This is a genomic window from Streptomyces sp. NPDC005435, from assembly GCF_040703155.1.
GTDB lineage: Bacteria > Actinomycetota > Actinomycetes > Streptomycetales > Streptomycetaceae > Streptomyces.
On the sequence record NZ_JBEXEQ010000011.1, the window covers coordinates 167,902 to 222,764 of the forward strand.

At 72.7% G+C, this 54,863-nt stretch carries 53 protein-coding genes, 1 tRNA gene and 1 pseudogene (1 of these 55 running past the window's edge); 31 read left to right on the plus strand and 24 right to left on the minus strand.

Features of this window, described 5'->3' with window-relative positions; translation table 11 throughout:
• A protein-coding gene (locus AB0898_RS16275) for a hypothetical protein (RefSeq protein WP_366803582.1) crosses the window boundary here: on the plus strand, nucleotides 1–485 show its 3' portion. 25 nt of this gene lie to the left of the window's left edge; 485 of the gene's 510 nt are visible here — the last part of the coding sequence; its start codon lies beyond the left edge, outside the window; it ends in the stop codon at nucleotides 483–485.
• A 242-nt stretch (nucleotides 486–727) separates the two neighbouring features.
• Nucleotides 728–1,329, plus strand: a pseudogene (locus AB0898_RS16280) (fumarylacetoacetate hydrolase family protein).
• Between the two features lie 92 nt (nucleotides 1,330–1,421).
• On the opposite strand, the gene AB0898_RS16285 reads toward AB0898_RS16280, so the two are convergent.
• Together AB0898_RS16285 and AB0898_RS16290 are read right to left on the minus strand one after the other, a co-directional pair.
• The gene (locus AB0898_RS16285) at nucleotides 1,422–1,823 is read right to left on the minus strand and encodes a hypothetical protein (protein ID WP_366803583.1); all 402 of its coding nucleotides are present in this window, start codon (nucleotides 1,821–1,823) and stop codon (nucleotides 1,422–1,424) included.
• A 514-nt stretch (nucleotides 1,824–2,337) separates the two neighbouring features.
• A tRNA-Pro gene (locus AB0898_RS16290) sits at nucleotides 2,338–2,411 on the minus strand.
• Nucleotides 2,412–2,515: 104 nt separating this feature from the next.
• Here AB0898_RS16290 and AB0898_RS16295 point away from each other — a divergent pair.
• Nucleotides 2,516–3,031, plus strand: a complete 516-nt coding sequence (locus AB0898_RS16295; protein WP_366803584.1) for a DUF309 domain-containing protein — start codon at nucleotides 2,516–2,518, stop codon at nucleotides 3,029–3,031.
• On the opposite strand, the gene AB0898_RS16300 is transcribed toward AB0898_RS16295, so the two are convergent.
• A complete protein-coding gene (locus AB0898_RS16300; protein WP_366803585.1) occupies nucleotides 2,991–3,914 on the minus strand; it encodes a GNAT family N-acetyltransferase in 924 nt (307 codons plus the stop codon). The two genes, AB0898_RS16295 and AB0898_RS16300, sit on opposite strands and share 41 nt — an antisense overlap.
• A gap of 119 nt (nucleotides 3,915–4,033) precedes the next feature.
• On the opposite strand from AB0898_RS16300, the gene cobF reads away from it, so the two are divergent.
• Nucleotides 4,034–4,807 (plus strand): precorrin-6A synthase (deacetylating), encoded by a 774-nt coding sequence (gene cobF, locus AB0898_RS16305; RefSeq protein WP_366803586.1) that lies wholly within the window; start codon nucleotides 4,034–4,036, stop codon nucleotides 4,805–4,807.
• A 17-nt stretch (nucleotides 4,808–4,824) separates the two neighbouring features.
• Here the strand turns inward: cobF and AB0898_RS16310 are convergent, their stop codons facing one another.
• On the minus strand, nucleotides 4,825–5,577 hold the full coding sequence (locus AB0898_RS16310) for a cobalt-precorrin-6A reductase (protein WP_366803587.1): 753 nt from the start codon (nucleotides 5,575–5,577) through the stop codon (nucleotides 4,825–4,827).
• A 47-nt stretch (nucleotides 5,578–5,624) separates the two neighbouring features.
• On the opposite strand from AB0898_RS16310, the gene AB0898_RS16315 reads away from it, so the two are divergent.
• On the plus strand, nucleotides 5,625–6,443 hold the full coding sequence (locus tag AB0898_RS16315; protein WP_366803588.1) for an HAD-IIA family hydrolase: 819 nt from the start codon (nucleotides 5,625–5,627) through the stop codon (nucleotides 6,441–6,443).
• Between the two features lie 103 nt (nucleotides 6,444–6,546).
• Nucleotides 6,547–6,837 (plus strand): hypothetical protein, encoded by a 291-nt coding sequence (locus tag AB0898_RS16320; protein WP_366803589.1) that lies wholly within the window; start codon nucleotides 6,547–6,549, stop codon nucleotides 6,835–6,837.
• A 66-nt stretch (nucleotides 6,838–6,903) separates the two neighbouring features.
• Here the strand turns inward: AB0898_RS16320 and AB0898_RS16325 are convergent, their stop codons facing one another.
• From AB0898_RS16325 to AB0898_RS16335, 3 genes are all read right to left on the minus strand, one after another.
• Nucleotides 6,904–7,713 (minus strand): sulfite exporter TauE/SafE family protein, encoded by an 810-nt coding sequence (locus AB0898_RS16325; RefSeq protein WP_366803590.1) that lies wholly within the window; start codon nucleotides 7,711–7,713, stop codon nucleotides 6,904–6,906.
• Nucleotides 7,714–7,847: 134 nt separating this feature from the next.
• Entirely contained in the window at nucleotides 7,848–8,441 is a 594-nt protein-coding gene (locus AB0898_RS16330; protein WP_366803591.1) for a DUF4291 domain-containing protein, read from the minus strand.
• Nucleotides 8,442–8,547: 106 nt separating this feature from the next.
• Entirely contained in the window at nucleotides 8,548–9,735 is a 1,188-nt protein-coding gene (locus tag AB0898_RS16335; RefSeq protein ID WP_366803592.1) for a thiolase family protein, read from the minus strand.
• Nucleotides 9,736–9,860: 125 nt separating this feature from the next.
• On the opposite strand from AB0898_RS16335, the gene AB0898_RS16340 reads away from it, so the two are divergent.
• Complete coding sequence (locus AB0898_RS16340; protein ID WP_366803593.1) at nucleotides 9,861–10,763, plus strand: lysophospholipase; 903 nt, start codon at nucleotides 9,861–9,863, stop codon at nucleotides 10,761–10,763.
• 8 nt (nucleotides 10,764–10,771) lie between these two features.
• On the opposite strand, the gene AB0898_RS16345 is transcribed toward AB0898_RS16340, so the two are convergent.
• A complete protein-coding gene (locus tag AB0898_RS16345) occupies nucleotides 10,772–11,650 on the minus strand; it encodes a Cof-type HAD-IIB family hydrolase (protein WP_366803594.1) in 879 nt (292 codons plus the stop codon).
• 190 nt (nucleotides 11,651–11,840) lie between these two features.
• On the opposite strand from AB0898_RS16345, the gene AB0898_RS16350 reads away from it, so the two are divergent.
• From AB0898_RS16350 to AB0898_RS16375, 6 genes are all read left to right on the plus strand, one after another.
• Nucleotides 11,841–12,644 (plus strand): SAM-dependent methyltransferase, encoded by an 804-nt coding sequence (locus tag AB0898_RS16350; RefSeq protein ID WP_366803595.1) that lies wholly within the window; start codon nucleotides 11,841–11,843, stop codon nucleotides 12,642–12,644.
• A gap of 38 nt (nucleotides 12,645–12,682) precedes the next feature.
• Nucleotides 12,683–14,086 (plus strand): glutamine synthetase family protein, encoded by a 1,404-nt coding sequence (locus AB0898_RS16355; RefSeq protein ID WP_366803596.1) that lies wholly within the window; start codon nucleotides 12,683–12,685, stop codon nucleotides 14,084–14,086.
• Nucleotides 14,087–14,088: 2 nt separating this feature from the next.
• The gene (locus AB0898_RS16360) at nucleotides 14,089–15,258 is read left to right on the plus strand and encodes an amidohydrolase family protein (RefSeq protein WP_366803597.1); all 1,170 of its coding nucleotides are present in this window, start codon (nucleotides 14,089–14,091) and stop codon (nucleotides 15,256–15,258) included.
• 16 nt (nucleotides 15,259–15,274) lie between these two features.
• Nucleotides 15,275–15,802: an NUDIX hydrolase family protein gene (locus AB0898_RS16365; RefSeq protein ID WP_366803673.1), complete on the plus strand. Its 528-nt coding sequence runs from the start codon at nucleotides 15,275–15,277 to the stop codon at nucleotides 15,800–15,802.
• A 162-nt stretch (nucleotides 15,803–15,964) separates the two neighbouring features.
• Nucleotides 15,965–16,420 (plus strand): cyclic nucleotide-binding domain-containing protein, encoded by a 456-nt coding sequence (locus AB0898_RS16370; protein ID WP_366803598.1) that lies wholly within the window; start codon nucleotides 15,965–15,967, stop codon nucleotides 16,418–16,420.
• Nucleotides 16,417–17,112 carry a CBS domain-containing protein gene (locus AB0898_RS16375; RefSeq protein WP_407078351.1) on the plus strand — a complete coding sequence of 232 codons (696 nt, stop codon included), beginning with the start codon at nucleotides 16,417–16,419 and terminating at the stop codon, nucleotides 17,110–17,112. Before AB0898_RS16370 ends, AB0898_RS16375 begins: the two co-directional genes overlap by 4 nt.
• Nucleotides 17,113–17,157: 45 nt before the next feature.
• On the opposite strand, the gene AB0898_RS16380 is transcribed toward AB0898_RS16375, so the two are convergent.
• Nucleotides 17,158–17,859, minus strand: coding sequence for a response regulator transcription factor (locus AB0898_RS16380; RefSeq protein WP_366803599.1), 702 nt, complete (start codon nucleotides 17,857–17,859; stop codon nucleotides 17,158–17,160).
• Nucleotides 17,860–17,977: 118 nt separating this feature from the next.
• Nucleotides 17,978–18,646, minus strand: coding sequence for a CBS domain-containing protein (locus tag AB0898_RS16385; RefSeq protein ID WP_366803600.1), 669 nt, complete (start codon nucleotides 18,644–18,646; stop codon nucleotides 17,978–17,980).
• A 313-nt stretch (nucleotides 18,647–18,959) separates the two neighbouring features.
• Between AB0898_RS16385 and AB0898_RS16390 the strand changes: the two genes are divergently transcribed.
• The 3 genes from AB0898_RS16390 to AB0898_RS16400 all read left to right on the plus strand — a co-directional run bounded on the left by AB0898_RS16390 (nucleotide 18,960) and on the right by AB0898_RS16400 (nucleotide 23,237).
• Entirely contained in the window at nucleotides 18,960–19,877 is a 918-nt protein-coding gene (locus tag AB0898_RS16390; protein ID WP_366803601.1) for a universal stress protein, read from the plus strand.
• Between the two features lie 76 nt (nucleotides 19,878–19,953).
• Complete coding sequence (locus AB0898_RS16395; protein WP_366803602.1) at nucleotides 19,954–20,811, plus strand: universal stress protein; 858 nt, start codon at nucleotides 19,954–19,956, stop codon at nucleotides 20,809–20,811.
• Between the two features lie 50 nt (nucleotides 20,812–20,861).
• Nucleotides 20,862–23,237: a phosphoketolase family protein gene (locus tag AB0898_RS16400; RefSeq protein WP_366803603.1), complete on the plus strand. Its 2,376-nt coding sequence runs from the start codon at nucleotides 20,862–20,864 to the stop codon at nucleotides 23,235–23,237.
• 151 nt (nucleotides 23,238–23,388) lie between these two features.
• On the opposite strand, the gene AB0898_RS16405 is transcribed toward AB0898_RS16400, so the two are convergent.
• Nucleotides 23,389–23,793, minus strand: coding sequence for an STAS domain-containing protein (locus tag AB0898_RS16405; RefSeq protein ID WP_407078352.1), 405 nt, complete (start codon nucleotides 23,791–23,793; stop codon nucleotides 23,389–23,391).
• 361 nt (nucleotides 23,794–24,154) lie between these two features.
• On the opposite strand from AB0898_RS16405, the gene AB0898_RS16410 reads away from it, so the two are divergent.
• Together AB0898_RS16410 and AB0898_RS16415 are read left to right on the plus strand one after the other, a co-directional pair.
• Nucleotides 24,155–25,228 (plus strand): zinc-dependent alcohol dehydrogenase family protein, encoded by a 1,074-nt coding sequence (locus AB0898_RS16410; RefSeq protein ID WP_366803604.1) that lies wholly within the window; start codon nucleotides 24,155–24,157, stop codon nucleotides 25,226–25,228.
• An 85-nt stretch (nucleotides 25,229–25,313) separates the two neighbouring features.
• A complete protein-coding gene (locus tag AB0898_RS16415; RefSeq protein ID WP_366803605.1) occupies nucleotides 25,314–26,009 on the plus strand; it encodes a pyridoxamine 5'-phosphate oxidase family protein in 696 nt (231 codons plus the stop codon).
• A 51-nt stretch (nucleotides 26,010–26,060) separates the two neighbouring features.
• On the opposite strand, the gene AB0898_RS16420 is transcribed toward AB0898_RS16415, so the two are convergent.
• Nucleotides 26,061–26,534, minus strand: a complete 474-nt coding sequence (locus AB0898_RS16420; protein WP_366803606.1) for a pyridoxamine 5'-phosphate oxidase family protein — start codon at nucleotides 26,532–26,534, stop codon at nucleotides 26,061–26,063.
• 356 nt (nucleotides 26,535–26,890) lie between these two features.
• Here AB0898_RS16420 and AB0898_RS16425 point away from each other — a divergent pair, with 356 nt between their 5' ends.
• Entirely contained in the window at nucleotides 26,891–28,585 is a 1,695-nt protein-coding gene (locus AB0898_RS16425; protein WP_407078353.1) for a GAF domain-containing protein, read from the plus strand.
• A 58-nt stretch (nucleotides 28,586–28,643) separates the two neighbouring features.
• Here AB0898_RS16425 and AB0898_RS16430 read toward each other — a convergent pair whose 3' ends face one another.
• Together AB0898_RS16430 and AB0898_RS16435 are read right to left on the minus strand one after the other, a co-directional pair.
• A complete protein-coding gene (locus AB0898_RS16430; RefSeq protein WP_366803608.1) occupies nucleotides 28,644–29,234 on the minus strand; it encodes a rhodanese-like domain-containing protein in 591 nt (196 codons plus the stop codon).
• Nucleotides 29,235–29,287: 53 nt separating this feature from the next.
• Nucleotides 29,288–29,983: an NAD(P)-binding domain-containing protein gene (locus AB0898_RS16435; protein WP_366803609.1), complete on the minus strand. Its 696-nt coding sequence runs from the start codon at nucleotides 29,981–29,983 to the stop codon at nucleotides 29,288–29,290.
• Between the two features lie 67 nt (nucleotides 29,984–30,050).
• Here AB0898_RS16435 and AB0898_RS16440 point away from each other — a divergent pair, with 67 nt between their 5' ends.
• From AB0898_RS16440 to AB0898_RS16450, 3 genes are all read left to right on the plus strand, one after another.
• Complete coding sequence (locus AB0898_RS16440; protein ID WP_161178193.1) at nucleotides 30,051–30,410, plus strand: helix-turn-helix domain-containing protein; 360 nt, start codon at nucleotides 30,051–30,053, stop codon at nucleotides 30,408–30,410.
• Between the two features lie 9 nt (nucleotides 30,411–30,419).
• Entirely contained in the window at nucleotides 30,420–31,439 is a 1,020-nt protein-coding gene (locus AB0898_RS16445) for a hypothetical protein (protein WP_366803610.1), read from the plus strand.
• 88 nt (nucleotides 31,440–31,527) lie between these two features.
• Nucleotides 31,528–32,820 (plus strand): GAF domain-containing SpoIIE family protein phosphatase, encoded by a 1,293-nt coding sequence (locus tag AB0898_RS16450; RefSeq protein ID WP_366803611.1) that lies wholly within the window; start codon nucleotides 31,528–31,530, stop codon nucleotides 32,818–32,820.
• A gap of 57 nt (nucleotides 32,821–32,877) precedes the next feature.
• Here AB0898_RS16450 and AB0898_RS16455 read toward each other — a convergent pair whose 3' ends face one another.
• Together AB0898_RS16455 and AB0898_RS16460 are read right to left on the minus strand one after the other, a co-directional pair.
• Nucleotides 32,878–33,357 carry a hypothetical protein gene (locus tag AB0898_RS16455; RefSeq protein ID WP_366803612.1) on the minus strand — a complete coding sequence of 160 codons (480 nt, stop codon included), beginning with the start codon at nucleotides 33,355–33,357 and terminating at the stop codon, nucleotides 32,878–32,880.
• Nucleotides 33,358–33,416: 59 nt separating this feature from the next.
• Nucleotides 33,417–33,992 carry a hypothetical protein gene (locus AB0898_RS16460; RefSeq protein ID WP_366803613.1) on the minus strand — a complete coding sequence of 192 codons (576 nt, stop codon included), beginning with the start codon at nucleotides 33,990–33,992 and terminating at the stop codon, nucleotides 33,417–33,419.
• Between the two features lie 266 nt (nucleotides 33,993–34,258).
• Here AB0898_RS16460 and AB0898_RS16465 point away from each other — a divergent pair, with 266 nt between their 5' ends.
• On the plus strand, nucleotides 34,259–34,612 hold the full coding sequence (locus AB0898_RS16465) for a DUF6343 family protein (protein WP_366803614.1): 354 nt from the start codon (nucleotides 34,259–34,261) through the stop codon (nucleotides 34,610–34,612).
• A gap of 98 nt (nucleotides 34,613–34,710) precedes the next feature.
• On the opposite strand, the gene AB0898_RS16470 is transcribed toward AB0898_RS16465, so the two are convergent.
• The 3 genes from AB0898_RS16470 to AB0898_RS16480 form a co-directional block, all read right to left on the minus strand.
• Nucleotides 34,711–34,887, minus strand: a complete 177-nt coding sequence (locus AB0898_RS16470) for a hypothetical protein (RefSeq protein ID WP_366803615.1) — start codon at nucleotides 34,885–34,887, stop codon at nucleotides 34,711–34,713.
• 250 nt (nucleotides 34,888–35,137) lie between these two features.
• Nucleotides 35,138–35,677: an isochorismatase family protein gene (locus AB0898_RS16475; protein WP_366803616.1), complete on the minus strand. Its 540-nt coding sequence runs from the start codon at nucleotides 35,675–35,677 to the stop codon at nucleotides 35,138–35,140.
• A 69-nt stretch (nucleotides 35,678–35,746) separates the two neighbouring features.
• Entirely contained in the window at nucleotides 35,747–37,099 is a 1,353-nt protein-coding gene (locus AB0898_RS16480; RefSeq protein WP_366803676.1) for an MFS transporter, read from the minus strand.
• 234 nt (nucleotides 37,100–37,333) lie between these two features.
• On the opposite strand from AB0898_RS16480, the gene AB0898_RS16485 reads away from it, so the two are divergent.
• On the plus strand, nucleotides 37,334–38,557 hold the full coding sequence (locus AB0898_RS16485) for a hypothetical protein (RefSeq protein ID WP_366803617.1): 1,224 nt from the start codon (nucleotides 37,334–37,336) through the stop codon (nucleotides 38,555–38,557).
• A gap of 37 nt (nucleotides 38,558–38,594) precedes the next feature.
• On the opposite strand, the gene AB0898_RS16490 is transcribed toward AB0898_RS16485, so the two are convergent.
• Nucleotides 38,595–39,035 carry an ATP-binding protein gene (locus AB0898_RS16490; RefSeq protein WP_366803618.1) on the minus strand — a complete coding sequence of 147 codons (441 nt, stop codon included), beginning with the start codon at nucleotides 39,033–39,035 and terminating at the stop codon, nucleotides 38,595–38,597.
• Between the two features lie 235 nt (nucleotides 39,036–39,270).
• Here AB0898_RS16490 and AB0898_RS16495 point away from each other — a divergent pair, with 235 nt between their 5' ends.
• The 3 genes from AB0898_RS16495 (at nucleotide 39,271) to AB0898_RS16505 (ending at nucleotide 41,264) form a co-directional block, all read left to right on the plus strand.
• On the plus strand, nucleotides 39,271–40,146 hold the full coding sequence (locus tag AB0898_RS16495) for a helix-turn-helix transcriptional regulator (RefSeq protein WP_366803619.1): 876 nt from the start codon (nucleotides 39,271–39,273) through the stop codon (nucleotides 40,144–40,146).
• Nucleotides 40,143–40,394: a DUF397 domain-containing protein gene (locus tag AB0898_RS16500; RefSeq protein ID WP_366803620.1), complete on the plus strand. Its 252-nt coding sequence runs from the start codon at nucleotides 40,143–40,145 to the stop codon at nucleotides 40,392–40,394. Before AB0898_RS16495 ends, AB0898_RS16500 begins: the two co-directional genes overlap by 4 nt.
• Nucleotides 40,395–40,457: 63 nt before the next feature.
• The gene (locus tag AB0898_RS16505; protein ID WP_366803621.1) at nucleotides 40,458–41,264 is read left to right on the plus strand and encodes an SAM-dependent methyltransferase; all 807 of its coding nucleotides are present in this window, start codon (nucleotides 40,458–40,460) and stop codon (nucleotides 41,262–41,264) included.
• 225 nt (nucleotides 41,265–41,489) lie between these two features.
• Here the strand turns inward: AB0898_RS16505 and AB0898_RS16510 are convergent, their stop codons facing one another.
• A complete protein-coding gene (locus AB0898_RS16510; RefSeq protein WP_366803622.1) occupies nucleotides 41,490–42,890 on the minus strand; it encodes an NAD(P)/FAD-dependent oxidoreductase in 1,401 nt (466 codons plus the stop codon).
• Nucleotides 42,891–43,917: 1,027 nt separating this feature from the next.
• Between AB0898_RS16510 and AB0898_RS16515 the strand changes: the two genes are divergently transcribed.
• Together AB0898_RS16515 and AB0898_RS16520 are read left to right on the plus strand one after the other, a co-directional pair.
• Entirely contained in the window at nucleotides 43,918–44,784 is an 867-nt protein-coding gene (locus tag AB0898_RS16515) for a lamin tail domain-containing protein (protein WP_366803623.1), read from the plus strand.
• A gap of 745 nt (nucleotides 44,785–45,529) precedes the next feature.
• The gene (locus tag AB0898_RS16520) at nucleotides 45,530–45,883 is read left to right on the plus strand and encodes a hypothetical protein (protein ID WP_366803624.1); all 354 of its coding nucleotides are present in this window, start codon (nucleotides 45,530–45,532) and stop codon (nucleotides 45,881–45,883) included.
• A gap of 618 nt (nucleotides 45,884–46,501) precedes the next feature.
• On the opposite strand, the gene AB0898_RS16525 is transcribed toward AB0898_RS16520, so the two are convergent.
• The 3 genes from AB0898_RS16525 to AB0898_RS16535 form a co-directional block, all read right to left on the minus strand.
• The gene (locus AB0898_RS16525) at nucleotides 46,502–47,491 is read right to left on the minus strand and encodes a hypothetical protein (RefSeq protein ID WP_366803625.1); all 990 of its coding nucleotides are present in this window, start codon (nucleotides 47,489–47,491) and stop codon (nucleotides 46,502–46,504) included.
• Nucleotides 47,492–47,739: 248 nt separating this feature from the next.
• Nucleotides 47,740–48,258: a GNAT family N-acetyltransferase gene (locus AB0898_RS16530; protein ID WP_366803626.1), complete on the minus strand. Its 519-nt coding sequence runs from the start codon at nucleotides 48,256–48,258 to the stop codon at nucleotides 47,740–47,742.
• A 1,210-nt stretch (nucleotides 48,259–49,468) separates the two neighbouring features.
• Nucleotides 49,469–52,162, minus strand: a complete 2,694-nt coding sequence (locus AB0898_RS16535; protein WP_366803627.1) for an excinuclease ABC subunit UvrA — start codon at nucleotides 52,160–52,162, stop codon at nucleotides 49,469–49,471.
• Nucleotides 52,163–52,392: 230 nt separating this feature from the next.
• On the opposite strand from AB0898_RS16535, the gene AB0898_RS16540 reads away from it, so the two are divergent.
• On the plus strand, nucleotides 52,393–53,586 hold the full coding sequence (locus AB0898_RS16540) for an alcohol dehydrogenase catalytic domain-containing protein (RefSeq protein ID WP_366803628.1): 1,194 nt from the start codon (nucleotides 52,393–52,395) through the stop codon (nucleotides 53,584–53,586).
• A gap of 199 nt (nucleotides 53,587–53,785) precedes the next feature.
• On the plus strand, nucleotides 53,786–54,793 hold the full coding sequence (locus AB0898_RS16545) for a helix-turn-helix domain-containing protein (protein ID WP_366803629.1): 1,008 nt from the start codon (nucleotides 53,786–53,788) through the stop codon (nucleotides 54,791–54,793).
• The last annotated feature ends 70 nt before the right edge of the window (nucleotides 54,794–54,863 follow it).

Consider the following 54,863-nt stretch of genomic DNA (forward strand, 5'->3'; position numbering starts at 1 on the left):
GTCAACACCCACCACCACGGCGACCACACGTTCGGCAACCGCCTCTTCCCGGTGCGACCATCATCGGGCACGACCGGATTCGCACCGCCATCCGCGAAGGGGGCGAGCCACGCTCGGCGCCGCTGTTCACCGAGGTCGACTGGGGGCCCGTCGAGCTGGCGCCACCGTTCCTCACCTTCGAGGACCGCGTCACGGTGCATGTCGATGATCTGGTGTGTGACGTGCGGTACGCCGGTACACCCACCCACACCGACAACGCCTCGGTGGTATGGATCCCCGAGCGCGTCTCGCCGCTCGAAGCGGCACTCGGCGCGGACCTGGGCGAGTACGCCGAACTGCTCGACCCCGAGCGGCTGGTCGGCAATCTGCACCGCGCGTACGCCGAGGATGCCGGCACCGCACCGGGCGCGGCCGTCGACCTCGGCGCGGCCTGTGCCGACATGATCACGTTCAACGATGGTCGGCCGCTGAGCTGCCACGCCTGACCTGGAGAACCGCCATGCGCTGGACCAGTTATCGCAGCACCGCCGACGGGCGCGAGCATGCCGCCCTCCTCCACGACGGTGAACTGCTCGCGCTCGACCGCCCCCTCCTTGCCGCTCTGCGCGACGGCACTCCGCTCGACGGGTGGGCCGAGCACGCCCGGGCCCGGCCCTGGGAACGGCTCCCCGCCGCAACGACTCCCCTGCTCGCCCCGGTCCCCGACCCGCCGTCGGTGCGGGACTTCATGGCCTTCGAGAACCACGTCGTGACGTCGCACGCCGCATTCGGCGCCGAGGTCAGCCCGGTCTGGTACGAGCAGCCGGTGTTCTACTTCTCCGACCCGGCCGCGATCCTGGGGCCCGAGGACGAGGTGCCGATGGCACCGGGGACGGCACGCTGGGACTTCGAGCTGGAGGTCGCGGCCGTCGTCAGCCGGACGGGCGCCGATGTGCACCCCGACCGGGCGGCAGAGCGCGTCGCCAGCTACGTCGTGCTGTGCGACTGGAGCGCCCGCGACCTCCAGGCCACCGAGACCGCGGTCGGCCTCGGGCCCGCCAAGGGCAAGACACCGCCACGTCCCTGGGACCCTGGCTCGTGACACCCGACGAGCTCGAACCTCACCGGAAGGGGCGCGGCTACGACCTGCGGATGAGCGCTTCCGTCAACGGCCGGCCTTACAGCGACGGAACCTGGGCGGACCTGTCGTGGTCGTTCGCGGAGATGCTGTCCTACGCCTCGCGGGGCACCCGGGTGCGGCCCGGCGACGAGGTGACGCTCGAGGTCGAACAGCTCGGCGCCATCCGCAGTCTGATCAAGAGTTCGGCCGCGCCGGTTTCGTTGAGGTGAACTGACGTGCGACGGGGTCGCGTTGAGCCGTTGCTCCGGCTCATGGAAGGGCGTCCACAATCGGCCCGCAGGTGGGCCCGAAAAGAAGCGCCCTAGTCGAGGAGCGTGACCGAGTAGTCCAGCGTGGTCCCGGTGACGGAGTACGTCGCCGTCTGGCCGTTGTCGCAGTACGAGACGTACCGGTTGCCGTAGTTCTTGGTGCCGGCGACGGCGTCGACGTACGGGCGCAGGTCGGTGCCCTCCGGGAACGACGTGGTCGTCAGGTCGGTGGTCCGGGTCTGGTTCACGGGGTACGCGTCGGTCGACGGCGACTGCTCCCCGGTACGGGTGGTCGCGGCCCAGGAGAGCACGAACCCCGAGTTGTTCACCACCGCGACCTTCTGGACGCAGGGCTCCGCCTGCGCGGGCGCGGCCTGCGCGGTCACCGCCGGGACGGCGGCGAGGGCGACGGCGCCCATGAGCGGCAGCGCGGTCCTGAAGAGCTTGCGATTCATCGTTCGACTCCCTCTCATATGACGTCAAGTCCCTTGCGGTGTACGGGACTTGGGATGCGGCGCGAGTACCCGGAGATGTCCCGCACCCACTCCCGCCCTTCGGCCGGCGCAGGGAATCGGCCATTCGTTCGGATCGGAGGAACGCGGCTGGGCGCACCGGCCCGGGAGACACGCGTCGAGGCTGCTGACCGCCCGTGCGGTCACGCCCGCCGCCGGGACCCGAAAGGCGTCACCGGCCGGCCGCGTGATGCCGTCGTACGAGGCGCGGACGGATGCGGAATGGCCGAATCCGGCGGCGGATACGCCGACGCGGTGAGGGGCACGTCCATGCGCCTCAGCGCCCGAAGGAGACGCCGGCTACCCGCACCCGGACGCGCAGAAGATCACGGCCGTTGGCGCGCCCCTCTCGGCACACCTCAGCGTGCTCCGCGCTCCCTGCCGAGCCCGATCCAGAACGGCCGAGGGCCGGTTTCGGATTTCTCCGAAACCGGCCCTGAGCTGCGACTCTCACGAGTCGGGACGACAGGATTTGAACCTGCGACCCCTTGACCCCCAGTCAAGTGCGCTACCAAGCTGCGCCACGTCCCGATGCGCTTACTCGCGGTGAACCGCGTGATCGCGCGAACAGCACTTTACCCCACGGAGGGGGCTGGGCCGAAGCGGGTTCGGGTGGGGAGGGGACAATCGGTCGTATGGGAGACGCGGAGGCTGGGCCGGTGGACGACGGGCGGGACCGGGACACGGAGGGGCGGGCGCGCAACGCGCGGCCACGGGACGGGCTGGGGCGGCCGTTGCCGTACGGCGCGAACGGGGTGGAGCGGCAGCCCGAGGGGATCGTACGGTCGCCGGCGGAGACGGTCGCGGAGGCGCAGGCGCTGCTGGACGCGGGGAAGCCGTTCCACGCGCACGAGGTGTTCGAGGACGCCTGGAAGTCGGGGCCCGAGAGCGAGCGGGAGCTGTGGCGGGGGCTGGCGCAGGTCGCCGTGGGGCTCACCCACGCGGCTCGGGGGAACGTGAAGGGCGGTGCCCGGCTGCTGCGGCGCGGCGCGGGGGCGGTACGGGAGTGGGGGGTGGAGAGCGGGGAGCCCCGGCCGTACGGGATCGACCTCGCCGGGGTCGGGGCGTGGGCCCGGGAGCTGGCGGGGCGGGTGGAGAAGGACGGCGACGTCATCGACGCCGGGGCGGAGGCGCCCAGGCTCGGGGACTGAGTCCGCCGGACTCGCTTTCCGGGCAGCGGCCCAGCTCCGCCGTCCAAGCGGTGTCGGTCAGGAGGCCGCCGAGGTCCGGGTAGCGCTCATGGGCGTGTCGGATCGACTCGGCCTTCATCCAGCGGCCGAGGCCGTGTCCACGGTGCTCGGGCAGCACGCCGGTGCCGTAGAGCTGGGCGTCGCCTGTGCCGTTGCCGGGGACGACCAGCTCGGTGAAGCCGGCGATCGAGCCGTCGGAGGTGTCGACGGCGGCGACGGTGTGCAGGTGGTCGCCGCGCTGTTCGACGGCCTTCGCCGCGGCCCGGTCCCCGTCCCCGCCCCCGTCCCCGCCCCCGTCCCCGTCCCCGTCCCCGTCCCCGTCCCCGGCGACGATGCCGTAGTCCGTGTCGTCCATGGGCATGTCGTCCATGGCGCGACGTGCGGCGGCGAACGTCTCGGCGAGGTCGTCGGGCACCGTTCCGTGCCAGGACGTCAGCCGGTGGCCGGGGTGCGGGCGCTCGATGATGCGGGCGAGGGCGCTGGTGTCCGCGTCGGCCGGCTGCAAGCGGGCGAACCTCCGCGTGAGGACCTTCCGGAAACCGTGCGCGGGCAGGAAGTGGTCGCCCGTCGATCCGGCCTCGGCCTGTGCGATGACGCGGCGGCGGGCGTCGTCCCGGGCGGCGGCCACGGCGGCGTCGAGGAGCTGCGAGCCGATGCGTCGGCGGCGCTCCGCCGGATGAACCTGGAGGGTCAGTTCGGCCAGATGTTTCTGTTCGGGGCTGTTGAACAGGCGCGGAAAGGCGGTTCCGAGGGGGATGGAATCGGCGTCGGACGCCGGCCAGGCAAGTCGCCGGCTGTTCGCGCCGTGAGCGGGATCGGTCAGCGGGGTGATGCGAGACGACAAGGTGTCTCCGTCGTGAGGACGTGGCAAAGGCCGGTACGCGGACTCAGCACCTGGGCACTCCCGCGCATGAGCTCCGCCTCCCCACCCCCACTGTCAGTGCCGTACGGCACACTCGACCCGTGCGAAAGATTCATGTCATCGGGATCGGTGCCGGCGATCCCGATCAGCTGACGCTGCAGGCGGTCAAGGCGCTGCGTGGTACGGACGTGTTCTTCCTGTTGGAGAAGGGGGAGGCGAAGAGTGAGCTGACGGGGCTGCGCCGGGAGATTCTGGACGCGCATCTGGAGCCGGGGTCGTACCGGGTCGTGGAGGCGCGCGATCCGGAGCGGGACCGGAAGGCGGGCGGGGCGGGGTACTCGCCGGCGGTCGGGGACTGGCGGAGCGCGCGGGCGGGGATCTACGAGCGGCTCATCGAGGAGGAGGTCGGTCCGGACGGTACGGGGGCGTTCCTCGTCTGGGGCGACCCGGCGCTCTACGACAGCACGCTGGGGATTCTGGAGGAGGTGCTGGAGCGGGGCGCGGTGGAGTTCGCGTACGACGTGATACCCGGGATCAGCAGCGTCTCCTCGCTGGTGGCCCGGCACCGTACGGGGCTGAACCGGGTGGGGCGCCCGGTGCAGATCACGACCGGGCGGCGGCTGGCGGAGGGATTTCCCGAAGGGGTGGACGACGTCGTGGTGATGCTGGACGCGCACCAGGCCTTCCGGCGGTACGCCGGGGAGGACATGGACATCTACTGGGGGGCGTACATAGGCACCCCGGACGAGATCCTCGTCTCCGGGCCGCTCGCCGAAGCCGCCCCCCGTATCGAGGAGTTGAGGGCGGCTGCGCGGGAGCGCAAGGGCTGGATCATGGACACGTACCTGCTGCGCAGGCGCGGCGAGGAGGGCTGACGCCGGCGCCCTGGCGGTCAGGACATGTGGAGTGCGCGGAACCAGTCCAGCGCGCCCCGCACGTCCGGCACCGTCACCGCTCCCTCCGGCAGCGGGGGGCGTTCCACGACCACCACGGGCAGGCCGAGCCGGCGGGCCGCCGTGAGTTTGGGGGCCGTTGCCGTGCCGCCGCTGTCCTTGGTCACCAGTACGTCGACGCGGTGGGCGCGGAGGAGGTCCAGCTCTTCCGCGAGGGTGAACGGGCCACGGGCCAGGAGCAGTTCGGTGTGCGGGGGCAGGGGCGGTGCGGGGGGTTCCACGGAGCGTACGAGGAAGTGGAGGTCCTCGATCGCGGCGAAGGCCGACAGGCCCAGGCGGCCGGTGGTGAGGAAGACGCGGTGGCCGAGGGCGGGGAGGGCCTCGGCGGCCGCCGGCAGGGAGGGGACCGGGTGCCAGTCGTCGCCGGGGGACGGCCGCCAGCCGGGGCGGCGGAGGACGAGCGCCGGGAGGTCCGCGTCGCGGGCGGCCTGGAGCGCGTTCGTGGTGATCTTCCGGGCGAAGGGGTGGGTGGCGTCGATCAGGGCGTCCACGCGGTGGGCGCGGAGCCAGCCGGAGAGGCCGGCCGGGCCGCCGAAGCCGCCGGTGTGGGTGTCACCCGGCAGGGGGCCCGGGTGGGTGACGCGGCCCGCGAGTGAGGTGGTGACGCGTACGGCGGGGTGGTGGGCGGCGAACGCGGCGGCCAGTTCGCGGGCCTCCGTCGTGCCGCCGAGGATCAGGAGGTGCGGGGGCATGAGGGGAGCGTAGGCGAGGGGTGGGCCGGGGCGGTTATGGTCCGGGTATGGCTTCCCTTGCGGACGTGCGGGACGTACGGAACGTGCGGGGCGTCCTGGTCGACATCGACGGGGTGCTGACCGTCTCCTGGCGGGCGCTGCCCGGTGCGGTGGAGGCGTTGCGCGCGCTGCGGGACGGTGGGCTCGGGGTGGTCCTGGTGACCAACACCACCTCCCGTACGCGGGCCTCGGTGGCCGCCGCGCTCGCCGGGGCGGGCTTCGCCGTGGACGCCGACGACATCCTCACCGCGCCCGCCGCCACCGCCGCCCATCTCGCGGGCGCCCGGTGCGCGCTGCTGAACAGCGGGGACATCCGGGAGGATCTGGCCGGGGTCACGCTGGTCGACGAGGGCGACGAGGACGCGTCTGATGTCGTACCCGATGTCGTGCTGGTCGGGGGCGCGGGGCCGGAGTTCGGCTACGCGGCGGTGAACCGGGCCTTCGGCCATCTCCGTCGTGGCGCCCGTCTCGTCGCCCTGCACCGGAACCTCACGTGGCGGACCGACGCCGGGCTCCAGCTGGACGCCGGGGCGTACCTCGCGGGGCTGGAGGCGGCGGCCGGCACCGAGGCCGAGGTCACCGGGAAGCCGTCGGCCGCGTTCTTCCGGGCGGCGCTCGACCGGCTGGGCGTGGACGCGGCCGGGGCGGTGATGGTCGGGGACGACGTGGAGTCGGACGTGCTGGGGGCGCAGCGGCTCGGGATCACCGGGGTGCTGGTGCGGACCGGCAAGTTCCAGCCGGACACCCTCGACCGGGCGAGCGGCACGCCGGACCACGTGGTGGACTCGTTCGCTGACGTGCCCGCGCTGCTGGGGCTGACTCCGTAGCCGCTGTGGGCTCCCGGCGTTCCCCGGCCTGTTCGGCGGGGTGCCCGGTGGAGCCGGGGGGCGAGGTTCGCGGGCGGCACCTCGCCGCTGGGACAATGCGCGGATGACTGGTGACGGTGCTGTCGAGGTGTCGGCCCTGGCGATCAACGTCCGGGTGCCGGAGGAACTGTGCTGGACGGACATCAGGCGGGGGCAGGAATTCCGGCTGACCACGTTGAACGTGCGGCTGCTGCCGGACGGCGGACTCGCGGCGAAGGCGTACGGGCGGCCGGTCGACGGCGGGCGCGGCGCGTATGTGTCCTTCGCGGTGCCGGACCGGCCCGAGCTGGCGGCGCTGATCGAGCGGGCCGCGGGCCGCGCGGCCGAACTGTGGGGCGCGCACCGGGGGTTGTGATCTCCGGTGCGGCGCTTCCGATGACGGCGACGGCGACGGCGACGGCGACGGCGAGCCGGACCGGCCCTAGCTCAGCAGGAGTTCCAGCGCGCCCACGACGGTCGCCGCGACGACCAGCCGGTCGAAGAGCCGCTGGTTGATCTTGTTGACGGCCCATTTGCCGAGGAACGCGCCGGGCACCACGAACACCAGGAGCGCGGCGTCGAGCAGCAGCGAGCGGCCGTCGATCAGCCCGAGCGCCGCGCTGAACGGCACCTTCGACACGTTGACGATCAGGAAGAAGAACGCCGAGGTGCCGAGGAAGCCGAGCTTGCGGAAGCCCGCCGAGAGGAGATACATCGACATGACCGGGCCGCCCGCGTTGGCGACCATGGTGGTGAAGCCGCCGAGTACGCCGTAGGCGCCCGCCGTCGTCCGGCCGGCGCGCGTGGCGGTCGCCGGCCCGCCGTCCGCCGTCCCCTCCGCCTCCGCATCGGTCTCCGTCCCCTGCCGCGCCGCTGCCCGGCGCCGCCACAGCGTGATGCCCGTCATCAGCAGCAGAATCGCGCCGATCGACGTGCGGACGACACCGTCCCCGGCGTGGACCAGGAAGAGCGTGCCCGCCACGACACCGGCCGCGACCGCGGGGAACAGCCGCCACAGGGTGGGCCAATGGGCGTGCCGGCGGTAGGTGAGGACGGCGAGGATGTCGCCCGCAATCAGCAGCGGCAGCAGGACGCCGGTGGAGGCGCGGGCGGGGAGTACGGCCGCGAAGACGGCGAGGCTGACGGTGTTGGCCCCGCTGACCGCGGTCTTGGAGAAGCCGACCAGGAGGGCGGCGAGGGCCAGGGCGGCGAATTCCCAGCCGGATATGTGCCAGAGCGTCATCATGTTCATGCGGAGACTGATGCTATGCGCACGCATCCGGCGGCTCGCAGCCGCCCGAGCCGCGCGCATACCGTCCGGCGGCTCGCGGCCCCCCGAACCGCGCGCCTGTCCGGGCCGGCGCCGGTCTCACCTGGCGACTGGGCTCATCGGCGCAGGTGGTCCAGGAGTCCGTCGGGTACGGGGTAGGGGCGCTCGGGGGGAAGGAGTCGCCGGGCGGTGTCCAGGTCGCCGTCCCGGACGTGCCGGTGGATCTCGTGCGCGAGGTCGGTCGTGTCGGTGATGGAGACCGTCCACTCGTCCGCGTAGCGCTGTGCGGCTTCGCCGGCGAGGCCCAGTTGCAGCGCGCGGTGGGGAAGGGGCAGCAGCCGCACATCGCGCTCGGGATCCCACTGGACGCGAGCCGGCGCCCGCTTCAACTGCCGCTTCCAGGACGCCCGGTCGGGGTGCAGTCCGCGCTCGTAGTGGGACAGGCACGCTCGCCCCAGCGCCCATTCGAAGCCCTCGCGGGTGATCTCGACCGCGAGGACGGTCTCCTGTCCCTCCTTGGCGCCCCATCCGCAGCGGTACATCATCCAGAGGAAGGACGGCTTGATCCATGTCATCCGGTCGCGCTGCCAGGCCGGCGGGAAGCGGCCGTCGCGGGCTGCGGGCAGGCCGAGCTCCGGCCTGTACGCCTGGTAGACGATGACGGTGGAGCCGGTATAGCGGGCTCGGATCCGGTGCTGGGGTTCTGCCACGGTGACAGCGTGCGGTCACCGCTCGACGCGCGCCAGCGAATTACCTGGGCCTCGGCACCGAGTTGCCGAACCACACCGGCCTACGGCCGACACCGCCCCGCCGCCCCTACGCCCGCTCCACCAGCACCGCACTCCCCTGCCCGACCCCCACGCACATGGTCGCCAGTCCGCGCCCCGAGTCCTCTCGCCGCATCCGGTGCAGCAGGGTCGTAAGGATGCGGGCGCCCGAGCAGCCCAGCGGATGGCCGAGGGCGATCGCGCCACCGGTCGGGTTGACCAGCTCGGGGTCGATGCCGAGCTCGTCCACGCAGGCGAGGGCCTGCGCGGCGAACGCCTCGTTGAACTCGGCCTGGTCCAGGTCGGAGATATCCCAGCCGACGCGGGCGAGCGCCTTGCGGGTGGCCGGGACCGGGCCGATGCCCATCACGTCGGGGTGGACGCCCGCCGAGGCTCCGGCGACGTAGCGGCCGAGGGATTCGAGGCCCAGCTCGTTCAGCGCCTCCTCGCTGACCAGCAGGAGTCCGGCGGCGCCGTCGTTCATCGGGGAGGCGTTGCCCGCGGTGACCGTGCCGTCCGCGCGGAAGACCGGCTTCAGCCGGCCCAGCTTCTCCAGCGAGGTGTCCTCGCGGACGCACTCGTCACGCTCGACCACGGTGCCGTCCGGCCGCTCCACGAAGAGGAGTTCGTCGTCGAAGTGGCCGTTCTTCCGTGCCGTCGCCGCGAGTTGGTGGCTGCGCAGGGCGAACTCGTCCTGCCGTTCACGGGAGATGCCGTACCGCCGCGCGACCTCCTCGGCGGTCTCGCCCATGGACAGCACGCCGTGGAGATCCTTCATGGCGGGGTTGACCAGGCGCCAGCCGAGCCGGGTGTCGTACGTCTCGATGCGGTGCGGGAGCGCCTCGTCGGGGCGGGGCAGGACGAAGGGGGCGCGGCTCATGGACTCGGAGCCGCCCGCGATCACGATGTCCGCCTCGCCGGAGGCGATGGTGCGGGCGGCGGCGGTGACGGCTTCGAGACCGGAGGCGCACAGCCGGTTGACGGTGGCGCCGGGCACGGTGTCGGGCAGGCCCGCGAGGAGGGCGGCCATGCGGGCGACGTTGCGGTTGTCCTCGCCGGCCTGGTTGGCGGCGCCCCAGTAGACGTCGTCGATCCTGGCCGGGTCGAGGGCGGGCGCGTCGGCCACCAGGCGCCGGATCACCAACGCCGCGAGATCGTCGGGCCGGATGCCCGAGAGGGCGCCGCGCAGCTTGCCGAGGGGGGTGCGGCGGGCGGCCGCGAAGTGGACGGGACGCACGGCGGGGACTCCTGACCGAGGGACGACAGAACCCTTAATTAACACTGCTAGTTTTGGACTATAGACCGCGCACCGACGGCGTGGAAGGATCGTTTCCCACCTTCACCGATGCCGCAGGAGGAGACATGGCCCCCACCCCCCACGCCACGGAGCGGTCCCTCCCCGGCACCCGCGGTGCCCTCGCCCTGCGCGTCTGGCCGAACCCGGCGCCCCGACTGCTCGCCCTGATCGTGCACGGGTACGGCGAGCACACGGGCCGGTACGACGAACTCGCGGACGTCCTCGTGGGCCACGGCGCGGCCGTGTACGCCCCCGACCTCGTCGGCCACGGGAAGTCGGACGGCGAGCGCGTGCTGATCGAGGACTACGAGGACGTCGTCACCGACGTGCACCGCGTCGCCGGCCTCGCCCGCGCCGCGCATCCCGGGCTGCCGCTCGTCCTGATCGGCCACTCCATGGGCGGCATGATCGCGGCCCGCTACGCACAGCGGTACGGCGGCGAACTCGCGGCGCTGGTCCTGTCCGGGCCGGTGATCAACCGGTGGGAGCTGCCCATGGGGCTGCTCGCGTTCGACCAGATCCCCGACACGCCGATCGACACGGCGACGCTGTCCCGCGACCCCGCCGTCGGCTCCGCGTACACGTCCGACCCGCTGGTCTGGCACGGCCCCATGAAGCGGCCCACGATCGAGGCCATCGTCGGCATGCTGGAGACCGTGACCAAGGGCGGCGACATCGGCCTGCTGCCGCTGCTGTGGCTGCACGGCGAGGACGACCGGCTCGTACCGCTGCGCGACAGCCGCCCCGGTGTGGAGCGGCTGAGCGGCGGCCGGCTCACCGAGCGGATCTACCCGGGCGCGCAGCACGAGGTGTTCAACGAGACCAACCGGGCGGAGGTCTTCGCCGACGTGACCGGCTTCCTCGACGAGGTGCTGCCCGCCGAACCGAAGGCCGAACAGCCGAAGACCGAGCAGCCGAAGGCCGAGCAGCCGAAGCGGCCGGAGGCCGGGTCACCTCAGGAGGGATGACCGCGGCGTCAGGACAGATGCCCGTCCCGCAGCGGAACGCCCAGCACCCGCGCGATCGTCCGCGGCACCCCGTTCTCGTTGTTGGACGGCGCCGTGTACCGCGCCCGCCGCGCGACCTCCGGATGGGCGTTGGCCATGGCGAACGACCACTCCGCGGCGTCCATCATCTCCAGGTCGTTGAGGTAGTCGCCGAAGACCATCGTCTGGGCGGGCGTGATGCCCAGCTCGCGCTGGAGACCGCGCAGGGCCGCGCCCTTGTTGGCGGTGCGGTTCATGACGTCCACCCAGTGCTCGCCGGAGACGACGACCTGGTGGGTGTCCGCGAAGTCCGCCAGCGCCGGAGCGGTCCCCTGCTCGGCCGGGCCGAAGTCGAACAGCGCCACCTTGATCACCTCGTCCTCGACGGCGGTCAGGTCGGGGACGATCCGGTGCTCGACGTAGTACTTGCGGACCTCGGCGAGGAACGGCTCGTCGGTGCGCTCGACGTACGCGGCGCGCTTGCCGCAGACGACGGCCCCGGTGTCCACGCCCCGCGCGACGAGCCGCCGTGCCGTACGGGCCACCTCGGCCGCCACGGCCGGCTCCAGCGGGTCGGAGCTGAGTTCCACCCCGTCCCGGACGACGTACGTGCCGTTCTCCGCGATGAACACCATGCCCTCGGAGACCTCCGCGAACTCCCGGGCCAGCGTGGCGTACTGGCGGCCGCTCGCGGGGCTGAACAGCACGCCCCGGCCGCGGAGTTCGGCGAGGAGGTCCCACATGCCCGCGGGCATCGCCTTGTCGTCGTCCAGCAGGGTGCCGTCCATGTCGGTGACGATCAGACGTATGTCGGCCGGGCCCGTGGGCAGGCCGGGGGCGGTGGTCAGGGACGCGGGCGTGGCGGTCATGTCCTTCTTCCGGGTCGGGGCGCGAACCCTCCCAGTGTCCTTCATGCCGCCGAGGGCCCCCGGGACCCCCCGTCCCCCACCGACGTACCGTCCCCCCATTCCCGGGACACCGCGCCCTCCGACCCCGCACAATGACGCCAGACAGCGTGATCAAGAAGCGGCACCGGCCGCACACGGAAGGGGCGCGACGGTGGGCGGACAGGACGCGGGGACGACGGCAAACCGGCTGGACACCTCCGTCGCGCACAACGCGCGGGTGTGGAACTACTGGATCGGCGGCAAGGACCACTACGAGGTGGACCAGGCGGTCGGCGAGCACGTCGCCGGGATGTTCCCGGTGATCCGTGACGTGGCCCGCGCGGACCGGGACTTCCTCGGGCGGGCGGTGCGCTACCTCGCCGCCGAGCGCGGGATACGCCAGTTCCTGGACGTGGGCACCGGGCTGCCCACGGTGGACAACACCCACGAGATCGCGCAGTCGGTCGCGCCCGAGTCGCGGATCGTCTACGTCGACAACGACCCGATCGTCCTCGCGCACGCCCGCTCGCTGCTCACCAGCTCCCCCGAGGGCGTGACGGACTACATCGACGCCGACGTGCGCGACCCGGAGACGATCGTGGCGCGGGCCGCCGAGACGCTCGACCTCACGCGGCCGGTCGCGGTGATGATGCTGGGCATCCTGAACTTCGTCCTGGACGACGACGCGGCCCGTGACATCGTGCGCCGGATCATGGCGGCCGTGCCCTCCGGCAGCTTCCTGGTGCTGACCCACCCCACCTACGACGGTGACGTGGGCGGCGAGGGCAACGTGGCGGCGATGGAGTTCTGGAACGCCAACGCCACCCCGCCCATCACGGCGCGCGGGAGGGCCGGTATCGCCGGTTTCCTGGACGGCCTGGAGCTGGTCGAGCCGGGGCTCGTGCCCTGCTCGCAGTGGGGTGCCGACGCGGCCGCCGCCGTACCGCAGTTCGGCGCGGTGGCCGTGAAACCCTGAGCGCGACCACGCGGGAGCCCGACCGTCGAGGAGTACCCATGGCCACGCTGACCGATCCCGTGCCCGGCGGCCGCCCCGGTGAGGCGCGGCGGGCCGCCGCCCTGACCGCCGAGCTGACCGCGCGGGGCGTCCACGGGATCGTGCTGGCGTACGTGGACACGGCGGGCGTCGGGCGGGTCAAGGCGGTCCCGCCGGCGCGGCTGGCGGCGGCGGTGACCCGGGGTGTCGGGATGTCGCCGGTCTTCGACACGTTCCTGTCCGACGACTCGATCGTCACCACCGACGTGCTCGGCTCCCCCGACGGCGACCTGCGGCTCTTCCCCGACCTGGATGAGCTGGTGGTGCTGGCCGGGCAGCCCGGCTGGGCGTGGGCGCCGGTGGACCGGATCGCCCAGGAGGGCGCGCCGCATCCCGGGTGCTCGCGGACGTTCCTGCGCCGGATCGTCGCGGAGGCCGCCGCGCGGTACGGCCTGGCCTTCGAGGCCGCCGTGGAGATCGAGTGGACGGTGGGCCTGGACTCGGCGCCCGCGGGCGAGTTCGTGCCGGCGGTGTCCGGACCGGCGTACGGCGCGATCCGGCAGGTGGAGCTGGGCGACATGGCCGCCGAGCTGCTCGCGGCGCTCGCGGCGCAGGGGGTGGACGTGGACCAGCTCCACCCCGAGTACGCCCCCGGGCAGTTCGAGCTGTCGGTGGGGGCGCTCGACCCGGTGGCGGCGGCCGACCGGAGCGTGCTGGTGCGGCAGACGATCCGGGCGGTGGCCCGGCGGCACGGTCTCCGCGTGTCCTTCGCCCCGGCCGTGGTCGCGGACGGGGTCGGCAACGGCGGCCACCTCCATCTGTCCTGCCACCGCGACGGGGTGAACCTGCACACGGGCGGCGAGGGCCGGTACGGCATGACGGCCGGGGCGGAGTCGTTCGTGGCCGGAGTGCTGGCCCGTCTGCCCGCGCTGACGGCGGTGACCGCGCCGAGCCCCGCCAGCTACCTGCGGCTGAAGCCGTCCCGGTGGGCCGGGGTGTTCACCGCCTGGGGGCGCGAGACCCGCGAGGCGGCGCTGCGGATCGTCACCGGCACGGCGGGCCACACCGCCGAGGGCGCCAACCTGGAGATCAAGCCCGTCGACCTGGCCGCCAACCCCTATCTCGCCCTCGGCTGCGTCATCGCCGCCGGACTCGACGGACTCGCCGCCGCGCTGCCCCTGCCGCAGGAGATCACCGGCGACCCGGCCCGCTACGACGCCGAGGAGGCGGCCGCGCTCGGGGTACGGCGGCTCCCGGAGTCGCTGACGGAGGCCGTCGAGGAGTTCCGCGCCGACCAGGTGCTGCGCTCGGCCCTCGGTCCGGTCCTCGCGGACGCGGTGACGGCCGTACGGCTCGGGGAGGCGGCGGCCGTGGCGGGTCTGGACGACGCCGGGGTGGCCGCCGCGTGCCGCTGGAGGTACTGACGGTGACCGCACCCGGGCCCCTTCAACAGGCGCTGTCCGAGCTGCCGTTGGTGGACCACCACTGCCACGCCGCTTCCACCGCGGACCTCACGCGGGCCGAGTTCGAGTCGCTGATCACCGAGGGCGGGGCGTGGCCCGGGATCTCGCCGTTCGACAGCCCGGTCGGCATCGCGGTGCGCCGCCACTGCGCACCTCTTCTCGACCTGCCCCGGCACGCCCCGCCCGAGGAATACGTGACCCGGCGTGCGGAGTTGGGCGCGGCCGAGGTCAACCGCCGCTTTCTGAGCGCCGCCGGGGCCGAGGTGTTCTGCGTGGACACCGGGTTCGCGCCGGACCCGGGCACCTCACCGGCCGAACTGGCCGAAGCGGCGGGGGCCTTGGCGTATGAGGTCGTACGGCTCGAACGCATCGCGGAGGAGGTGGCCGCGCGGGGTGTGGAGCCGGGCGCGTACGCGGAGGCGTTCCGGGCGGCGGCCGGGGCGGCGGTGCGGCGGCCCGGTGTGGTGGCGGTGAAGTCGGTGGCGGCCTATCGCACCGGCTTCGCGCTGGACCCGGCGCGGCCGGGCGAGGCCGAGGTGACACGTGCCGCCCGGGAGTGGTTCGCGCGGGGCGGGCGGCTGAACGACCCCGTGCTGGTACGGCAGTTGCTGTGGACCGCCGTGGACCTCGGGCTGCCGCTCCAGCTGCACACCGGGTTCGGTGACGCCGATGTGACCCTGCACCGCGCGGACCCCGCGCTGCTCACCGACTGGCTGCGGCTGACGGCGGGCACGATTCCCGTGGTGCTGCTGCACTGCTGGCCGTATCACCGCCAAGCCGCTTATCTGGCGGCGGTGTTCGAGCAGGTGTACCTGGATGTCGGTCTCGCGCTGCACTACGCGGGACCGGCCCGCTCGCGCGTGATCCTGGAGGAGGCGCTGGAGATCACCCCGTTCCGCAAACTGCTGTACAGCTCCGACGCCTGCGCAGTGGCCGAATTCCATCACCTGGGCGCGCTGTGTTTCCGGCGCGGACTGGCCGGCTTGCTCCAATCCCGCGTCGACGCGGATGAGTTGAGCCTGCCGGACGCGCTGCGCATCGCCTCCTGGACGGGCCGCGACAACGCCCGCCGCCTGTACGAACTGCCCGAGCCCGCCCGTGATTCCGGCGGGCGCCCCACCCGGAAAGTATGATCAAGCAATGTCTGACATGACCGAGACCACGCCCGGCTGGCTGTCCACGGACGAACTGGAAATGGCCAGGGCCCGGATGCCGATCCTGTATGTCGAGGCCGTGCCGGTGCGCGTGGACGACAGCGGCGAAGTCACCAGTATCGGGCTGCTGTTGCGGATCGGGCCGGACGGCACGGTCAGCCGGACCCTGGTCTCCGGGCGGGTGCTGCACCACGAGCGGGTCCGCGACGCGCTGCTGCGCCATCTGGAGAAGGACCTCGGCCCGGTCGCGCTCCCCCGGGTGCCCGCCTCGATGCAGCCGTTCACGGTCGCGGAGTACTTCCCGACGGCCGGGGTCACGCCGTACCACGACCCGCGTCAGCACGCGGTGTCGCTGGCCTACGTCGTGCCGGTCTCGGGCGACTGTCGGCCCCGGCAGGACGCGCTGGACCTGGTGTGGTTCTCGCCGCAGGAGGCCGCGTCGGCCGCCCTGCACAGCGAGATGCCGGGCGGGCACGGGGTGCTGCTGAAGCAGGCGCTGGCGCATCTGGGCCTGGTGTTCTGACGGCCTCCGGGCCCGGAGCTCCCGGAGCCCTGGGCCCGGTGTGCCGGGGCCGCCGGATTCGGACGGGACCGAACGGCCCCGGCCGGGTCCGAGTGGCCCGTGGCGGGGCCGTGGCGGCCGCGCGAACCTGGAGGGAGAGCAGTCCCGAAGGGAGCCGGTGCGATGACCACGACCACCATGACCACGGCGCTCGAACCCGTGTACCGCGAGCGGCTGACGCGCTGCGCCCGCGAGGTCTCCTTCCCGGCCGGCGTCCGGCTCTTCGAGGAGGGCGGGCGCGCCGACCGCTTCTGGATCGTGCGCACCGGCACGGTCACCCTGGATCTGCGGGTGCCCGGCCGCCGCCCCGCCGTCGTCGAGTCCCTCGGCCACGGTGAACTGGTCGGCTGGTCCTGGTACTTCGGACCGGGCGTCTGGCACCTGGGCGGCGAGACGCTGAGCCCGGTGCGGGCCTGGGAGTTCGACGCGGCGCCGGTACGGACGCTGTGCGCGGCGGACCCCGAGTTCGGCCGGGCGGTGGCCACCTGGGTCGGCCGGGTGGTCGCCCACCGGCTGCACGCCTCGCGGGTCAGACTGCTGGACCTGTACGCCCCGTACGGCAGCGGGGACCCGCTGTGACCTCGGCGGCGGCGCCCGGGCCGCGTGCGGTGGAGCCGGTGCCGGGAGACGGGCCGTACCGGGTGGGCGACGTGATGACACGGGCCGTGGTCGCGGTGGGCACCGGCACGCTGTTCCGGGACATGGTCGAGCGGATGGAGCAGTGGGGGGTGAGCGCGCTGCCCGTCCTTGAGGGTGACGGCCGGGTGGTCGGCGTCGTCTCGGAGGCCGATCTGCTGCCCAAGGAGGAGTTCCGCGAGGGCGAGCCGGACCGGCTGACCCAGCTGCGCCGGATGGCCGACCTGGCGAAGGCGGGAGCGGTGTCCGCCGGGGAGCTGATGAGCACCCCGGCCGTCACCGTGCACGAGGACGCCACGCTGCCCGAGGCGGCCCGGATCATGGCCGTCAAGGGCGTCAAACGGCTCCCCGTCATCGACGCCCAGGGCGCGCTCGTGGGCGTCGTCAGCCGGGGCGACCTGCTGAAGGTGTTCCTGCGCCCGGACGCCGAACTGGCCGACGAGATACGGCGTTCCGTCGTGGACGCGCTCTTCCCCGCGCCGGTGGAGCCGGTGCACGTGATGGTCGCCGACGGCGTCGCGACGCTCACCGGGTGCGTGCGGGACGCGGAGCTGATCGAGCCGGCGGCCCGGATGACGCGGGGTGTGGAGGGCGTGGTGGGCGTGGACTGCCGGCTCACGGCCGAACCGGGCTGAGCAGCGCGCCGCGTCACGCCCGACACGGGCGCAGCACAAGGCAGTTCAGTGCGCCGGACGCTCCTCCGCGGCCTGGTCCAGCTGCGAGGCGATCACCGCCGCCTGCACCCGGCGCTGGACGCCGAGCTTGGCGAGCAGCCGGGAGATGTGGTTCTTGACCGTCTTCTCCGACAGATACAGCCGCTGGCCGATCTCGCGGTTGGTCAGCCCGTCCCCGATGAGCGCGAGGATGTCCCGTTCCCGGGGCGAGAGCGCCTCCAGCTCGGGCGGCAGCGCGGGCGCGGCCTCGGCGGGGTCGGAGCGCAGCGAGCGCATGAGGCGGGCGGTGGTGGCGGGGTCCAGCATGGACTGGCCCGAGGCGACGGTACGGACGGCCGAGATCAGGTCGGAGCCCTTGATCTGCTTCAGGACGTAGCCCGCGGCGCCCGCCATGATGGCGTCGAGGAGGGCGTCCTCGTCGTCGAACGAGGTCAGCATGAGGCACGCCAACTCGGGCATGCGGTCGCGCAGTTCGCGGCAGACGGTGATGCCGTCGCCGTCCGGGAGGCGGACGTCGAGCACGGCGACGTGCGGGCGCAGGGCGGGGCCGCGGGCGAGCGCCTGCTGCGCGGAGTCGGCCTCGCCGACGACGGAGATGTCCGGTTCGGAGTCGAGCAGGTCGGCCACGCCCCGGCGGACGACCTCGTGGTCGTCCAGCAGGAACACCCGGATCGGGTGCTGCTCGGTGAAGACGCGTGTCTCGGGCATGACGACCTCTCGTTTCCCGGGGCCGGACGGACATGCCCGGCCCACCAGCCGGATCATGACCCGCCGTTCCCGTACAGACTAGGGCCGAACGGTCCCACCTCGCCCCTCACCTGCGACATCAGGCCCGGGCGCCCTCCGTGCGGCCGGGCGCGGGGGCGAGGTCGAACTCCACGTCCACGACGCCCTCGACCGCGCGTACCAGCCGGGCGGCCACGGGGACGAGGGCCGTGTCGCGCAGCGAGCCCGTGAGGGTGACCACGCCGTCCCGCACCTCCACGTGGACCACGGAGCCGGGCGGCGGGAAGAGCCAGGCGACGATGTCGCGGCGGACCTCGCGCTCGATGTCCTGGTCGTCGCGCAGGAAGACCTTCAGCAGGTCGGCGCGGCTGACGACGCCCTCCAGGGCGCCCCGGTCGTCCACGACGGGCAGCATCCGTACCCCGGAGCGCGCCATGCGCCGGGCCGCCTCCGCGAGGGGGGCGCCGGAGTGGACGGTGACGGCCGGGGTGCTCATCAGCTCGGCCGCCGTGGCCGCCCCGGCCTTCGCGAGGTCGGCCGGGCGACGGCTCCCGGTGTACGCCTCGCCGGGCGCGTCGCGCAGTTCCTCCTTGGGCAGCAGATCGGACTCGGAGACGACGCCGGCCACCTTGCCGCCGACGAGCACGGGGAGGCTGCCGACCTGGCGGTCCCGCAGCATCCGCGCGATCTCCTTGAAGGACGTCTCCGGGCCGACGGCCGCCACGGTGCGGGTCATGACGTCGCCGACACTGCGCGGGGTTGCGTACATGGTGACTCCGTAGGTTCACGGGGGACGGTCGCTGGGTTCAGGGGACGATCGCGGGCTTCAGGGGACGGTCGCTGGGTCCAGGTGTCGATCGCGGGCTTCAGGGGGGTCGGTCGCGGGGCTCAGAGGGACGGTCGCGGGGTTTCACGGGGGACGGCCGCGGGGTTTCACGGGGGACGGCCGCGTGGGTCGCCCTCCTCTTCCAGCGTGCGCCGGGCCGGGCGGGCCGCCTAGGGCCGGTCGGCCCCGCGCAGGGACCTGCGGCCCCTGATCCGGCGGGCGGCACGCCGGAAGGCTGGGGGCGGAGGTGGAGACCATGTCCCGAACCGTCACCGTGGGCTTCGACGGCACGCCCGAGAGCCGCGCGGCCGCCGACTGGGCGGCCCGCGAGGCCCGGCTGCGCGCCCTGCCGCTGCGGATCGTGCACGTCAGGGAGCCGGTGCCCGAGCCGATGGCCCAGGCGCCGCTGCCCGGCGGAGAGACGTATCAGCAGTGGACCGAGCGTGTCCCCGGCGAGAGCGCGGAGCGGCTGCGGCTGCGTCATCCGGGCGTCGAGGTGGTCGTCGAGCAGTGCGCCGGGGACCCGGTGGAGGTCCTGTGCGAGGCCGCCGCCTCCGCCGAGCCGCTCGTGCTCGGCTCCCGGGGACTCGGCGGGATCGGCGGCTTCGTCGCCGGATCGGTCGGCCTGGCCGTCATGGCCCGCGCGGAGAGACCCGTGGTGGCGGTACGGGCGGACGAGCCGACCGTCGGCCGGCACGGACCGGCCCCGGCGACCGGCGGCACGCCCACCGCGCCCGTCGTGCTCGGCCTGGACACCGCCGGACCGGACGAGACGCTGCTGCGGTTCGCCTTCGGCGCGGCCGCCCGCTACGGCGTCCCGCTGCGGGTGGTGCACGCCTGGCGGCCGCCGCCCGCGTACGCCTACGAGCTGTCCGCCTACGCCTACGACCTGGCCGGGCCCGGGGAGGGCGCCGGTTCGGTCGGGGAGCTGGAGGCGGACGCCCTGACCAAGGTGCTGCAGCCCTGGCGGCAGTCGTTCCCCGGCGTCGGGGTGGTGGAGGAGACCCGGCCGGGCAGCGCGGCGCGGGTGCTGGTCGAGGCGGCGCGGGAGGCCGGTCTGGTGGTGGTCGGGAAGCGGCTGCGCGCCGGGCGGCTCGGTACGCATCTGGGGCATGTGGCGCACGCGGTGCTGCACCACGTCGCCGCTCCGGTTGCCGTCGTGCCGCACACCTGACCGGATGGTGGCGAGGGACGCCGGCCCGGCCGGAGGGCGGCGGGAACACCGGGAGCGGAAGGAGAGGGCGGACACGATGGACCAGCCGATCGTCGTCGGGGTGGACGGCTCGGAGCAGAGCCTGCGCGCCGTGGACTGGGGGGCCGACGAGGCCGCCCTGCGCGGGGCACCGCTCCGCCTGGTGTACGCCTCGCTGTGGGAGCGGTACGAGGGCGAGCTGATCGCCCAGGAGCTGAACCGGCCGGTGGAGGAGGTGATGGCCCGGGACGTGGTCGGCACCGCCGAGGAACGGGCGCGGCGCCGGCGGCCCGGGGTGCCGGTCACCACCGACGTACTGCCCGACGAGCCGGAATACGGCCTGGTGCGCGAGAGCCGTACGGCCCGTGGCGTGGTGCTCGGCTGCCGGGGGCGCAACGGGCTCACCGAGGCGCTGCTCGGGTCGGTCAGCCTCACGGTCGCCGGGCACGCGCACTGCCCGGTGACCGTGCTGCGCGGCGGCCACGACGACCCGGAGCGCGCCGGTGCCGGGCGGATCGTGCTGGCCGTCGGTGAGAAGGCGGCGGGCACGGCCGCCGTGCGGTTCGCGGCCGAGGAGGCGGCGCTGCGCGGGCTGCCGCTGGAGGCGGTCCGCGCCTGGCGGCACCCCTCGGGCCCGCTGCCCGGCCATGTCCCGCACGACGGCGACCCGGAGCGGGCCGCGCTGGACGCGGTGGAGGAGGCGCTGGCCGACCTGCCCGCCGGTGTCGTACCGGTACGGCGCGTCCTGGAGGGCCCCACCCGTGACGTGCTGCTCGACGCCTCCCGGGGCGCGGTCCTGCTCGTCGTGGGCGCCCGGCGCCGGCACGGCCGTTTCGGTCTCCAGCTCGGCCGGGTCGCGCACGGGGTGCTGCACCGGGCGGACTGCCCGGTGGCCGTCGTACCGGAACCGGACTGAACCGTGGCCGCCCACCGGCTTCCCCCGACCGACGATTCCCCGGAGCTTCGATGACCGACACCACGACCGAACACCCGCTCACCGAAGAGGAGTTGACCACCCTCCTGGCACACTGGCGGGCCGCCAACTACCTCTCGGCGGGCCAGATCTACCTGCTGGCCAACCCGTTGCTGACCGAGCCGCTGCGCCCGGAGCACATCAAGCCCCGGCTGCTCGGCCACTGGGGCACCGCGCCCGGGCTGAACCTCGTGTACACGCACCTGAACCGGGTGATCCGCGAGCGCGGACTCGACGCGCTGTGCGTATGGGGGCCGGGGCACGGCGGCCCGGCCGTGCTCGCCAACTCCTGGCTGGAGGGGAGTTACGCGGAGACGTACCCGGACGTGAGCCGGGACGGGGAGGGGATGGAGCGGCTGTTCCGGCAGTTCTCCTTCCCCGGCGGGGTGCCCAGCCATGTGGCCCCGGAGACACCGGGCTCCATTCACGAGGGCGGTGAGCTGGGCTATTCGCTCGCGCACGCCTACGGTGCCGCCTTCGACAACCCGGAGCTGCTGGTCGCGTGTGTGATCGGGGACGGCGAGGCGGAGACCGGGCCGCTGGCCACCTCCTGGCACTCCACCAAGTTCCTGGACCCGGTGCACGACGGCGCGGTCCTGCCGATCCTCCACCTCAACGGCTACAAGATCGCCAACCCGACGGTCCTCTCCCGGCTCCCGCAGTCCGAACTCGACGCGCTGCTGCGGGGATACGGCCACGAGCCGCTGTACGTCTCGGGCGACGACCCCGCCGAGGTGCACCGTGCGATGGCGGCGGCCTTCGACGAGGCGCTTGACCGGATCAAGTTGATGCAGGACAGCGCGCGCGAGGACGGGGTCACCGGGCGCGTGCACTGGCCGATGATCGTGCTGCGCACCCCGAAGGGCTGGACGGGCCCCGCCGAGGTGGACGGGGTGCCGGTGGAGGGGACCTGGCGAGCCCACCAGGTCCCGCTGGCCGGGGTGCGCGAAAACCCGGGACACCTGGCGGAGTTGGAGCGGTGGCTGCGCTCGTACCGGCCCGCGGAGCTGTTCGACGCGGACGGGCGGCCGGTCGCGGACGTGCTCGCCTGCGTCCCGGAGGGCACGCGGCGGCTCGGGGCGAACCCGCACGCCAACGGCGGTCTGCTCACCCGTGAACTCCCGCTTCCCTCGCTGGAGTTGTTCGGGGTACCGGTGGACAGGCCGGGCGCCACGCTGCACGAACCCACCCGAATCCTGGGCGACTTGCTGGAGCAGGTCATGAAGGACACGCGCACGAGGCGGGACTTCAGGCTCGTCGGACCGGACGAGACCGCCTCCAACCGGCTCCAGGCGGTGTTCGACGCGAGCGGCAAGGCCTGGCAGGCCGACGTGCTGCCCGTGGACGAGCACTTGGACCGGCACGGCCGGGTCCTGGAGGTGCTGTCCGAACACCTCTGCCAGGGCTGGCTGGAGGGGTATCTGCTCACGGGCCGGCACGGGCTGTTCTCCTGCTACGAGGCGTTCGTGCACATCGTGGACTCGATGGTCAACCAGCACATCAAGTGGCTCAGGATCTCCCGGGAGTTGCCCTGGCGGGCGCCGATCCCCTCCCTCAACTACCTGCTGACCTCGCATGTGTGGCGGCAGGACCACAACGGCTTCTCCCACCAGGACCCCGGCTTCGTGGACCATGTGCTCAACAAGAGCCCGGAGGTCGTCCGCGTCTATCTGCCGCCGGACGCCAACACCCTGCTGTGCGTGGCCGATCACGTGCTGCGCAGCCGGGACTACGTGAACGTCGTCGTCGCCGGCAAGCAGCCCTGCTTCGACTGGCTGTCGCTGGAGGAGGCCCGGGTGCACTGCGCTCGCGGGGCCGGGATCTGGGAGTGGGCCGGGACCGAGAACGGCGGCGAACCCGACGTCGTCCTCGCCTGCGCCGGTGACGTACCGACCCAAGAGGTGCTGGCCGCCGCCCAGTTGCTGCGCCGGCATCTGCCGGAGCTGGCGGTGCGCGTGGTGAACGTGGTCGACATGACCCGGCTGCTGCCGCACGAGGAACACCCGCACGGGATGAGCGACTTCACCTACGACGGGCTCTTCACCACCGACAAGCCGGTGATCTTCGCCTACCACGGGTACCCCTGGCTGGTGCACCGCCTCGCCTACCGCAGGGCCGGGCACGCCAACCTCCATGTGCGGGGTTACAAGGAGTCCGGGACCACGACCACGCCGTTCGACATGGTGGTCCGCAACGACCTGGACCGCTATCGGCTCGTCATGGACGTCATCGACCGGGTGCCGGGGCTCGCCGTGCGCGCGGCCGGCGTGCGCCAGGAGATGGTGGACGCCCGCGCCCGCCACCACGACTGGATCCGCGTGCACGGCACGGATCTGCCGGAGGTCGCGGAGTGGAGCTGGGACAGCTGAGCACGACGTGAGAAGGGGGCCGGATCATCCGGCCCCCTTCTTCGCCCCTGTCGGGTCGCGGGAGGTGTTCAGTCGAGGTCGGCCCGCCGCAGCAGGCGGTAACCGCGGCCCCGCCACCGGCACAGCCAGTGCCGCAGCCGTCGTCCGGCGCTCATCCGACGGCCCCCTCGCGCGGGGTGCCTCCGGTGACGAGCGCCTCCACGGCGGGCGCGGGCAGTCCCGGCTGGACCTCGAAGGCGCCGCCGAGGCCGGTGGTGCGCAGCAGCCGCAGGAACTCCGCGCTGTCGGCGACCAGCCGCAGCCTGCCCCGGCGGGCCCGGGTCCGGTTGCGGGTCCGGCACAGCACGCCGAGACCGGTGCAGTCGATGAACTCCACGGGCCGCAGGTCCAGCACCAGGTCCGGGTGTTCACGCGCGGTGAGGGTGTCGAGCCGTGCCGCCAGGTCCGGCGCCGTGAGCAGGTCGATCTCGCCGCGCAGGGCCACGACCGTCGCCGCGTCGGCCGGCTGCGGTCCGCCGGACCGGGTCTCGTCACGCATCGTGTGGTTCTCGGACATACGACGAGCGAACCGGAAACCCCCACCGGTCCGGAAGGGCTGTTCGGCCCCACCTGCCCACCCACCCGGCACGGCGCGCGACCGATCACGAGCGCCGCGCGCCTCCGCGCCCGCCCCCGTCCTCGCCCCGGCCCCGCAACAGGCGGCAGGCGGCTCCCGGGCAGGCGCCTCCCCCGGTCCCCGCACCGCCGTACGGCACCCGTACCCCCGTACGACACCCGCGCCGTACCCGGCTCACCCCCACCCGGCCACCCCCCTGGGCCACCCGGCCCAAGCGCGTCGGCCCGTCTCGCGCGAAGGTGGAAGGGCGGGGCCGTGTTCCGCGCCCGCGCACCGGTGACGACGGTGAGGAGCGAGCGGTATGAAGGGCTATGTCTTCGAGGGACCGGGCCAGGCGTCCTGGCAGGACGTGCCGGACCCGGCGGTCAAGGAGCCGACCGACGCCGTCGTGAAGGTCGGTGTGGTCACCATCTGCGGCACCGACCTGCACATCCTCAAGGGCGACGTGCCCGAGGTGCGGCCCGGGACGGTGCTGGGGCACGAGGCCGTCGGGGAGGTCGTCGACATCGGCGGCGACGTGCGCGCCGTACGGCCCGGCGACCGTGTGCTGATGTCCTGCATCAGCTCCTGCGGCCGCTGCCGGTTCTGCCGCGAGAGCCGGTACGGCCAGTGCCAGGGCGGGGGCGGCTGGGTGCTCGGCCATCTGATCGACGGCACACAGGCCGAGTACGTCCGCGTCCCGTACGCCGACCTGTCCGTCCACCCGCTGCCCGCCACCGTGCGCGGTGAGGACGCCGTCCTGCTCGCGGACATCTTCCCCACCTCCTACGAGGTCGGCGTCCTCAACGGGCAGGTCCGTCCCGGCGACACCGTGGTGATCGTCGGCGCCGGGCCCATCGGGCTCGCGGCGGTCATCACCGCGAAGCTGTTCAGCCCCGAGCGGATCATCGTGGTGGACCTGGCCCGGTCCCGCCTGGACGCGGCCCGGCGGCTCGGCGCGGACGCGGTCGTGCTGGCCGACGAGGACCCCGCGCAGCTCGTGGCCGACCTCACCGGCGGCCTCGGCGCGGACGTGGCCCTGGAGGCGGTCGGCGTGCCGGAGACCTTCGAGCTGTGCACCCGGCTGGTGCGCCCCGGCGGCCGGGTCGCCAACATCGGCGTCCACGGCGCCCCCGCCACCCTGCACCTGGAGGACCTGTGGAGCAGGGACGTGACGATCACGACCGGGCTGGTGGACACGTACTCCACCCCGACCCTGCTGCGGATGACGGCGGCCGGCGGTCTGCCGACCGGCGAGCTGGTCACCCACACCTTCCCGCTGGACGACATGGAGGAGGCGTACGACGTCTTCGCGCACGCCGCCGAGACGGCCGCGCTGAAGGTGGTACTCGGCGCGGAGCGGTACGAGGTGGTCCCCGCGGACCCGACGGTCTGAGCCGGACCCGAGAAGGCCCCGGAACGGCCACCGCACACACGACCAGGCGAGAGCGCACGACCAGGCGAGAGCAGAGGTGACGGACGTGACCGAGCCGACCGGACGGACGACCACACCCCCGGACACGGCGGCCGTGTCCGGGACACCCCGCGGCGATCTGGGCCGCCGCCTCGCGGCCCGGCGCGCGCAGCTCGGGCTGACGCGGGAGGAGGCGGCGGAGCGCGCGGGCATGGTGCCCGGCTATCTCCGCTATCTGGAGGGCCATCCCGAGGCCGCGCCGGGTGCCGAGGTGCTGCTCAGGCTGGCCGACGCGCTGGAGACGACGGTGCCCGAACTGACCGGCGGCACCGTCGACCAGCCGCCGGGGCCGGGGCAGGCGGCGCGCGGCGCGCGGTTCGAGTCGATCGGCACCGAGGAGTGCCGGGCGCTGCTCGGCGACCACGGGGTGGGCCGCCTCGCGGTCGTACCGGAGGACGGCCCGGTGGTCGTGCCCGTGAACTACACCGTGGTGGACAACGCGATCGTCTTCCGGACCGCCGCCAACGCCACGCCCGCCCTCGCGGACGGCGAGCGGGTGGCCTTCGAGGTGGACCGGATCGACGACGCCTTCAGCCGGGGCTGGAGCGTGCTGGTCCGGGGCGACGCCCACATCGTGACCGACCCCGGCGAACGGGACGAGCTGGCCGAGCGCGCGTACTCGGGTCCCTGGGCGGGCGGCACCCGGGACGTGTGGGTACGGCTCGACCCGGACGCGGTGACGGGCCGGCGCATCACGGCGTGAACGGCCCGAACGGCGTGAGTGCCCCGTGCCCCGTGAGCGTCCCGCGCCCTCCTAGCCGTCCAGGTCGCCGAGCCCGCCCAGGTCGTCCAGCAGCACCCCCGTCACCAGCCCCGGCCGGATCCGCACCGCGTAGTCCCTCCCGAGCTGCGGCGCCCACGGCACCAACAGCGCCCGGATGCGGGCGAGTTCGGCCGGGTCGGTGACCAGATGCGCGTACCCGGTGACCACCACGCTCCAGCCGAGGTGGGTCTCCGGGTCGATGGCGTCGGCCTCGTAGGCGACGACGACCCCGCCCCCGCCGTCCCGCAGCGCCTGCGAGGTCAGCGCGGCGCCCTCGTGCGTGCGGATGACGATGTCGCCGCCGTCCAGGACGTGGTTGACCGGGCGGACGGTGGGCAGCGCGTCCTGCGTAAAAACGATTCTGCCGAGGGACACGGTGCCCAGCAGACGCAGTGCCTCGGCCCGGTCGAGGTCCACACGGTGGCGCGCCGGGCGCTGGTCGCACGGCACGGGTTGCTTCTTCATGGGCACGGCTCTCCGGTCGGCCGTCGGCGCCCGGCGAAAGTGGGGCGGCGCCTCGTGGGCGGAGCGGCACCACGGGGGATCGGTGCCGCTCCTGGGTCCACTGTGGTCCACCGCCCGCCGCCCTTCCAGTGCCGTTCGGCCCTAGGTTGACGGGCCGGACGATCCTCCCCTCCCCCACCTGGCGGAGGCCGGGTGTCCTGTCGCACGCGTGCGACCGCGCGGCGCGGCCGGGTGGCCGGTTCCGCGTACCGGGGCCCGCCGGGGACCGATACGGTGGAGACGACGACCTGGACGGTGCCGGGTTCGCGCGCCGAGGGACGTGGAGGAACGTGGTGGCAAGCTCCAAGGAGCCCCGCGTGCTGCTGCCGCAACTGAAGCTCGACGAGCTGCTGGAGGAGCTGCAGGCCCGTATCGACGCGGCCAGGGGCACCCGCGACCGCGTGCACAGCCTGCTGGAGGCGGTGCTCAGCGTCGGGCGCGAACTGGACCTGGAGCAGGCGCTGCACTCCATCGTGGAGGCGGCGGCGGTGCTGGTCGACGCCGAGTACGCGGCGCTCGGGGTCATCGGCCCCGACGGCCGCACCCTCTCCGCCTTCCACACCGTCGGCGTCTCCGACGAGAAAATCACCGAGATCGGCCCCTATCCGCAGGGCCACGGCATCCTCGGCGAGCTGATCCGGCACCCGGAGCCGCTGCGCCTGTCGAAGATCTCCGAGCACCCGGCGTCGTACGGCTTCCCGCCCAACCACCCGCCGATGCGCAGCTTCCTCGGGGTGCCGATCAGGGTCCGCGAGCAGGTCTTCGGCAATCTGTATCTCACCGAGAAGCGCGGCGGGGCGGAGTTCGACGAGGAGGACGAGTCGGTCCTGTCCACGCTGGCCGTGGCGGCCGGGGTGGCCATCGACAACGCCCGGCTGTACGAGGACTCCCGGCTGCGCGAGCGCTGGCTGCTGGCGAACGCGGAGATCACCCACCGGCTGATGCTCGGCAGCGAGCGCGCCGAGGCCCTGGACCTGATCGCGGAGCGCGCCCGGGACATCACCGGCTCCGCGCTGGCCGCCGTCGCCATGCCGGTGCAGGACACCGTCTCGCTCACCGTGGAGATCGCCGTGGGCGCGGGCGCGGAGGCGCACCGGGGGCTCGTCCAGCCGCTCGACGAGGGGCTGATGGGGCTCGCGTACTCCTCGGCCGAGCCGGTGACCAGCGACGACATCACGCGGGACGACCGGATAGACGCCGATCCGACGCGTTTCAAGGGGCTCGGTCCCGCCGTGGCCGTGCCGATCGGCACCGGCGAGGGAGGGGTGCGCGGTGTGGTGCTGCTGGCGCGTGAGGCCGGGGCGTCGCCGTTCACCGGCAAGGAGACCGAGCTGCTCCAGGGCTTCGCCGGGCAGGCCGCGCTCGCGATGGAGCTGGCCGAGCGCCGGCAGGACGCCCAGCAGCTCGCGGTGCTGGAGGAGCGCGACCGGATCGCGCGCGACCTGCACGACCTGGCCATCCAGCGGCTGTTCGCCACCGGGATGACGCTGCAGAGCGCGGGCCGCTTCATCGAGCACCCGAAGGCCGGCGAGCGGGTGCTGCGGGCGGTGGACGACCTGGACGAAACCATCAAGATCATCCGCTCGACCATCTTCGGCCTGCGCACCCGCGACGGCGCGGCCGGCAGCGGGCTGCGCTCCCGGGTCGTGCGGGTGGCCGGCGAGGCGGCCCCCGTCCTCGGCTTCGCCCCCGGGGTGCGCATGGAGGGGCTGATCGACACCGAGGTGCCGCCGGTGATCGCCGACCATGTGGTGGCCGTCCTCTCCGAGGCCCTCACCAACATCGCCCGGCACGCCCGCGCCCACCGCGCCGACGTGCTGCTCACGACCGACGGCCGCGAGGTGCGGCTGCGGGTCGCGGACAACGGCGTCGGCATCCCGCCCGACGGCCGCCGCAGCGGGCTGCGCAACATGGCCGAGCGGGCGGAGCAGTCGGGCGGACGGCTGGAGACGTCGACTCCGGAGGGCGGCGGGACCGTACTGGACTGGCGGGTGCCGCTCCCGGTCACCTGAGCGCCCGGGACGCGCGGCTCACGCCCGGGCCGCTCGGCTCACACCCGGGCCGCTCGGCTCACGCCCGGGCGCGCAGCGCGGCCAGGGCCGTGTCGAGGTCGGCGGTGCGGGGGCGGTTGTACGGCAGCTTGCCCAGGACGACGGCCATGCCGCACGTGTTGCTGAGCGCGGAGAAGACGAGCCCGCCCGCGATCGCGGCCGACAGCAGCTGGAAGGCCGGGTGCACGAGCCACCCGAGCACCAGTCCGAGCAGCACCAGCGCGCCCGCCGTGAAGCGGACCTGCCGTTCCATCCCCCACACCGCCCTGGCCTCGGCGGCGGGCGGTGCGGTCAGCTCGTACCCCTGCGCGGCCCAGGCCCCGGTGCCGCCGTCCAGGGTGGCGGTCACGATCCCCTGCTCGGCCAGCAGCCGGCTCGCGCTCTCCGCCCGCGCCCCCGACGCGCACACCACGAGCACCTCCCCGTGCCGCGCGGCCTGCTCGATCTCGGGCAGCGCCCGCCGCACCTGGTCCAGCGGGACGTTGAGGGCCCCGGGCAGATGCCCCGAGGCGTACTCGCCCGCCGTGCGCACGTCGATCACGATGAACTCGTCCAGCCGCGCGCGGACCTGCTCGGTGCCGAGAACGACCGGGGTGGGGAAATTGGCCATGGCCGGAATGTACGGCACGGGCGGCGCGCATACGTCATGGGACGGGTCGGGTTTCACGGAGCGTTCACGGTCCGGGACGCCCCCGCCGCCCCTGCCCCTGCTCTCGCCCCCGCCGCGTACGCCAGCGGTGGCGCGATCGCCTGGGCGTCCGCCCCCTCCCCCACCCACAGCCCGATGAACAGCGCGGCCGTCGCCTCCAGCAGCCCCGCCCGGTCGAGCCCTCCGGCGGCCAGCGGTGTGCAGCCGGCGTCCCGTACGAGGGTGTGGACGGCGGCGAGCGCGGCCGGGTCGTCGCCGCAGACCGGCACGGCGAGCGGGCGGCCGTCGAAGACGGGCGGGGTCATGCGCCACACGTCCTCGTGACAGAGGTTGAACGCCTTGACGACCCGGGCACCCGGCGCCGCGAGCGCCAGCCGCCGCGCGGCCGACGGGCCGTCGCCGGTCAGCAGCCGGAAGCCGGGCGCCCCGACCGGGTTGGCGCAGTCGAGCAGCACCCTGCCGTCGAGGACGGTACGCAGCTCCCGCGCGACCTCCTCCCCCGCGCCGTAGGGCAGCGCGGCGAGGACCACCTCCCCCGCCAGGGCCGCCCCGGCGAGATCCCCGTGCCGTACGCCGTCCCCGAGCCGCTCCGCGAGCCGCCGCGCGCGGTCCGCGTCCCGTCCCCCGACGGTCACCTCATGGCCCGCCCGCACCCAGTGCGCGGCGAGCGCGTCCGCCATGTTCCCCGTGCCCAGCACCCCGATCCGCATCGAACTACCCCTTCCCGTAAGCGATTTGAGTGCCACGTTAGAGGGACCGTCGGGCACCATTCGGTACGTGACGACCGAGCCCTTCCTCGCGGACTGCCGCGCCCGCCTCGCCTTCGACCTGCTGTCGAACACCTGGAACGCGGTGGTGCTCCGGGCTCTGCGCGACGGCCCCCTACGCCCCCGCGAACTGCGCGCCCGCATCGGCGGGATCAGCCCCAAGGTCCTCACCGAGACACTGCGTCGGCTGCGGTTCAACGGCCTGGTGGAACGGCACGCGTACGCCGAGGCACCACCCCGCGTCGAGTACCGGCTCACACCCCTGGGCCGCACCCTCCTGGCCCCCCTCGACACCATCGGCGCCTGGGCCTTCGAGCACGGGGACGAGGTGATGGAGGCGCAGGCACGGGCTGTCGGTGGTACGCCCTAGGGTCGCGGCATGAGACGAACCACGCCCCCGCGCCCGTTGGACGTAGAGGCGCTCTTTCCCGAGCTGGCGGCCCATCGGGGCACCACGACCCGGCTCCACCCGCGCCCGGGCGCACCGGCCGTCGAGGACAGCTCCGTCGGCGGCCCGCTGCTCTGGCCGGCCGGTGAACCCTGGCCGGTGTGCACCGAGCCGCACCCGCACGCGCGCGGCAGGCGCCCGGCGGACATCCACCGGGAGCGCGCGACGCTGCACGCCGCGTGGCGCGGTGACCCGGAGCACGGGCCCACGGACGAGGACCGACGGATCGTGGACGAGGCCCGGCAGCGCCACCGCGCGCCGGACGAGGCCGCGACCGCCCCGCTCCCCCTGATCGCCCTCGCCCAGCTCTACCGCCGGGACATACCCGACCTCCCGGACGGCCCGGACGGCTGCGATCTGCTCCAGGTGTTCTGGTGCCCCTTCGACGCGCACGGCCCCACCGGTCACGGCATGCTGCTCGACCTGCGGTGGCGCCGGTCGGACGAGGTGACCGACGTACTGACGGCGCCGCCGCAGCCGTACGTCGTCGGCTTCGAGGGGTACGTGCCCGAGCCGTGCGTGCTGCACCCGGAGCGGGTGACCACCTATCCGTTCGCCGGTCTGCTGCCCGAGGAGCTGTGCGCCCGGATCGACGCGTGGGAGGAGGCCCGGGAGGAAGCGGCCGAGGAAGCCGAGGAGGCGCCCGCGGGTTATCAGTACGACCTCTCCATCCCGCCCGGCTGGCGCGTCGGCGGTCCCGCCTCCTGGCACACCACCGACCCGGCCGAGATGGACTGCCCGGCCTGCGACACGCCGATGCGGCTGCTCCTGACCGTGGACAGCACGGAGTGGGACGGCGGCAGCGGCAGCTGGCGTCCGCTGGAGGACCACGGGCTGCCCACGCACGTGTACGCCCGGCCGACCGAGGTCGTCGTCGGACGCTCGGGCGAACTCAACGTCTTCGTCTGCCCGGTGGACCCGTCCCACCCGCACCGCCGGAGCGTCCAGTGACGGCCCCCGTGTGAAACCGGGCCCCCGATGGGGCGTTTCCTCCCGGTCCGGGCCGGGCGAACCCGCCCGAACCGGGTAGGGGGATGCCATGGACAGCTTCGAGGTGGACGCGGCACTGCAGGAGGCGCTCGACCGCCTCACCCTGCTGAACCAGACCGGCGCCGTCCTGGCGAGCACCCTGGACGCGGTCGAGGGACTGCGCCGGGTGTGCCGGGTCCTCGTCCCCGCGCTGGCCGACTGGTGCGTCGCCGACCTCATGGACGAGGCCGGCCGGCTGGAGCGGGTGTGCGTCACCCATCACGACCCGGACACCGCGTTCACGGGCCTCACGGGCGTGCTGCCTCCCGTGCGCGAGGACTCCGGCGGACCGTGGGCGCGTGTCCTGCGCGGCGCGGGCGCACTGCTGCTGTCCCCCGAGGAGTTCACGCCGGACAACGCCCCGGGCGACCCGCTGCACTCGGTCAACTCCGACCTGTTCCGGCGCATGGGCGGCGCGTCCGGCGTGGTGGCGCCGCTGCGCGCCCGGCGCCGTATCCTCGGCGCGCTGGCCCTGGGCCGCGGCCCCGGGCGCCCGCCGCTGGGGTCCGGCGACCTGGACCTCGTCGAGGGGCTGGCGCACCGCGCCGCGCTGTACGTCGACAACGCCCGCCTGTACTCCGAGGTGCAGCACATCGCCGAAAGGCTGCAACGCTCGCTGCTGCCCGCGCTGCCGGTGGTGGACGGCCTCGGGATCGCCGCGCGCTACTCCCCCGCCACCTCCACCGCGCAGATCGGCGGGGACTGGTACGACAGTTTCGTCCTGCCGGGCGGCGACACCGCGCTGATCATCGGGGACGTGACGGGCCATGACCTCCAGGCCGCGGTGACGATGAGCCAGATCCGCAACATGCTCCGGGGTATCGCCTGCGACCGCCAGGAGCCGCCCGGACACATCCTGCGCCGCCTGGACCTCGCCATCGCCGCGCTGAACCCCCACCAGACGGCGACCTGTGTGTACGCCCTGCTCAAGGGGCCCGGCGACGACGGCCAGTACGCCCTGGACTGGGCCCGGGCCGGGCATCTGCCGCCGCTGGTGGTGACCGCCGACGGCGACACCCGGTATCTGGAGGACGCCCATGGGATGGTGCTGGGGGTGGATCCCCGGGCCCACCGGACGAGCGCCACGAGCATCCTGCCGCCCGGCGGCACCCTGCTGCTCTACACCGACGGTCTGGTGGAGCGGCGCGGCGAGCCCCTCGACCACAGCCTCACCCGGCTGCGCCAGCACGCGGCGGCCCTGGTCGGCCAGAGCCTGGACGTGATGTGCGACGAGCTGATGGCGGGGATGCTTCCGCACGGCAGCGACGACGTCGCGCTGATCGCCCTCCGCCTGCCGGTGTGAGGCGGAGGGCGATCAGCAGGCCGGGGTGGGTCCGCGCCGGCGACGCGCGACGGGCCGTCAGGCGTGGAGCAGCTTGTTGAAGAAGGTGCGGTACTGCTGGAGCGCCACCCGCAGCCCCTCCGTCTCGACCTCCTGGCCCCGGCTCCACCGGTCCTCCAGCTCCTTCTTGTGGTCGGCGAAGGTCTCGGCCAGGGACTGGATGACCTCGGCCACCAGCGCGTCGGCCGAGTGGACCGCGTCCTTCGGGTCGTCCACGAAGGTGCCCTGGATACGCGTCCAGCGCTCGCGGTAGTCCTCCGCCTGCTCGGGCTCGATCAGCGGCTCGGCGTCCGGCTCGGGCGGCCGCGCGCCCTGCCCGCCGGGCGCCCGCTCGTCGGCGCCGCCGGCCGTCCGGCCCCCGGCCCGCTCCTCCGGCGTGGCGGTGCCCTCGCCGGGATAGGCGGGCGGCGACTCGGGCGCGGCGCGCCGCTCGGGATGCGCCAGATCCTCGGTGGTCAGTCCGCCGTCGGTGGCGTCGGTGTGGGTGTCGTGCGACATGGCGAGTTCCCTTCCTTGTCCTGGGGCCGTACGGTCGGGCCGCGTGCTGGGGCGTACGGTCAGGCCGCGTGCGGCGAGCCCCCGCGCCGGTGTGCGCCGCCCGTGCCGCCGAGGAGTTCCTGGAACAGGGCGCGGTAGTGCACCATGGCGCCGCGCAGTTCCTCGGTGGTCGCCTCGCCGTTCTCGTTGCGCCGGCTGATGTCGTGGGCGGCGCGGTACTGCTCCAGGGTGTTCGCGTGCTCCACGGAGAGGTCCTTGAGCCGCTGCTCGAAGCCTTCCGTCGGATAGCCGCGGTCCCGCATCAGCTGGGTGACCAGCCGGTCGGCGTCCGTGACGCTGCGGTCGGGGTGGTCCACGAACTCCTGCTGGGCCTTGTCCCAGTCCTCGGCGTACCGCTCACGGGCGCCCGGGGGCAGCTCGCGGATGTCGAGATCGCGGTGCCGCTTCTCCCGGGAGTGCAGCTCGCGCTCGGCCGACAGCCTGCCGTCCCCGGAGCGTACGGCCCTGTCGTACTCGGGTCCGAAGCGCTCGCGCAGCCTGCGGCGCCGTACCACGAAGAAGACAGCCAAGGTGATCAGCGCCAGGATGACCACGATGGGGACGATGATGGCGATCAGCGTTTCAGTGGTGGACATGGGACCTCCCCATGAGTCCGTCGGCCGAGTCCGCCGACGAGTGCGGTCCGGTGGCGGGGTTCCTCGTTCGGCGGGGTTTCCCCGCTCCCCCTGCGACTGCCCCCGGCACCCTCGGACACACCTGCGCGTCCGTCGGCGGCGGAGGGCGTGATTGTGCCGGGCGCGTCCGGGTACGCGGGGCGCGGCGGAACCCGGCAGACCGTTCACGGGCCGTCGTCCGCGGACCGGCGGCGGGCTCCGTCCCTCGGCGACAGCGGGAGGCTCTCATGCGGCGACGGCAATCCCCGGCGAACCCGGCGGGCGTTCCGCGCTCGCGTTCCGGCCTGGTCGGCCGCCGCTGGGAACGCACCGGCACCGAGCCGGTCAGGGCACGCAGCGCGCTGAAACTGCGGCTGGTGCTCAGCGCGATCGGCGTCCTGGCCTTCCTGTTCGGCACGGTCGTCTTCAGCGTGTGGGCGAGCAGATCCACGCCGGTCAGCAACCCCACCGCGATGGAACTGAGCGTGCTGGCCGCCATCTGCGCCGTCTTCGCGCTGCTCGGACTCGTGGACCTCGTGGTCGTCGTACGGCGCCGGGCGCGGGAGCGGGAGGGGTGGCCGGCGGAGGAGGAGCCGCTGTGAGCGGGGCGGTGCCGCGATGAGCGGTCGCGCTCGGCGCGACGGCGGACAAGGCACTGCCCGGCCCGGACGGGTCGCGGACCTCGGACGGGTCGCGGGGATCATCGGATCCTGAGGGTGGTGGTGAGGGCGGCGGCGACGGTGACCAGGGACGCGAAGGGCACCATCACGAGCCGTACCAGGTCCACCGCGCGCGACAGGCGGCACCGTCGGCAGTCGTGGCGAGGGGCGGGCGACGGCGGTTCGTCGTCGCCCGCGTGCTCCGGGAGCAGGAGCACACGGCACCACGGGCAGTCGTCGTCGCGACAGTCGAGCCGGAACCAGTACACCTCACCGGGTGCTCGGCGGTCGCTTCCCTGCCCGTGCGCGCCGTCCCTCATACCTCACGTAACGGCAAGGCCCTGGGGAGAGGTTGCGGTCGGTGTCGGCCGCACGGTCGTTCTGCATATGCCTGACCGACGCCCGAACGACCCTGCGGCCGCCCGACTGCGACGGCCCGGACGGCAACCGTCCGCCAGGAACACGCCCTTACGAGGGCTGGGGCGCCATGAAGTCGACCTCTGCGGCGGGCAGCACGCGCACGCTGCGGTCGGGAAAGTCGATGTGCCGGTAGATCTCGTTGTGATGGGCGATCGACTGGTCGGGCGGGACGAAGTCCGTCGGCTGCGGGCGGACGGACGTGGTGTGTCCGTCCGCCACCAGGACCAGGTCGTAGCCGCGGCTGAGGGCCTGGCGGGCGGTCGTCTCCACGCAGTTCTCCGTGGCGAAACCGGTGACCAGCAGCTCGGTCACGCCGAGCCGGACCAGCGTCGCGTCGAGGCCGGTGTTCAGGAAGGCGTCCGCAGTGGTCTTCGTGACCACCGATTCACCTTCACGTGGCGCCAGTTCGGGCACGGTGTCGCCGCAGCCCCGCTGTCGCACGGTGATGACGGGAACGCCCTCGGCACGCGCCCGGGAGCTCAGATCCGCGAGGGTGCGGACGGTCCGGTCGGGGCGGTGCATGAGGGGCAACGACTCGTCCTGCATGTCGATGACGAGGAGCGCGCAGCGGTACGGCGTCGATGGCATCGGGCCACCGTAGTGGCGGCCCTCGGGCGACGGCCATCGGTCGTGACCCGCGCTGTTGCCCCCGAGCCCTCACATCCCCCTGTCCGCCTCGGCGACGGGCTGCCCCGAGGCGCGTTGCCGGCCCGCGGCCGTGATCCGCGTCCGCCCCGCCAGACACCCGGCTCCCGCGACCGGAAGCATCAGGAGCGTGAACGCACCGGTGAACGCGGGGAGTTGACCGGTCGACGCCGCCGAGAGTGCCGTGAACACAGCCGATGTCACCATCAGGACCAGGGTCTGTCCGAGGTTCTGCGCGGTCTGCAGCGCGCCGCTCGCGTACCCTTGCCGGCCGGCCGGAGTGTGCGCGAGGGACAGCAGGGTGAGGGACGGTGTCGCGAGCCCCATGCCGACGGCGGCCACCACCATCGAGGACACCGCCACGGCCGAGGGCACCGCCGGGACGGTGCACAGGGCCGCCACGACGACCGCCACCGCCATGATCGCGGCCCCGACCGCGACGAGCCGGTGCCTCGGCACCCGGTGATGCAGGCGCCCCTGCACCCAGGACGCCCCGGCCCAGGCGAGCGCCGCCCCGGTGAACGCGAGCCCCGTCACCGTGCCCGGCACCCGGCGCGCCGTACTGAGCATCAGGGGGACGAAGGCTTCCAGGGTGAAGTACGCGCCGGAGGTGAGCGCGCGCAGGAGCACGGTGGCGGGCAGTCCGGCACCGGCCCGCCAGGTGCGCGGCGGCAGCAGGCGCGGGGCGAACGCCACGAGCAACGCCACCCCGGCCGACGCGCACACCACGTGCCGTACGTCCCAGGCGGTGACGCCGTACTGGGTGAGCGCCGCGGCCACGCTCACCGCCAGCGCGGCGGGCAGCGCGGGCCGCCGTACGGACGCCCCGGAACGCACGGGTTCAGGCGCCGTGCCCGGCCGTCCGCGAAGGAGCAGCACCGCGGCCACCGCGGGGATCAGGGTGAGCCCGGCGAGGCCGAAGAACACCGCGTGCCACGACCACCGTGTGGCGACGAATCCGGCGAGCGGCGGGCCGGCCAGTGACGGCACGATCCAGCAGGCGCTCATGAGGGACAGGACGCGGGCGCGCAGATGATCGGGGTAGGACTGCCCGACGGCCGCGTTGACGGACACGGCCACCAGGCCCGCCGCGATCCCGTCGGTGAAGCGTCCCAGGGCCAGCTGCCAGATGGTGGTGCTGGTCGCGGAGACGAGGAGCGTCGCGACGGACAGGATCACCCCGGCGGTCAGCGGCCGCCGGGCCCCGCCCCGGTCCGCCCACGCCCCGCCCAGCACCCCGCCGAGCAGACTCGCCGCCACGAACGCCCCGGCCACCAGCGGGTAGAGACCGACTCCGTCGAGGTCCCGGGCGGCCACCGGCAGCAACGGCATCACCGCCAGCGCCGCGAACCCGGTCAGGAACATGACGGCGGCGAAACTCGCCGTGACGGCCAGATACGTCCGGGAGAAGAGCCCGGGGGCGGAGGAGGACTCCGCCGGCTCACAGGGGTCGCTGGTCACCGGCAGCAACGTAGGGCCTGGCTCCGCCCCGGAACAGCGCTTTTCGGGAAGCCCCCACGCACCGCGGGGGGTTTTCCCCGCGTGATGCGGAGGGTTGCTCCATGTCCGGGCGGTACGGCCGACGGGCACGATCCGTCCATGACTTCACGGCAGACGAAAACCCGGATCGTGGCCGGGGCTCTGGTCCTCGGCTGTGTCTCCCCTCTGGCCGTTCCGGTCCCGGCGTCGGCGGCCGGCGCTCCCGGCGGCCAGGCGCGTGGCGGGACCGTCGTCTCCGTCGAGCGGGTGGCGGCCCTGACGGCGGAGGAAGTGGCCGGGGAACTCCAGGGGAAGATCGACTCGTCCCGGGTCCGCTACGGCGTGACCGCCTACCGGGTCGCCTACCGCACCACGGACAGCGCGGGCGCGCCCACGACCGCGAGCCAGCTCGTCGTCCTGCCCAGGAACGGCGCGCGCCACCTGTCCACCGTCTCCTGGCTGCACGGCACCACCGTCCACCGCGATGACGTCGCCTCGGTGAATCCGCAGTCGAACGACCGGCTGGCCGCGCTGCTGTTCGCCTCGACCGGGCGGGCCGTTTCGGCGCCCGACTACGTGGGCCTCGGCTCCGGCGAGGGCTTCCACCCCTACGGTGACCCGCGCGCCACGGTCGCGGCCTCGGTGGACGGCCTGCGCGCGGCACGGACCGTCGCCCGCCGCGACGGCCGGGAGCTGAAGCGGGAGGTCCAGGTCAGCGGGTTCTCGCAGGGCGGCCCCGCGACCATGCTGACGGGCCGGGCGCTGCGGCGGCAGGAGGCCGGCCCCTACTTCCGGCCGGGCGCGCTCGCCCCGGTCGGCGGCCCCTTCGACCTCTCGGCCTTCGAGGCCGCCGCGGCCGACGACAAGATCGCGAAATCCGGGCTCTACCTCGCCTACTTCGCCACCGCCTGGAACCGGATGTACGGCCTCTACGCATCACCGGCCGACGCCTTCCGCTCCCCCTACGACCGCACGGTGGAAGGCCTCTTCGACGGCCGGCACACCTCCGCGCAGATCGCCGCCGCACTCCCGGCGGCCTCGAAGAACCTGTTCACCGAGGACTTCCTGAACAAGATCCGCAAGCCCGACGGCGTCCTCGCGGACAGGCTGCGCCCGCTGGACCACACCTGCGACTGGCACCCGGGCGTACCGGTGGAGATCTTCCACGGCCGGGGCGACAAGGACGTCGACTTCCGTCACGCGGCCTACTGCGCGGGACAGTTGACGAGGAACGGCGCCGCACCCCGGCTGACCGACGTCGGCGACTACGACCACAACGGGTCGGTACGGCAGGCCCTGCCCCGGATCATCGACTTCTTCGACGAGTCGGCGAGGACCGGCTGAGGGCGCGGATCCCGTCGTACGAGCGGGCCGTCCCCCGTCAGGCCCGCAGCGTCGCCCACACCGCGTTCCCCCCGGTCAGCCGTGAGCGGTCCACCCCCCAGGCGTCGGCCAGTTCGCCGACCAGCAGCAGTCCCCGTCCGCTCTCGTCGTCGGGTTCCGGCGCGCAGCGGGCGAGGCCCTGGCCGGAGTAGTCGTGGTCGTGCACCTCGACGCGGAGACAGCCCGCGGAGACCATGCCCAGACCGCACAGGATGCGCACGCTCGGCGTGTGCCGCACCGCGTTGGTGGTCAGTTCGGAGACGAGCAGCACGGCGTCCGCGCACAGTTCGCCGGACAGCCCCCAGCCGTCGATCCGCGTGCGCACACAGCGACGGGCGACCCGGACGCTGGAGCGGTGCGAGGGTAATTCGATCCAGTGCGCCTGGTCCGGGTCGGCGACGTCCAACAGGTCGGGGGAGGAAGTCGTGTGGGGGGACACGGTGGTTGCCTTCCGTCGGACGGACTCGGTCGGAGCGGGCAAGTTGATCAACTTGCCTCAGGGGACGCGACGTTGACCGTGATCGAGACTGCGATTCACTCAAATAACTATGCTCGCATCGGAGTTCACCCTGCAACCGGCTCCCTGATAATTTCAAAAAGCCGGGTATCCCTCTGGTTGCTTCATCAAGTGCCTGTCACACTCGTGTCGGTGACAGAGCGTCAGGAGGCTGGACGTGAGTGAAGGGCGTGCGAACGCGGGCGGCGTCAGCGCGCCCACCGTCCTGCGCATGATCCTGGGACGGCAGCTCCAGGAGCGGCGCCAGGAGGCGGGCGTGTCCCTGGAGGACGCCGCGCGGGCGCTCAGGGTCACGCCCCTGACCATCCGCCGCCTGGAGAAGGCGGACGTCGCCCTCAAGCCCCTCTACGTCGAGAAGCTGCTTCAGACGTACGGCGCCGACGCCACCGAGATCGCCGAGTTCGTCGCCTTCGCCGACCGTGCCAACGAGCCCGGCTGGTGGCACACCTACCGCGACGTACTGCCCAGCTGGTTCAGCGCGTACGTCAGCCTGGAGACCGGCGCGAGAACCCTGCGCACCTACGAACCCCACTACGTCACGGGCCTGTTGCAGACCCACCGCTACGCACGCGCCGTACTCGCCGGCGGCTTCCCCAACGACGGCGACGAGGACCTGGAGCGCCGCGTCGGCCTCCGGCTGCGCCGCCAGGCCCTGCTGGAGAAGCCCGAGGCGCCCACGCTCTGGGTCGTGATGGAGGAGGCCGTACTGCACCGGGTGGTCGGCGGCGCCGAGGTGATGCGCGAGCAGATAGACCGGCTGATCGAGATCTCCGAACTGGACCACGTCAGCGTCGACATCGTGCCGTTCACCGCCGGGGCCCACGTGGGCGCGTGCGCCCCCTTCACCTACTTCCGCTTCGAGGAACCCGAGCTTCCGGACATCGTCTACAGCGAGATCCTCTCCGGCGCGATGTACCTCGACCAGCGCGCCGAGGTCGTCGCCCATCTGGAGGCGCACAACCGCATGTCCCTGCTGACCTCCGACACGCAGAGCAGGGCACTCCTGAACCGCATGCGCAAGGAGTACTCATGACCACCAGCAACGGCAGTTTCTACAACGGAATGCCCGCGTCGGACCTCGGCGAGCAGGGCTGGGAGTCTCCCTGGAGCGGCCCCAACGGAGGTCAGTGCGTGCAGACGAAGCAGCTCGCGGACGGCCGGGTCGCGCTGCGGCAGTCGACCGATCCGGCGGGACCCGCCCTCATCTACACCCCCGAGGAGATCACCGCGTTCGTCGCGGGGGTCAAGCGGGGCCTTGCCGACCACCTGACGAGCGGCTGACCAGCGGCCGGCTTCTCCCCCCACGCACACGCACGCCCCGGCGACTCACCGAAAAGGAAGAGGATGACCAACTCACACGCGGCGCGGGACATCGACACCAGCAGGCCCCACTCTGCCCGCATGTACGACTACTACCTCGGCGGCAAGGACCACTTCGAGGTCGACAAGCAGGCCGCCGAGAACGTGGCCTCCGTCTACCCGGGCATCTTCACCTGCGCCCGCGAGAACCGCGCCTTCATGCACCGCGCCACCCGCGTCCTCGCCCGGGAGCACGGCATCCGGCAGTGGCTCGACATCGGCACCGGCATCCCCACCGAGCCCAACCTGCACCAGGTGGCCCAGTCCGTGGTCCCCGACGCGCGGGTGGCGTACGCCGACAACGACCCGCTCGTCCTGAAGTACGCCGAGCGGCTGATGCGCAGCACGGCGGAGGGCCGTACGACCTACATCGAGGCGGACGTCAACGACCCGCAGTCGCTGCTCGACGCCCCCGAACTGGCGGAGGTCCTGGACTTCGACCGGCCGGTCGCCCTGTCCCTCAACGCCCTGATGCACTTCGTCCCGGACGACCGGGACCCGTACGGCATCGTCAGCCGCCTGCTGGACGTACTCCCCTCCGGCAGCGCGCTCGCCCTGAGCCACTGCACCCCCGATTTCGACCCGGAGACCTGGCAGAAGGTCACCGACATCTACAACAACGCGGGAACCCCGGTCCAGTTCCGCTCCCGCGAGGAGGTCGCCCGCTTCTTCGACGGCCTCGACCTCCTCGCCCCCGGCATCACCGTCGGCCACCGCTGGCGCCCCGACACGGAGCCGACGGACACGGACGCGGAGGTCAGCCTGTGGACCGGGGTGGGCATCAAGCGGTAGCCCCACCGCGGCGGGAGGCCCGGGGGACCTCCTCTGCCCTCCGGAGTCGGCGGGGTCTGGCCGCCCGGCGGAAGCAACGCGTCCGCCCGGACGGCCGGTTGGCGGAGGGCACAAGGGCCGGCGTCCGGGCATGACGACGGCCCTCGCCGTTCGCCTCACCCCGTAGCGCGGGAGGAACGCGGCACGCGGCGGAACGGCAAAGGCCGTACGGCGAAGCGGAGAAGCTCAGGCCGCCCCGGGCCCCTTCCCCTCGGTCTTCCCGGCGGACTCCGCCTGCCCCACCTCGGCGCGGACCTGATCCGGCGTGAGGCAGGCGTCGGTGTGCTCGAAGTCCCGCAGCCGGGCCGGGCGCCCGCGCTGGAAGCCGGTGCGGACGAAATCGTCGCCCGCGACGGCGTTGAGCAGCCAGTTGACCAGGACGCGGACCTTGGCGACGCCGGTGCGCAGGGCGGACCAGTGGTAACCGCGGGCGACGATCTGGGCGAGGATGCCGTGCAGTTCGATGCCGAGCGGCCGGGATACGGCGTCCTTGCCGCCGAGGTCGACGACGAGACCGAGGTCGTGGTGGACGTACGGCTTGAGCGGCTCGCCGCGCAGCGAGGCGATGACGTTGTGCGCGACCACCTTGCCCTGCCGCATGGCGTGCTGGGCGGTGGGCGGGCAGATCGCGTCGCCGCCCTTGGCGAGGTCCGGCACGGCGGCGGCGTCCCCGAGGGCGAACATGCCGTCCTGGCCGGGCACGGTCATCTCGGCGGTCGTCTTCAGGCGCCCCCGGATCTTCTCCGCGTCGAAGCTGTCGATCAGCGGGCTGCCGACCACGCCTGCCGTCCAGATCAGCGTGTACGTCGGGATGACCCGGCCGTCGGTGAAGGTCACCTCGTCCTCCGTGACCTTCGCGACCGACACCCCCAGCGAGACGTCGACGCCCCGGCGGCGCAGGATCCTCATCGCCTGCCGCCCGAGCCGGTCGCCGAGTTCGGGCATGAGCTTGGGGGCGATGTCGATCAGATGCCAGCGGATCAGGCCCGGATCGAGGCGGGGGTAGCGCTCCACGGCGGCGTGGGTGAGCCGTTGCAGACAGGCCGCCGTCTCGGTGCCCGCGTAGCCGCCGCCCACGACCACGAACTGGAGCCGTGCGGCCCGCTCGTCGGGGTCGTCGCTGGCGTCCGCGAGGTCGAGCTGGGAGATGACGTGGTCGCGGATGTACGCGGCCTCGGCGAGGGTCTTCATCCCGACCGCGTACTCGGTGAGACCGGGGATGTCGAAGGTGCGGGTCACACTGCCGGGTGTGAGCACGATGTAGTCGTAGGACTCGTTGAGGATGCGCCCGGTGAGGGTCCGCACCACGCACACCTTCGCCTCGGGGTCCACGCCGATGGCCCGGCCCGGGACGATCCGGGTGCGGTACTTCCTGCTCCGCCGCAGCGAGATCGCGATCGACTGCGGGGTGAGCACGCCGGAGGCCACCTGGGGCAGCAGCGGAAGGTAGAGCTGGTACGAATACGGCGTCACCAGGGTGACGTCCGCCTCTCCCCGCTCCAGTTCGCGCTCCAGCCGGCGGACACAACCGACTCCGGCGAAACCCGCCCCCACCACCAGGATTCCGGGTCGGGACACGGAGACCACCCCTTTCCACGCGCAGGCACGGGAGCACGGCCGACCCTTTGATCCCAACACGCGGGTCATGGGGGCGCGACTGGTACGCGGGCGCCGGAAAGGCCTGCTCAGCGGGGGTGCCCGGGCAAAAACCGCAGGCACCGGCGGGGGGTTTGTGCGATCCCCCAAGGGGATGTCTTTGTCGATATGGACACTTGTCCCGACATACACCATCGAGGTCGATTCATCGACATCAACCAAGCACATCATTCGAACGTACGATCGCCTTTTCGTGGACTCCTCCAGCTGGTGGACGCCAGACCGGCGAGCACCTCCGCGCAGCCGGCCATGGCCGTCTGCGCCGGGCTCCGGGCGCCGAGGTCGGGACAGCACCGGGACGTCGACGTCCGGATCACGGCTGAGCATGATCAGACACGCGCCGTCCGGCCGGCCACCGCAGGGCGTCCCGTGCCGTGGACACGACGGTGGCGGCCCAGCCCGGCAGCCGGGCCCGCGCCGCGAGAGCGGTTCCTCGGCGCGTGCCACGGCGTGGACCGGAACGTGCGGACCGGAACCGTCCCGCCGGCCAGGTGCCACCACCCGGCTCACCGCCCGGGTCAGTCCCGCCCGCGCCACCCCCTCCTGGTGCACGGACACCTCCCGCCCGCCAGCTCACGCATTCCGGTCCACGTGCGGCGGGAACCGGTTCGTCTGCTGGTCGCATTTTCCTGTTACGCACCGAAGGGGGCTTTTTTGCCGGGTCGCCGGATGGCACCGCGGCGGGCGGCGCCACCGGAGACCGCCTCCATCGCGCTGATCAAGGGATGGATGCACAGGCCCGCGAACTGGGCACCCCCGACCGTGAAGTTGGTTGAGCACTACAGGCGACCGTCACGAAAATATCCGCATACAGCAACACGAAACGACGCATCCCCGCTCAGGCCGGACGGAAGGGCAAGCTATGGGTCCTCGGCACCGGCCGGGATCCGCACAACGTCCGCTCCTGACCTGTTCACGCTGGTCGGCAGGGACGCGTACCCCAAGGGGAGCACTGCTGATGTCTTCTCGTTCGATCTCCCGCATCGCGGCCACGTCTCTAGCCGCCTGCGCCGCGCTCGGCGTGGCCGCACTGCCGGCCTCCGCCCAGACCAGCCCCCACCAGGCAGCCCCGTACCGCTCGGGCGTGGTGATCAGTGGTGCGCAGTACGACTCCCCCGGCTTCGACAACGGCTCCAACCGCTCCCTGAACCAGGAGTGGATCGACATCACCAACACCTCCGGCCGCAGCGTGAACCTGAGCGGCTGGACCCTGTCGAACGAGGACGGCCGCACCTACACCTTCCGCCACTACCGCCTGGCCGGGCGCGCCACCGTCCGCGTCCACAGCGGCATCGGCCGCGACACCTACCGCGACGTCTACCAGGACCGCCGCACCTACGTCTGGGACAACCGCACGGACACCGCCACCCTCCGCAACGACCGCGGCCGGTTCGTCGACGACCTCACCTGGGGCGGCCGCCACAACCACGGCTGGGACGGCTGGCACCTGGGCGACCTCGGCGGCCGCCACGGCCACGACCACGGCCGCCCGAACCGCGGCGGCACACCCCGCCCCGGCGGCCAGGGCAACCACCAGAACCACCCCGGCCAGGGCAACCACCAGCACCAGGGCCCCCGAACCGGCCAGAACGGCACGCAGAACGGCCAGAACGGCCAGAGCGGCAACCAGGGTCAGAACGGCCAGGCCGGCCAGAACGGTCAGGCTGGCCAGGGCGGACAGACCGGTCAGGGTGGCCAGGCCGGTCAGAACGGCCAGGCCGGTCAGAACGGCCAGAACGGCCAGGGACAGGCCGGTCAGGGGCAGAACGGCCACGCCGGTCAGGGCGGCAACCACCACCAGGGTGGCCAGAACGGCCGCCACTGACCCACCACCCCGGGGTGACGGCGAAGCCGGCCATCAGGCGTACCGCTCCGCATGACCACCGCCCGAGCGGCCCTCGCCCGCCGACCTCGGTCGGAGGCCATCGACGGCCCAGCCGGCCCCAGGGAATGACTCAGGGCCGGTTACGGATCTCTCCGTAACCGGCCCTGACCTGTGCCCTCTTGGCTCCAGAAGTAAGGGGGGCGAACCGCAAGGACCAGCCCGGCGACCGACCCTGCGCCCCCGGCGCCCCGGCACGAAGGCCAACCCGCGGACCGGGGCGGACATCCAGCCGTAGCGCGTACGGAGTACGCCGCAAAGCGGCACTCCCCCTCACACACCACCAGCACGCCGTCGAGAGCCCCGTCTCCGCGTCGATGACCTCGCCGCCCTCCGCACGCCACGCGGCCCACGAGACCGCGGCCTTCTTGGCGCCACCGAGCGCGGCAGACAAGCGAGCCGAGAGCGCGAAGACAACACCCCCCTTCGCCGTACCGACCCACAACCAAACGAGGCTCACCGGCGAGCGACCCGAACACACGTCGCGGCCCACCCCACAGAACCGAAGCCGCTGACACATCATCCGGAGCCGCGAAGCCACGAGATCCAGAGGCAACACCGCACTCGCAGCCGGTACACCTTTCAGGTGGTTACAGACAGCGACTACGGAAACGGTGAAGAAAGCAGCGTACGGTCTCGATCGGCGGATCTCCGACCACCGAGCCGGCCCCCAGTGAAAGGAACCCCCTTGCCGCGTCCACACCGCGTCCTCGTCGCCGCAAGCTCCCTGTTCCTCGCCTCATCAGGCATCCTCATCGCCACCGCAACCGACGCCGGCGCTGCCACCTGCGGAGCCCACAAGGTCACCACCATCCACGGCGCCAAAGCCGAATACCGCCTTGCCTGCAAAAACGGAAACCTCCGCGTCTATGGCTGGGTCAAGGACACCCGAGCCGACGACGACTTCGCCGCGCTGCACATTCACAGCTCCAGGGGCGAAGTACGCAGCGCGTTCGCCAATGGCTGGGGCAAGGTCGAACACTTCGACTTCAGCTTCGCCCGGACCAGATCAGCAGAGGTCAGACTGAGCCTGGACAACTGACCAGACCGCCCGACGCTCACCACCGGCTACATCGAGCCCTTTCCATTCTCAGCCCGAGTCGGCGAAACGAAGGCGGAGGACGGACTTCAGCCGGCCACGGCCGGTTCGGCGATCCGCGGTGCTCCACAGCGCGAGCCACTGGCCCCCCGGGCGCCCTCGCCCCGAGTACGCCGACGAGCACCAGGCCGACCAGGACCAGCAGCGGGATGATGACCAGGGCAACGATGGACATGGCGACGACGGTTCCTCGGAGCCGGAGAGGCACGGTGGGCACCAGCGAGTGGCGACACGCCCTGCTGCCACTCCCGCCCCTGCCCCGACCGCTGCGCCGCCGCGCAACCCACCGCGACCCGTGGTTCGACGAACCGCCCTTCCAGACACGCGAAGGGCAACTTCACCTGCCGTCAAAGAATGAGGCCGCCTTGCCGCAGCGGTCCCCGTTCATCACGGCTCCGCGCCCAGGTCCGCGCACATTTTCACGTGGGCAGTGGGGACGAGGATGTTGCCGCTCTGGGGCCGAAGTTGAACGTGCTCGTCGCGCTCGGCCTCTGAGCTCTCCCCCGTAAGGACCGGCATCGGCCATGCGCTGGCGGCAGGGACGGCACCCTGTCCGTGCGGTCAGGATTCCTTGTCGGGGTCGACCAGGTTCCCGGTACGGGTGACCTGGCACTGGAAGAGGAAGTACGGGCCGCCGCTCCTGGACAAGAGCGTGGGATTCTCCGTCACGGCAAGGACACGCTGCCGGAACCGGTGGCCGGTCCCGTACCGGGAGTGCGGCACTCCTGCAGGGTTGGTGGCCCATTCGGCCAAGTGCTGGACGACGGAGGAGAGCAGCTCGTCGTCCGGGGCAGACAAGGTGCCCCTGGAGGCAGGTTCCTGCAGCACACTGACGATGGTGCGCGCGGTCGTCTCGGCGAGCCAGACGATCGGCTTCCTCTCGGATGCGCCGGTACGGAGCCGCGCCAGGGTTTCGTCCAGCGGGTCGCTGGTCCAGGGTTTGCTGGTCGCCAGCGCCGGCTTCTCCGTCAGCCATTCGAGAAGTACCCGGGACTCGTGGCCGTTGATCCCGATCCCGTCACCGGCGAACAGGCCGTGGAACAACCGCAGCAGCACATCGCGGCGGCGCGGCCGATCCCGGCGGTTCACCGTGCAGTGCCAGCACAGCCATCCCATCGGGACATAGAGGGAGGCAAGTTCGCTGCCCCACTTCGCGCGCCCGATCATGGCGTTCCGAGCGTAGGCGTCGCCACATAGCTGACAGAGGCCGGCCGCCGTGGCGGCCTTGGCCCAGCGGGGGCGCGGGAGGCGACCGATGTCGCCCGGTCGCGGCACGCTGGTGATGCGCCGGAGCCGCGCTCGGTAGCCCCTCCGACCTTCCCGCTCGCACGCCTGGAGTTCCCACATGAGCTCGTGCAGATCGTGATCGTCGGCGTCGGCGAGCCGAGGCAGGTTCGTGAACTTGAGGATGCGCTTCAGCAGAGCGTCGCGGTCTTCCCCGACGATCGCTGAGACCGAGTCGACGGCTTCGCTCACGCGCATACGGAGCGCCGGCGCCGTCAGTTCCTCGCGGTCGGCGAGGAGTACTTCGTCGACTCCGAACAAGGTCATCAGGTGAGTCCGTTCTCCGTGGGCTTCTCGCAATACGTTGCACCTATTTGACCGGCCGGGCGGAAGGAATCACCCGGTCCAGGAGCAAGATTCACTCGGATAAGTGGAGTTGGCGGCAATGGTCCCGCCGATCCCTCGACTTGCCGTGCTGAAGCCGGCCCGCCTCTTCGAGCGGGGCATGCCCACTATCGAGGCGACGTGGGCGAACACTTGCGCCACCGGCGGCCCGGCGCGGAGTGATCCGGGGCTCAGGGGGTGCGGCCACCGAGGGACTTCGTCATGGCCCGGTTCACTCGGTGGTCGCGGCCGGGGACATATGACGGGTATGGCTCGTATCCGGCGCGGCCGTAGAGGGCCAGTGCGGCGGTGTTGCGTCGGCCGGTCTCCAGCACGATCCGTGTGGCGCCGCAGGCCGCGGCATGTCGTTCAAGGCGCTTGAGGATGTCGCGGCCGATCCCCTGGCCACGCGCATGTTCGGCGACGTACATGCTCTTGACCTCCGCCGTGGTCTCGCCGAGGAGGCGTGCCCCTCCACACCCGACCGGTTGGCCGCCCAAGCGGGCTACGAGGAACAACCCGCCGGGCGGGTCGAAGTCCGCTTCCGGGGTGGTGTCCGGATCGTCGGCGAAGCCATACAGGGCCAGCTGTTCGGCGCGCAGGGCCCGGGTCAGGCATCGGGCGTCTGGGTGCTCGTACGGGGCAGCGCTCAAGGAGGGCTTTGCTCCTATCGCGGACCGTTCGTCGGGGGCGGTGGGCGAGGAGGTCATGAAGCCGATAGTGCCTCGTCGACCGATGCCGGCGCACGGGCGCCGTCTGGTGTGCGCATCCGGGGGCTGGCGGCGCGGCGGATGCGTGCCGGGAGATTGCGGCAGTGTGAGCGTCAAGGCCCCCGTTACATTTCTCGTGGCTCCGCACGGACCGCTGATGAAAGGCTTGAGTACCGGCGTCACCCAAGGCTGAAAGAGCGTTCCGTAACGTGGATGCGACAGCTCGATGCCGTGGCAGGCCGGACGAAAGCGTGATGGAGGGGCCTGCACGTGATCGAAACCGGCGACATCGACGTCTTCCTCGGCTTGGACGTCGGCAGCCTCACTGCACACAGGGCAGTCATACTCGTCGGCCTCTCACCACCGCGCCGATGGCCACAATGGGGTCATGCCCGCCAGCACACAACACTCCAGCCCTGAGCGGAGCGCAGGGTCCGCGCGATGACTTGGCCTGCTGCCTCAACCACGATCTGCTGCTCCAGCCGCGGCCGGTACTGCGTACGCTGGTCGGTCGTACCGAGCGCGCTTGAAAAGACGCCTCCCCGAAGAGTGCTTCCCGCCCCGGACAGCCACGTGACGGAGATACCGAAGTGCGGCTGGAAGGTGCACCCGATGGAGAGCGCCCCGCTGCAAACGCATCCGCACAAAACTGCCCCGTGCTCCCTCCTGCCAACGCGAAGCTTCCTGCGTCCGCCACCGCGGCACCGCCAAGCGCAGCCGAAGAGCGAACACACCTCAACGGTCGCGACGGTCACTGGTGTGGCCAACCGGCGACCGTCAGCGGTGTTCCGCTCCGCATCACGTACCCGACGTCTGCTTGGCCTCGTCGGCGGCGGCGAGGGCAGAAGGTACGAGCGTTGGACTCCGGACGCACTGTCCGAGGCAACCACCAGCAGACCGTCGTCCAACAGCCGGTCGAGGTTCGACGTGACGCGGCGCTCCGGAACGCTAAGGACCTGCGCCACCTGCCGGGTGGTAGCGCACGCCGTCTGTCCCGCCCCAAATGATTCGGCCGGCGAAGTGACGAGCTGGCTCGGGCCGTAGCGCTTCCAGCTCGCCGCCGTAGCCACCGCCGGTGTCGGCCTACCACCCGAGCACGCCCCCGCGCGCCCGCCCCAAGCCCTAGCCGAACCCCACCTCAGCCCCCTCTCGGGCAGCGCCCCCAAGACGCGCCGTGCACACAGAGCCGACACGAAGCCGGTGCGGTCCGTCAAGCGGAGCGCTGCCGCGCTGCGGACTCGTCGAGCGCCGCGGCGAGGTACTTCGCCGACGCCCCGACGCCTCTCTCGGCGACCTGGGCCGGGGTGCCGGCGGCGACGACGGTGCCGCCGGCCTCCCCCGCGCCGGGCCCGAGATCGATGACGTGGTCGGCGGCGGCGACGACACGCATGTCCAGTTCGACCATCACGACGGTGTTGCCCGCGTCGACGAGGGTCTGCAGATGGGTGACGAGGCGGTCGGCGTCGGCGCAGTGCAGTCCGGAGGTCGGCTCGTCGAGCACGTAGAAGGTGTCTCCGCGCTGGGCGCGCTGCAACTCGCCGGCGAGCTTGACGCGTTGGGCCTCCCCGCCGGAGAGCTCGGTGGCGGGCTGCCCGAGTCGGAGGTAGCCGAGCCCCACGTCGATCAGCGCGGACAGGGACCGCATGATCTCTTCCTCGCCGGTGAAGAACGCGTGGGCCTCCTCGACGCTCATCGAGAGGATCTGGGCGATGTTCCGGTCACGCCAGGAGATTTCCAGGGTGCTGTCCTTGTAGCGGGTGCCGTGGCAGTCCGGGCACTCGGTGTAGACCGACGGGAGGAAGAGGAGTTCGACCATCACCCAGCCCTCGCCCTCACAGGTCGGGCAGCGGCCGCCGGCCACGTTGAAGGAGAACCGGCCGGGCTTGTACCCACGGGAGCGTGCTTCGGGTGTCTGCGCGAAGCGGCGGCGCACATGGTCGAACAGGCCTGTGTAGGTGGCGACGTTGGAGCGGGGCGTGCGGCCGATGGGCTTCTGGTCGATGCTGACCACGCGGCGAATGCCGGTCAGGTCCCCCTCGATCGAGCCCGCGAGCCTGCCGGGGGAATCGTCCAGGAGCAGCTCGTCGTCCTCGGGGGCCTCGTCGACCGGCACGGCACCCCCCAGACCCTCCGCGAGCAGCGCGGGTAGTGCCTGGCTGACCAGGCTCGACTTGCCCGATCCGGATACGCCGGTCACGGCGGTGAGGACGCCCCTGGGGATCGACACGGACACGTCCCGCAGGTTGTTGCGGGTGACGCCGCCGAGCTCGATCCATCCGCTCGGCCGACGGGGCGCGTGCGGGGCGAGACCGCTGCCGCCGAAGAGGTACCCGCGGGTCACCGATTCCCCGGCATCGGCGAGGCCCTCGGTCGGCCCGCTGTAGAGGACCCGGCCGCCGCGCTCGCCCGCGCCGGGGCCGATGTCGACGAGCCAGTCGGCGTGCCGCATCACGTCGACGGAATGCTCGACGATGAACAGGCTGTTGCCCCGGCGCTTGAGCCCGTCGAGGATGCCGAGCAGTGCGGTCACGTCCTGCGGGTGCAGCCCCGCCGAGGGCTCGTCGAGCACGTACACGACGCCGAAGAGCTCCGAGGTGAGCTGGGTGGCCAGCCGCAGGCGCTGCAGCTCGCCGCCCGAGAGCGTGGGCGTGCCGCGGTCCAGGGAGAGGTAGCCGAGCCCCAGGTCGATGACGGGGCGCAGGCGGTCGAGCAGCTCCGCGCCGAGGCGTGCCGTCGTGGCCGGCTTCTCGACCGACCGGTTCGGGGTGCGGCGTACGTCGGGCGCGGCCGTGTGGGCGGAGCCGCCGGCGGCGACGCGCCGCCGAACGGCCTCACGGCGCGCGTCGGCGGGGAGGGCCGCGCCGGGTGGTTCTGTGGTGCCGGCGGCGTTCACCTGCTGTGCGGCGTCCGCGACGGCCCGGTCCAGCAGCAGGACGAGCTCCCGGAGCGGCAGGCCCGAGAAGTCGGCGATGTCGAGCCCCTCGAAGGTGACGTTCAGGGCTTCGGGCTTCAGCCGCTTGCCGTGGCAGGACGGGCAGGGGGCCACGTCGAGAAACCGGGCGACGCGGCGCTTCATCGAGGCGCTCTTGGTGTGGGCGAAGGTGTCGAGCACGTAGCGGCGCGCCCCGACGAACGCGCCCTGGTAGCTCGGCTCGTCACCCGCCTCGATCGCTTCGCGCGCCTCGGCGAGCGTGAGCCGGGAATGGACGGGGACGGAGGGGGTGTCGTCCGTGTAGAGGATCCAGTCCCGGTCCTTCTTCGGCAGGTCCTTCCAGGGGACGTCGACGTCGTACCCGAGCGCGACGAGGACGTCGCGCAGTTGGTGGCCGTGCCAGGCCGTCGGCCAGGAGGCGATCGCGCGCTCGCGGATCGTGAGGGAGGGGTCCGGCACCATCTTCCGCTCGGTCACCTCGTACACGCGGCCGATGCCGTGGCACCGCGGGCAGGCTCCCTGGACGGTGTTGGGGGAGAAGTCCTCGGCGTAGAGCATCGGCTGATCGTCCGGGTAGTCGCCGGCGCGCGAGTAGAGCATGCGCACCAGGGACGACAGCGTGGTGAGGCTGCCCACCGACGAGCGGGCGCCGCGCCCTCCGCGCTGCTGTTGCAGGGCGACGGCAGGAGGCATCCCGGTGATCGAGTCGACGTCGGGGACGCCGGCCTGGTCGATCAGCCGCCTGGCATACGGGGCCACCGACTCCAGGTAGCGCCGCTGCGACTCCGCGTAGAGGGTGCCGAAGGCGAGGGAGGACTTGCCCGACCCCGAGACGCCGGTGAAGACCACCGTCGCGTCGCGTGGGACCGTCAGGTCCACGTCCTTGAGGTTGTGCTCGCGAGCGCCCCTCACCCGGACGTCGGTCTGGACGGGTGAGGGCTCCTGGGGAACGGACGCTGCTGTGCCGGTCATGCCTCAAAACTAACGACGCGCGGGCCCTGCCGGACGGTGACGACGTGCTCGGCCGGGAACGTGGCACGCGTCGTCAGTGCGTTGGCGCGCAGGGCATAGAGGGTCCGGTTCGGGCGTGCGTACGTTGGGTGGCAGCCCTGCGTGGGGAAGGCCGCCGAGGTCGCGGAGCCACCGGAACCGACCGCCGGCACTTCCTTGCCGAGTCCCCTGGACCGACAGAGGAGATCGTCATGGCCAGCAGCAACCGCGCCGTCACCTTCCAGAGCCCGAAGGACATGCGCGTCGAGTCTCTCGACTTCCCGAAGCTTCAGATGCCGAACGGGAAGCAGGCCCCGCACGGAGTCGTCCTCAGGATCGTCGCCACCAACATCTGCGGCAGCGACCTGCACATCTACCGCGGGTCCTTCCCGGTACCCCAGGGCATGGTGATGGGGCACGAGATGACCGGGGAGGTGATCGAGGCCGGACCGGACGTCGAGTTCCTCGGGGAGGGCGACCTCGTCTCCGTCCCGTTCAACGTCGCCTGCGGCCGATGCCGTAATTGCCGGGCGCGCCGGACCGACGTCTGCGAGACCACGAACCCCGAGCTGGCCTGCGGAGCGTACGGCTTCAACCTGGGCGACTGGACCGGCGGCCAGGCCGAGTACCTGTTCGTCCCGTACGCCGACTTCCAGCTCCTGCGCTTCCCGGACAAGGAGCAGGCCATGGAGAAGATCCGTGATCTGGCGCTGCTCTCGGACATCCTGCCCACCGCGTTCCACGGTCTCATGGAGGCCGGCGCCAAGCCGGGCTCGACCGTGTACCTCGCCGGCGCCGGCCCGGTCGGCCGCTGCGGCGCGGCGGCGGCGCGCCTCCTCGGGGCGTCCTGCGTCATCGTCGGCGACTACCACAAGAGCCGCCTGGATCTGGTACGGGAGAACGGCTGCGAGACGATCGACCTGAACGAGGACGCGACACTCACCGACCAGATCGAGGCCATCCTGGGCGAGCCCATGGTCGACTGCGCGGTCGACTACGTCGGCTCCGAGGCGCACGGCATCGGCCGCGAGGCCGAGGACATGAACCCGGCCTACGCGATCAACCAGGTGATCGACGCCACCCGCGCGGGCGGCGCCACGGGAGTCATCGGCGTCTACGGCCCCGATCCGCTCGCGAAGTCGAAGGCCGAGCAGGAGGGCACGTACCCGCTCGACTTCGGCACCGCCTGGATCAAGTCGCCGCGGATCTCCGCCGGGCAGGCACCGGTCATGCAGTACAACCGCGAGCTGATGCTGGCGATCCTGTGGGACCGCATGCCCTACCTGAGCGCCATGCTCAACACCAAGGTGATCGGCCTCGACGACGCCCCCGACGCCTACGCGACCTTCGACACGGGAGTGAACGACAAGTTCATCATCGACCCGCACGGCCTCATTCCCGCCTGAGACCGCCGTTGAGACCGCCGTCCCCGGCCCGCGGACCCCCTTCGGGGGAGGCTGCGGGCCGGACCGCTGCCGCGTCGGCGCACCGGTTGGCGAAAAGGCCGGAAAGATCCCTGCGGCGTACGCTGGAACCGGACGCCGTGAGCGTCGGGCAGACCGGCGCGGAGCAGCCACGCGGAGCAGTCGAGCGGAAGGCACGGCTATGGCCCAGGACGGCTCGGCGCTGCCCCGCCTGACGTCCTTCTCCACCCGTCACGCCCCGCCGGGCGACGAGGTCGACTACTGGCGTCAGGCCAGGCGGGAAGCCTATGTGTCGGTCAGGACGGACCCGGTCGGCAGCGCGTTCGGAGGCGATATCAGGCTGGGCCGGTACGCGGATTTCCGGCTGTCCACCAAGCGGGCCCGGCCCGAGGAGGTCCGGCGCTCGGCCGGCGACATCGCGCAGGGCCGGGAGGACGAGGACTACCTGTACCTCGTGTTCCAGCAGAGCGGGGACCTGCTCGTCGAGCAGGCGGGACGCCGGACGGTCGCGCGTCCCGGCTCACTGGTGATCTACGACAGTGCCGTGCCGTTCTCCCTGTGCGCGACGGAGTACTACGAGCAGGTCGTCCTCGAACTGCCCGCCGACAAGGCGTTCTCGCTGGCCTGCGTGAGCCGGAGCGACGACCTGCTCGCCCGGAGTTTCGACTGCGGCGGGGCGCTGGGCGCGGTGGCGGCGTTCTTCGTGAACCTCGCGCGGCGCCAGGAGGCGGACCGCCTCGGCGCGCACCGCCTCGCGCCCCAGGCGACCGCGCTGGGAGCATCGCTCCTCGGTCTGCTCGCCCCCGGCCGGCGCGGGATGCCGGAGTCGCTGCGCCGCGCCGAGGCCCTGGCCTACATGCGCGCGCACCTGGCGGACCCCGAGCTGGACGCCGAGGGCATCGCCGCGGGCCTGCACGTCTCCCGCCGCACCCTGTTCCGCCTCTTCGAGGGCACGGGCGAGTCCGCCATGGCGCGCCTGCGCTCCCTGCGGCTGGAGCGCGCCCGGCTGATGCTGCGGACGCAGCCGGACAAGCAGATCTCCACCATCGCGCTGGAGACGGGTTTCTCCAGCGCGGTGCAGTTCCACCGCGCCTTCCGCGCGGTGACCGGCATGACCCCCGGCGAGTACCGGGAGGCCGGCGTCACCGGAGGACCGGCTGCCCCGGTCGCCCCTGACCCGGAACCGTGACGTCCCCGTCGAGCACGTGGGGTCCCGTCGTCCGAGCGCGGCCCGCCACGGCGAGTCGCCGCCACGCCCG

What these genes read in the sequence shown, in the direction of transcription:
- AB0898_RS16285 (WP_366803583.1), bottom strand. Translation starts at nt 1,823, where the DNA reads ATGAATCGCAAGCTCTTCAGGACCGCGCTGCCGCTCATGGGCGCCGTC.
- AB0898_RS16295 (WP_366803584.1), top strand. Translation starts at nt 2,516, where the DNA reads ATGGGAGACGCGGAGGCTGGGCCGGTGGACGACGGGCGGGACCGGGAC.
- AB0898_RS16310 (WP_366803587.1), bottom strand. Translation starts at nt 5,577, where the DNA reads ATGCCCCCGCACCTCCTGATCCTCGGCGGCACGACGGAGGCCCGCGAA.
- AB0898_RS16315 (WP_366803588.1), top strand. Translation starts at nt 5,625, where the DNA reads ATGGCTTCCCTTGCGGACGTGCGGGACGTACGGAACGTGCGGGGCGTC.
- AB0898_RS16320 (WP_366803589.1), top strand. Translation starts at nt 6,547, where the DNA reads ATGACTGGTGACGGTGCTGTCGAGGTGTCGGCCCTGGCGATCAACGTC.
- AB0898_RS16325 (WP_366803590.1), bottom strand. Translation starts at nt 7,713, where the DNA reads ATGAACATGATGACGCTCTGGCACATATCCGGCTGGGAATTCGCCGCC.
- AB0898_RS16340 (WP_366803593.1), top strand. Translation starts at nt 9,861, where the DNA reads ATGGCCCCCACCCCCCACGCCACGGAGCGGTCCCTCCCCGGCACCCGC.
- AB0898_RS16345 (WP_366803594.1), bottom strand. Translation starts at nt 11,650, where the DNA reads ATGACCGCCACGCCCGCGTCCCTGACCACCGCCCCCGGCCTGCCCACG.
- AB0898_RS16355 (WP_366803596.1), top strand. Translation starts at nt 12,683, where the DNA reads ATGGCCACGCTGACCGATCCCGTGCCCGGCGGCCGCCCCGGTGAGGCG.
- AB0898_RS16365 (WP_366803673.1), top strand. Translation starts at nt 15,275, where the DNA reads ATGACCGAGACCACGCCCGGCTGGCTGTCCACGGACGAACTGGAAATG.
- AB0898_RS16370 (WP_366803598.1), top strand. Translation starts at nt 15,965, where the DNA reads ATGACCACGACCACCATGACCACGGCGCTCGAACCCGTGTACCGCGAG.
- AB0898_RS16380 (WP_366803599.1), bottom strand. Translation starts at nt 17,859, where the DNA reads ATGCCCGAGACACGCGTCTTCACCGAGCAGCACCCGATCCGGGTGTTC.
- AB0898_RS16385 (WP_366803600.1), bottom strand. Translation starts at nt 18,646, where the DNA reads ATGTACGCAACCCCGCGCAGTGTCGGCGACGTCATGACCCGCACCGTG.
- AB0898_RS16390 (WP_366803601.1), top strand. Translation starts at nt 18,960, where the DNA reads ATGTCCCGAACCGTCACCGTGGGCTTCGACGGCACGCCCGAGAGCCGC.
- AB0898_RS16395 (WP_366803602.1), top strand. Translation starts at nt 19,954, where the DNA reads ATGGACCAGCCGATCGTCGTCGGGGTGGACGGCTCGGAGCAGAGCCTG.
- AB0898_RS16400 (WP_366803603.1), top strand. Translation starts at nt 20,862, where the DNA reads ATGACCGACACCACGACCGAACACCCGCTCACCGAAGAGGAGTTGACC.
- AB0898_RS16405 (WP_407078352.1), bottom strand. Translation starts at nt 23,793, where the DNA reads ATGTCCGAGAACCACACGATGCGTGACGAGACCCGGTCCGGCGGACCG.
- AB0898_RS16410 (WP_366803604.1), top strand. Translation starts at nt 24,155, where the DNA reads ATGAAGGGCTATGTCTTCGAGGGACCGGGCCAGGCGTCCTGGCAGGAC.
- AB0898_RS16420 (WP_366803606.1), bottom strand. Translation starts at nt 26,534, where the DNA reads ATGAAGAAGCAACCCGTGCCGTGCGACCAGCGCCCGGCGCGCCACCGT.
- AB0898_RS16430 (WP_366803608.1), bottom strand. Translation starts at nt 29,234, where the DNA reads ATGGCCAATTTCCCCACCCCGGTCGTTCTCGGCACCGAGCAGGTCCGC.
- AB0898_RS16435 (WP_366803609.1), bottom strand. Translation starts at nt 29,983, where the DNA reads ATGCGGATCGGGGTGCTGGGCACGGGGAACATGGCGGACGCGCTCGCC.
- AB0898_RS16445 (WP_366803610.1), top strand. Translation starts at nt 30,420, where the DNA reads ATGAGACGAACCACGCCCCCGCGCCCGTTGGACGTAGAGGCGCTCTTT.
- AB0898_RS16450 (WP_366803611.1), top strand. Translation starts at nt 31,528, where the DNA reads ATGGACAGCTTCGAGGTGGACGCGGCACTGCAGGAGGCGCTCGACCGC.
- AB0898_RS16455 (WP_366803612.1), bottom strand. Translation starts at nt 33,357, where the DNA reads ATGTCGCACGACACCCACACCGACGCCACCGACGGCGGACTGACCACC.
- AB0898_RS16460 (WP_366803613.1), bottom strand. Translation starts at nt 33,992, where the DNA reads ATGTCCACCACTGAAACGCTGATCGCCATCATCGTCCCCATCGTGGTC.
- AB0898_RS16465 (WP_366803614.1), top strand. Translation starts at nt 34,259, where the DNA reads ATGCGGCGACGGCAATCCCCGGCGAACCCGGCGGGCGTTCCGCGCTCG.
- AB0898_RS16475 (WP_366803616.1), bottom strand. Translation starts at nt 35,677, where the DNA reads ATGCCATCGACGCCGTACCGCTGCGCGCTCCTCGTCATCGACATGCAG.
- AB0898_RS16480 (WP_366803676.1), bottom strand. Translation starts at nt 37,099, where the DNA reads ATGTTCCTGACCGGGTTCGCGGCGCTGGCGGTGATGCCGTTGCTGCCG.
- AB0898_RS16485 (WP_366803617.1), top strand. Translation starts at nt 37,334, where the DNA reads ATGACTTCACGGCAGACGAAAACCCGGATCGTGGCCGGGGCTCTGGTC.
- AB0898_RS16500 (WP_366803620.1), top strand. Translation starts at nt 40,143, where the DNA reads ATGACCACCAGCAACGGCAGTTTCTACAACGGAATGCCCGCGTCGGAC.
- AB0898_RS16505 (WP_366803621.1), top strand. Translation starts at nt 40,458, where the DNA reads ATGACCAACTCACACGCGGCGCGGGACATCGACACCAGCAGGCCCCAC.
- AB0898_RS16515 (WP_366803623.1), top strand. Translation starts at nt 43,918, where the DNA reads ATGTCTTCTCGTTCGATCTCCCGCATCGCGGCCACGTCTCTAGCCGCC.
- AB0898_RS16525 (WP_366803625.1), bottom strand. Translation starts at nt 47,491, where the DNA reads ATGACCTTGTTCGGAGTCGACGAAGTACTCCTCGCCGACCGCGAGGAA.
- AB0898_RS16530 (WP_366803626.1), bottom strand. Translation starts at nt 48,258, where the DNA reads ATGACCTCCTCGCCCACCGCCCCCGACGAACGGTCCGCGATAGGAGCA.
- AB0898_RS16535 (WP_366803627.1), bottom strand. Translation starts at nt 52,162, where the DNA reads ATGACCGGCACAGCAGCGTCCGTTCCCCAGGAGCCCTCACCCGTCCAG.
- AB0898_RS16540 (WP_366803628.1), top strand. Translation starts at nt 52,393, where the DNA reads ATGGCCAGCAGCAACCGCGCCGTCACCTTCCAGAGCCCGAAGGACATG.
- AB0898_RS16545 (WP_366803629.1), top strand. Translation starts at nt 53,786, where the DNA reads ATGGCCCAGGACGGCTCGGCGCTGCCCCGCCTGACGTCCTTCTCCACC.